Genomic DNA, 57,671 nt, shown 5'->3' with positions numbered 1-57,671 from the left:
ACACTTTGCCCAGTGGCAGCATAACCGGCTTGAGATAGGGAAACAGCCGCTGCTGCACCTTGGCCGGCAACGAGATCAATAAACGGTTTTGTTGTGCACACAAAGACATTGGTGCTACCCAAGCTGAGAACGAAAATCATCGCTGCCAAGCAGCAACAGACTCTTGCTGCAGTACAGTCCCATATCACTGGGCTCGCAAGCTGCTGAGCGGATAAATCGGCGTTTGTGTTCGATAGCGAACCGACTCGGCCCCCGTTGCGGCTGTAGCCTGTGGCTTAGATTGCATCGATATGTCATTGCAATGCCTGACCTCACTATACCTCTGCAGTGATCAATCCAGCGCAATTGCAGCGTGCCGCGAGCGGCGCGAGAGATCCAAGGTGCCGTGCTAGCAAAAGCGAGAACAGTAATGGCGAATCAAGGCAACAATGGCGGTCAGCAAGATCCCTGGGGCGATAAGAACCAAGCGGATCAGCAGCTGGAATTGGTGATCACTAGGTGGTTGGCGCGATTGCAGCTCGCCTCACCCAAGGGGCGTCGTTCTGGTTTTGCACTGCTGCTGGCGTTGCTGTTTGCCATCTACACCCTCTGGACCGCCTACTACACCGTGCCCAGCGACTCAGTGGCGGTGGTGCAACGCTTCGGCAAATATATCCACGAAGTACCGCCAGGGCTGCATTTTAAGCTGCCTCTGGGGATGGATATTGCCACCATTGTGCCAGTTAAGCGTCAGCTTAAGCAGGAGTTTGGCTTTGCCACCCCCGGTGCCAACGATCCCTATCAAAGCCCCAGAGCGCGAGATCAAAAGCGGGAAACCCAGATGGTGACCGGTGATCTCAATGCCGCCTTGGTGGAGTGGGTGGTGCAGTATCGCATCGCCGATCCGGTTAAGTTTCTGTTTGAGGTGCGCGAGCCCGCGGAAACCCTGCGCTATGTGTCGGAATCGGTAATGCGCGAAGTGGTGGGGGATCGCACCGTGGACGAGGTGATCACCGTTGGCCGCCAAGAGATAGAGATTGAAGCCCTCGCCAAGATGCAGCGTCTCTCTACCAAATATGTGATGGGCATTAGCATCGACCAAGTGCAGCTGAAAAACATCAACCCACCCCTACCAGTGCAAGACTCCTTCAATGAGGTTAACCAAGCCCAGCAGGAGAAAGAAAAGCTGATCAACGAGGCACGGCGGGATTACAACAAGGTGATCCCGCTGGCAGAAGGTGAGAAAGATCAGCGGATCCGCGAAGCCGACGGCTACCGCCTCAAACGAATCAACGAAGCTGAAGGCGATGCTGCACGCTTTAGCGCCTTGCTGGCTGAATACCAAAAGGCGCCAGAAGTGACCCAGCGGCGGATCTATATCGAAACCTTGCAACAGGTGCTGCCGGGGATAAAAACCAAGGTGATCGTCGATCAGCAGGCCGGTGGCGTGTTGCCGCTGCTAAACCTCACTCCAACCAGCGAGATAAAGCCATGAGTAGAATTAAGTGGGTTGGCGTAGTGATGCTCACGGTAGTGGCCCCCTACCTGCTGTACAGCTCGGTCTATACCGTCAGTGAAGTGGAGCAGGTGATCATTACCCAATTTGGTAAGCCGGTGGCAGAGCCGGTAACCGAGGCGGGTTTGAAACTGAAACTGCCGTTTATTCAAGTGGTGAACGCCATCGATAAACGGGTGCTGGAATGGGACGGCAATCCATCGGATATGCCCACCAAAGACAAACTTTACATCTCTGTGGATCTGTTTGCCCGCTGGCGCATCACCGATCCGCTGCAATACTTTTTGCGGCTGCGGGATGAACGCAGCGCTCAGTCTCGTTTGGACGACATTCTTGGCAGCGAGACCCGCAACGCCGTTGCCAAGCACAAACTGATAGAGATAATCCGCACCACCAAAGATCGGGTACCGCTGCGTGACGCCCTATTGAGTGGCGCCGAACGCACCGCAGACAGCGCCGCTTGGGTGGCGATCCACAAGGGGCGTAAGCAGGTTGAAGAGGAGATCTTCGTGGAGGCGGCGGAAAAAGTGCAGGTGTTCGGCATTGAGCTGCTCGATATTCGCTTCAAGCGCATCAACTACAACGAGAGCGTACGCCCGAAAATCTATGATCGAATGATCAGCGAACGGCGCCAAATTGCCGAACGATTTCTATCTGAAGGTAACGGCGAGGCGGCACGGATCCGCGGGGATCGGGTGCGGGAACTCAACAAAATTCAATCGGAAGCTTACCGCCAAGTGGAGGAGATCCGCGGTGAGGCCGATGCCAAGGCCAGTAATATCTATGCTCGGGCCTACAATCAGAGCCCAGAATCCGTGACGTTCTACCAATTCACTCGGAGCTTGCAGGCGTATAAGTCGGTGATAACCAAAAATACGACTCTCGTTATCTCTACCGACAGCGAGTTGTTCCAATATCTGCAGGGGATGAGCCCAGATCCACTCGAGTCAACGGCGGATCAAGCTGAGCCGCCGCAGTGATCACCACGAACAGGGCGTGACCAACCGCTTGGCGCGCACCACCGGTTTAGCGCGAGGGCTAGTCATGACCGATGTACCCAACCACCGCCGCCGACTGTTACGAACCTTCAAGGTGGGTAACCAGAGCTATCAATACTATTCATTGCCTGCTGCCAACACCTTGCTGGGGGATCTGACGCGGTTGCCCTTTGTGATGAAAATCGTGTTGGAGAACCTGTTGCGGCACGCCGACAGCGAGCAGAGCTGCGAGGCTCAGATCGAAGCGCTGCATGATTGGTTAAAGCACGGCGGCTCGAGCAAAGCGATCGGTTTTATGCCAGCGCGCATTCTGATGCAGGATTTTACTGGGGTGCCAGCACTGGTGGATCTGGCGGCGATGCGTGATGCCCTCGCCGAGGCCGGGGGCGATCCGGGCTTGATCAGCCCGCAAATCCCAGTGGATCTGGTGATTGACCATTCGGTTACCGTGGATCGCGCTGGCGACAAGGTGGCATTCGCCGACAATGTGCGCCAAGAGATGGCGCGCAACCATGAACGTTACGCCTTTTTGCGCTGGGGACAGGCGGCCTTCGACAATGTGCGGGTGGTGCCACCGGGCACTGGGATCTGCCATCAAGTTAATCTGGAATACTTAGGACGGGTAGTGTGGACGCAGCCACTTGAACACGGCATGCCGCTGGCCTATCCCGATACGCTGGTGGGCATGGACAGCCATACCACCATGATCAATGGCCTTGGCATTCTGGGGTGGGGCGTCGGCGGCATTGAAGCGGAAGCGGCGATGCTGGGCCAGCCCATCAGCCTACAACTGCCACCGGTGGTTGGGGTCGAGCTGAGTGGCCAGTTGCCGCCGGGCAGCACCGCGACCGACTTGGTGCTGCGCATAACCGAGCTGCTGCGCCAACAGGGCGTAGTGGGCTGCTTTGTTGAGTTTTTCGGTAATGGAATACGCAACTTAAGCCTGCCGGACCGCGCGACCATCGCCAATATGGCACCGGAATATGGCGCCACCTGTGGGATCTTCCCCATCGACGCGGAAACTCTGCGTTATTTAACGCTGACCGGTCGCAGTGCGCACCAAGTGGCGCTGGTGCAAGCTTATGCGCGGCTGCAGGGGCTGTGGCATGACGCGCTGACGCCACGGGCGAGCTACAGCGTGATGCTGCAACTTGATCTCGCCAGCATCGACCCTTGTGTTGCCGGCCCAAGACGCCCCCAAGACCGGCTGGCGCTGGCGGATGTGGCTGCGGCGTTCCAACTGTTTGCCGAATCACAGGGACGGTCGGTTGCGGTGCCGCCGAAGGCACACTCGGTGCGCGGTAAAACGCATACTTTGCAGCAGGGATCGGTGGTGATAGCCGCCATTACCAGTTGCACCAACACCTCTAATCCGGCGGTGATGGTGGCGGCGGGTTTGCTGGCCCGCAATGCGCGCCAGCGTGGACTGCAGGTGGCGCCATGGGTCAAAACCTCGCTGGCGCCGGGCTCTAAGGTGGTGACCGATTACCTGGTGGCCGCGGGCTTGCAAGCGGATCTGGATCATCTGGGCTTTAATCTGGTCGGCTACGGCTGTACCACCTGCATTGGCAATTCCGGGCCGCTGGATCCCGCCATCGCCGAGGTCATTGAGCAACAGCAGTTGAGCGTCTGCGCTGTACTGTCCGGCAATCGCAATTTCGAGGGGCGGATCCACCCTAATGTCGCCGCCAGCTTCTTGTGTTCGCCGCCATTAGTGGTGGCTTACGCGTTGGCAGGGCGGGTAGATATTGATCTAGCCACCGAGTCTCTGGGCAAAGATCCAAGCGGTAAGCGGGTCTACCTGCGCGATCTCTGGCCCGCCGCCGAGGAGATAAGCGCCACCGTTGCCGCCAACGTGCATCAGGCACAGTTTCAACAGCGATACGCCAAGGTGTTTAGTGGCGATAGCGATTGGCAGGCGCTGCCACTGAGTGACAGCCAACGCTATCCTTGGGATCAGCGCAGCAGCTACGTTCGCCGTCCAACCTTCTTTGATGCACTGCAACCCACGCCAGCGACGGTGGAAGATATTGTACAGGCGCGGATCTTGGCGCTGCTGGGTGACAGCGTCACCACTGATCATATCTCTCCCGCTGGTGCCATTGCCCAAGACAGCCCTGCAGGGGCCTATCTGCTCAGCCGCGGGGTTGAGATCGCGGCATTTAACTCCTATGGCAGTCGCCGTGGCAATCACGAAGTGATGCTGCGCGGCACCTTTGCCAATCCACGGTTGCAAAACCTGATGACGCCGCAACAACAGGGTGGGGTGACCCGACTGGTGCCCTCATCGGAGGTGGTCAGCATTTTTGCGGCGGCGCAGTGCTTTCGGCAACAGAGGATCCCATTGGTGGTGTTTGCTGGGGCGGAGTACGGCACCGGCTCTTCCCGTGATTGGGCAGCCAAAGGCACCTATCTGCTGGGCGTACGGGCGGTGATTGCCCAAAGTTTTGAGCGGATCCATCGCTCTAACCTGATTGGCATGGGCATTTTGCCGCTGCAGTTGCAACCAGATCCCAGCGGCAATGCGCAAACTCTCAGTGGTGATGAGTGCATTAGCATCTGCGGCTTGGCTGAGCTGAGCCCTGGTTGCCAAGTCGATATTAACGTTGAGCTCGAAGGGGCTGCACCTTGGGTCATCAGCACTCGCTGTCGCATCGATACCGCCGATGAACTGCGCTTCTTTCGCCACGGCGGGATTTTGCCGTGCCAACTGCGGCAGTTGATGGCGCAGACGGTGAGCAGCAGCGGCACCGAGTCACCATGATGTCAGTTAAGATCCGCCAGAGCAGTCGTTGAATACTTGCCTAGCTGAACTGCAGCTAACGGCTCGCACTTCGCTGTTAACTCACTCGATGGTCGCCATTATGGTTAGATAGCACTGAATTTTGGCCAAAAAAATGCCGCCTAATGCAGGCGGCGAAAAAATTCTTGCAGGGAGATGATGATTCATTCAATAAGTCAGACCGAGTGGATTTAATTTGGTTCCCTGCAATTTGGTTTTTCTTTAAATAATTGTCATTAACTGGCTCGGCGGCGGATTTTTTCAACGTTTTGCGGCAGCTTTCGCTCCAGTACTTCGCTGATCTGCACCAGTAACAGCGGCTGTTCGGCTTGCAGCTGCGACATCGGGCTAACGGAAAAACGCATCTGTAAGCGCTGACCATTACGGTGCAAGATGGGCAGCAATACCCCGCGACTCTCGATCTGTTCAGCTAAAAACTCGGCACAACCGGCTTGCAGTGCACGCGGAAGCATTTTTAGCATGTTGTGGTTGATCAGCTCGCCACTGCGATAGCCCAAACTTTTGGCTAACGCCGGTGAGATCCCAACAATGTTTTGGTGTTGATCAAGCATGGCAAAACGCACTTGTTTCATCGGTTTGGCCTGCAGAAGATCGTTTTGGCGCTGCAATTGGCGCTGCAGATTGTAGTGTTCGCTGATGTCTCTAAATACCCCAATGTAGTAACTCTCACCGTTGCGGCGCTGTTCGGCCAGGCTCAAGTTTACCGGTAATTTACTGCCATCTTGGCAGCGTAAGTTAATGGTGAAACGTTGGCCGTGGCGCGGGCTGGCAGCGGTAAAGGGGTTGCCGTTTGGGCGTGGTGTGTTTTTCTTGGGGGACTAACACGGTCGCATTTTGCCCCAACAGGGTTTGAGAGGCGTAACCGAGCAAGCGGTGACCCGCGCTATTGAGCTGTAAGATGGTGCCAAATTGATCAATCTGGACAATGCCGACATCGTCAACCTCCATCAGAGTTTGCAGCTTATTTTCGGCATCTTGTACTTTCACTTGCTCTAACCGCAGTGCCTGTTGTTGGCGGTACTGCTCCGTAATATCGATGCTTTGGCCAATCAGCCACGCGGGATCCGTTTCCATCGCCATCGCGGCAACGCACTTGATGTAGCGCATCTCATTATTGTGATTGATCAGGCGCGCGGTAAATTCCATGGTGCTGTGGTGGCGCCGTGCGGCTTCAAATTGGGCTTTAACGTGGTTGATGTCATCGGGGTGTAGTCGCTGATAGAAATCATTGATGTGCAGGTGTTCAGGCAGCTGCTGTAACCCCAAGTGGTGCAGATCCTGTTGTTTCACCTCAAATTCACCACTGTGAACATTGACCTGCCAATGGCATTGCTCCGTAAGTTGGCGGCTTAAATGCAGGCGTTGGCTCAGTTGTTTGCGTTGATGTTGTGCTTGGTGCAACTGTGCTTCACTGGTTTGGTTGGTGGCACCAAGGTGGTTTATTTGCTGTGCCAACGAGGCCAGTAACGACGAACGGTAATTCGCACTCAGTGGGTTGCTGTTGGCGTAACTGCGCTGCCAAATTGTGTCGGTAACCAGCCGCCGCAACGGCTCCGTAAACAGCCATCGTTGCCGTGCGGTAATAACGCTTACCATCAACAGCAGCGCCAGCATAAGCAAGCCAAAGAACAGATGAAAGTGCAGCATGACTTGGGCTCGCAGCGGCGCGGTGTCGAGCCCTAAAATCAGCACCGCATAAACACGTTGGTTATCGAGGGTTTGTGGCATCGCTAAGCGGTTGGTGCTCAGTAAGAGGGATTGCGGTTCTAGGTTGTGCCAGTGGATCAGGTTGCTGCGGCGTTGTTGCTGGCCAAGAGTTAAGACGGTGGATTTGATCGCGCTGGCGTGCTCGGTTTGATTCAGTTGGATGAGTTGGCGTAAGTCTTGACCTGAATAGACCTCAATGATGGCCAAATGCGGATTCGCTTGCAGGGCTTTGAGCTGCTGCAGCCAGTGTTGGTTGCTATCCGCGCGCAAGGTGGAGGCTAACTGGTGCCACTGTGTGCTGATGGTTTTAGCTTGCTGCTGAATAAGGCGTTCAGCCTGCCACCATAAGCCGAGATACAGTAATGCTGATATCAGTGCCGTTAGCATCCACGTCCACAGCGCATTGCGATTGCTGAACTTGCTCAGCAGCCGTTGTTTAGCTGTCATGTCAACTCCCTTTGACCCTTTCTAAAGTGGTTCAAGTGGCGACTGCTCAAAGTGACATGCCCATTCCCAAGCCGTACCCACTTTGCTGCCCTTACAGCGTTATCGTTATTTCGTCATAAAACCGTGGTGCATTGCACCACTATTTGCAGTAACTGTAGGAGGTAATGTTAATTGTTGCCAAATGTTTCTATGGTTAACGTACTGAAATCCAACAGGCTTAGGGCTTGATGAAAATCAGAATTGAGATCAAAACAGACCCAAATTGACCTTGGTGAATTGATCCGCCCGCGGTAGGCTGCAGGGCGAACAGTGTGAGGAACCTTATGAGCAAAATGATCTCGACTTCGGCGTTAGCAAAGCAGCTGAATATCACCAGTAAGTCTTTGTTTTCCCGTTTTGAACGCGCAGGCTACTTGATGCGCTGTGATAACCAATGGGTGCTAACGGCGCTTGGGATCAGCGCGGGTGGGGAAACCACTCTGCATGAAAAATATGGCCGTTATGTAGTGTGGCCGGAAACGCTGTTGTTGGCGGATCCTGCCGAGCTGATCTCCGCCCGAGATTTAGCCGAAAGTGTTGAAATTTCAGAATATGAATTGCGGCAACTGTTGTTGCAGCTGGGGTGGCTAGAGCAGGGTGCCGGTGGCTTGGTGCTAACCCCTGAAGGTCGGCGCACTGGGGCAGGGCAACGTTTGTTCGCCAGTGGCCCAGTGAGCTACTGGCCGCAAGAACTCATTAAGCATAAGGCGTTTAAGCGCGTATTAAATACCTATCTGGCGCTGGATGCAGAAGCCAACTCAACCCACAAATCGGTTAAGGCGTTTCAGCACCGTTTTAATAGCCGCTTTCGTACCATGAGTGGCCACTGGGTGGCGCAATTAAGCCACCTGCGTCTGGCCAACTGGTTGTATCTGCACGAGATTAATTTTGCCTTTGAACAACCGTGGCCCGAGTCCCCTGAATTGGTCTCTGACTTCTTCATCCCGTCGTTGGCGCTTTATATCGAAGTGCTGGCCAGCGAGAACGAAGAGCAGCAACAACGCTTAGCCCAGTTTCAGCAGCATCAACATCACTATTTAGTGCTGACGGAAGCGGAGATCCGCTCTGGCAGCAGCCAACTGATGCCGAAAATGCGCGCCATGGGCCTCAGCTTTTAATCACGAGGTTGGCGTGGGCCAAACTGCAGCTGTAACTGTTGGTAGCTGCAGTGGGGCTGATTTGCGGAGCGCTGCAATTTGCTGGCGCCGTTCACGCGGGCAATCACGCCGTAGGGTTGCTGCTGGTGGCTAAAGTGGCCCAAGCTTTGTTCGGCTAAATTACCGCACAGGGCGTCGGTTAAACCCAGTAACTGGCCGTTATCGGGCAAAACGATCAGCTCGGGCTGATGCTGGGCTCCTCGGGCTTCTTGCTCGCTCTGCTGCAAGAAAGCCACTTCACCGCTGGCTAAGTTAATGGTCTCCCCCGCTTGAGCAAAGCTGCTTTGCCAGCCGTGGTTGCTCGGCAGCGGCTGTGCCAACCACACTCCTTGTCGACCAAGCACGGTCAATTGCCCTTGGGCAATGATGGCCGCACTGTCGTTGCTAAAGCCAAGCAAGGCTCGCGGCGTTTGACTCAGTAAGGCGCGCTGGGGTGCAGTGCTGATCCCAATGTCCGCTTGCTGTGGCGGCGGTGGCAGCAAGCCGCCAAACAGTTCGATGGCGGGGGCGGCGATCGCCACCGAGCCTTGGCGAAAGCGGGTTTGGATCGCTTGCCATGCCAACGTGGGGCTGCCGTCTGCCAAGAGTAACGTTTGCATCAAGTTAGCCGGCTTGCCCGGGGTAAATAGGATCAGTTCGGCCTTGGCAATGTGCTCGGCGGCGCTGGCGGGTTGCTGACATAACCGGCGCTGCTGGGCAAACCGGTGGGGATAAAGGCGCTGACGTGCCAAGCGTAAGTGTTGTTGCTGCACCGCGGTTAAATCGCTGCAGCGATGCCGTTGTTGGGCTTGGGTGAGGCTGCGGTCCAGCCCAAGCCACTGGGCCTTGGGAAACAGATCTAAAAACCGATCGGCGCTGTCGTATGGTGCATCACTGGCTGCGGTCACAATCAGAATGCGGCTGGGATCGGAAGCCATGGCGGCAATGGCGTTGATGATGTCGACGCTGGCTGGGTTGTGGCTGGCCTCAAGCCAAGCGCGTTCTTGCAGGCGCTGACCATAACGATCCGTTTGCGGCTCGCTTAATAATTGCTGCACCGCTTGCCACTCAGCACGAGATAACGTAGCCAGCCACGGTTGCAGCTGTGGCTGTTGCTGCAGTTGCGCTGCGGTCAGAGAGAGTAATGGCAATTGAGCGGTAATGCTGGCGTGGCTGCTGGCTAAGGCGTGTTGATCGCCCAACTGCAGTGCTTCGAGCTGAAGGAACCGCTCGGCAGTAAGCGTTAACGGTTGTTGTCGTTTGCTTTGTGCGACGGCGAGGCGGTCGAGCTGATTCCGTTGGCATTGTTCCATGGCCATGCTGCTGCACAGTGGCAAGGCACCGCCGTACAGCAAGAGCGGCGCTGGAGCGGCGTGAGCGACAGTGGTGATGGCATAACACAGCCACAACGGCAAAAAACGAAGCAATCTTAGCGGTAACATCACAGGCAACAAAACAATAACTTGTGCCGGCATTAGAGCAGAACTTCGGGGCTAGGAACAGCGTGCCCTCGGGCTTGGGCTGAACAGGGCTTGCCTTAGGTATGGCGGCAAGCCCGTGGTAAGTCGCGTGTTAAATGGCGCGGGCTTCAACCAGCAAGCTCGGGGTCACCAGTTCGTGTTGCGCGGGGATCAACTGCAATTCGCGACTGCCGCTGTCGTGGGTGAGTTTAAACAAGCCATACATCGCTGCGGCAACGTGCTCTAGTGCCAGTTTCAGATCCTGACACTGCAGGTATTTGGCCAAGAACAGTGCCGTGGTGGCATCACCAGAGCCATTCATTGGGGTCGGGAACGTTAAGAGTGGTGCGCTGACCAGCCACGCTTGCTCAGCGGTGACCGCCAACATCTCAATGGTGTCTGCGGCGACGTCATCACGCACTAGGCTGGTGATCAGTACGATTTTAGGCCCTTGGGCTAACAAGTTGCGCGCTGCATAAACCGCGGAGTCCAGATCGCAGATGTTCAGGCCGGTTAAGAATTCGGCCTCAAAGTGGTTGGGGGTGATGATGTCGGCATGCTGGATCACTTGATCGCGAAAATGCTCCGGCACCCCAGGGCGCACAAAGATGCCCCTGTCGGTATCGCCAATCACCGGATCACAGCAGTACAGCGCCCGTGGGTTTGCTGCTTTTACCTTGGCCACCGCGGCCAAAATGGTATCGGCCATCTCTGGCGCGCCCATGTAACCAGACAAAACCGCATCGCAGGTTGGCAGCACGTCCCGCTCTTCAATGCCGCTGATCACCTCTGCCACGGTTTCTGGGCTGAACATTGGCCCCTTCCAACTGCCGTGACCGGTGTGGTTGGAAAACATAACGGTGTGTACCGGCCACACATTCAATCCCATGCGCTGCAGTGGGAATACCGCCGATGCATTACCAGCATGACCGTAAGCAACGTGTGATTGAATTGATAAGATATTCATAGCAAAACTCTTTTTCATATATTACCGCTTGTTGTAGCAGAAAATAGGCAGTGGCACGACCGCAGGATCGCCACCGATTAACCTAGATCGCACTCAACCGTTCAAAAGCTGTTCAAGATGTTGAGTTTGGCTACTGTTGCCGATCTCAGCCATTTGTTAGAGTGGCGTTCTAACGCATTATTGGGATTGGATTGTAGTGAAAGTAATCATTGCCGTTGTCATTATTGTGCTGAGCTTATTGCTGCTGCAGCGTTCAATGAACAACAAAAAAACTGCGATAAAAAACATCGAACTAGGGGCTGATTTTTTGGCCACAAATGGCCAACGTGAACAGGTAACGGTTACCGCAACGGGGCTGCAATATGAGGTGCTTAACGCCGGTACGGGAGAACGCCATCCCGGGGTAAAAGACAAAGTAACCGTGCATTACCACGGCACCTTAATCGACGGCACAGTGTTTGATAGCTCGGTTGATCGCGGTCAACCGGCCAGCTTCCGTTTGAACCAAGTGATTAAGGGCTGGACCGAAGGCGTACAAACCATGGTTGTGGGCCAGAAAAACCGCTTTTATGTGCCAGCCAGTTTAGGCTACGGCCAGCGTGGGGTGGGCAGCATTCCGGCCGGTTCGGTACTGATTTTTGACGTTGAACTGCTGAACGTTGAATAAAGCCTGAGCCTAGAACCAAAAAAAACGCCTCGGATCTCCGAGGCGTTTTTGTTGCTGCTGCTGGCCTAGCTGCCTGCTAACACCAGCTGCTGACAAGGCTCGCGGTATTGCTGCATCAGCGGCCCTAATTGATCTGGGCTGGGTAATTGCGCCAGCAGTTGCTGTTTGCTGGCTTCAATCAGTTGCTGCGCCCCAGCGGCATCGATTTGGCGTTCTAATCGCGCTTGGGTGTTCAACCCAGATGCCGCCAATCTATCCGCCACCGCCGCCATGCGCTGTACGCCCATGCGCTTAATGGTGCCCGAACTGATCTGGTAATAGGCGGTGCATTGGGCTAATAACTGCGCTTGCGGTGAGACTTCGCTGGCCGCTGGGGCGGTGCTGCTTTGCTGTGACGACATCGCCATCATGGTCCAAGCCGCAATGGCTAAGCCACCGATAATCAGCACGACAGTAATGATGCTGCCCTTGTTCATGGTTCTCTCCTTTTAACCGTGGTTCGTTGTTATGGCTAAAGCATGACGGTAAACGCCGTGATTGGCGAATCTATTTCGAATCCCAGTTAAGGCACTAATTGTTTGATAATTGGTATTTTGCTTACGGCTGCGACCAGCAGCCATGACAGCAGCAACACCATAACGCTGAGCAGTGGAATGGCAAGTAAAGGGTGGCCAAACCAGTGGTAGACGCCGTTGTCGATGGGGCGGATGGGGATCAGCAACAGTGGGTGCAGCAGGTAGATCCCCAAACTGTAGCGCGACAGCGATAAAATTGGGCGGTGCAGTGCCCGTGATACGCGGTAGCCATAACGTTGGGCAAGCACAAACACCATGGCCGCGATCAAGGCGGTATTCAGGGTTTTGTAGCTCATGTATTTGGCGCTGTAACCGCCTTTAAGCTCGGCCGCCCAGCCGCTGCCAACCACGTTGACCAACAGCATCACGCCACCCAAACCGAGCCACCAACGCCAATATTGCCGCTGTTGGTGTAAAAACCAACCCAGCAACAGATAGCCGCTGTACAGCAATAGGTTGATCCGCAGTGGGGTGTCTATCCGCAACCACTGGGTTAGGGTTAGCAGCAGCCACGCCACCAGCAGCAGTTTGATCTGCTCGGTGCTCATCTTCGCCAGTAGTGCGCCCAGCAATGGGATCACGAAATAAAGCGGAATGAAGTCGTAGAAAAACCACAGATGATACCAGCTGGGGCTTTTGGGCAGGGCCAGTATGGCGTCCCAGGTGTGCTGCCAGTCGCCACTTTGCCCGCCGCTAATCAGGCAGTAAATGAGGCTCCAAGCAAGAAAAGGCACCACCACTTTAGCCACACGACGCTGCAGATAGCGTTGGGCGTTCAGTGGGGTAGAGGGGAACAACAACAGCGCGCCGCTGAGCATAATAAATACCGGCACTGCCCAGCGGGAAACCGCATTGATGGCGGTTGCACTGAACCATTGGTGCTGGGGAACCACCCCATACAATTCTCGCCACGGGCCTAATACGTGGATCATCACTACCGCAAAGGCCGCCACAACGCGCAGCAAGTGAAAATAAAAAATATCTTTTGATTCAGTCATTAACACAACAGCAGCAGCCACAGGTGAGTTGATGTTAGCAGATGGCAGTGGTGCTTACGCGACTAATTGAAACGCTGGCAAAGGGGGCGGTTGTAAGGAATATACGCGCGTTCGCCGCTCGCAGAACGCAATAACCGTGGCACGGTGGCGGCGGTAGAGACTAAAACTCAGCCAAGAAAAAGCCGCCCGTAGGCGGCGAATAAGGCAAACGCAGAAACGTTATACTTTCAGGCAGCCTAAGTTACTGCTGAGGGTATCGGCGGTATGACCAACGGTGTCGGATGCTTGTTTCGAGTTTTGCGCCGCCACTTCCAATTCGTGGGACTCGTTGCGGATCTGCATCAAGTTACCGGCGATCTCGTTGGCAACGGCACTTTGCTGTTCTGCCGCAGTGGCGATCTGGGTGCTCATGTTAAACACCATGTCAGAGTGGCTGGCCATTTGGCCGAGCTCTTTGCCGGCCATCGACACCTGTTCGCGGCCATTTTCGGCCAAGGCCACGGTGTTGGTCATGATTTGATCCAGCGATTGCATCCCGCCTTGCAGCTCTTCAATCATCTGCTGGATCTCAACCGTCGCCTGCTGAGTGCGACCAGCTAACGAGCGAACTTCGTCGGCCACCACCGCAAAACCACGGCCTTGTTCACCGGCTCGGGCTGCTTCAATGGCGGCATTCAGCGCCAACAAATTGGTTTGCTCAGAGATGGCGTTAATGGTGGTTACCACATCGTCAATGCGGGCGGCGTTGGTGTTCACCTGAGACACCGCCGCAGAGGCGTTATGCACGTCAGCAACCAGCTGACCAATGCTGCCAATGGTGCTGTCGATCTGGGCTAAGCCGCGCTCGGCATCGGTTTTTGCCTGCTGGGTTTCTTGGTTGGTTTGTTCGGCGTGACTGGCCACTTCGTGCACCGTGGCCGTCATCTCTTCCATCGCCGTTGCCAAGTTATCCAAATGCTTACGCTGATTGATGGAGAGGGTGCTGCTGTTGTCGGAGTCCGACTTCAACGTGAACGCGGCGTCTTGCAGTTTACGGGCTACGTCAAGCAGGTTGGTAACCACGGTGCGACGTGTGCCAATCAGCTTGTCGATGTTATCGGCCAAGGGCTTAAAGTCATCGCGACCATCGAGGAAGCCAAGGCTTACGGTAAGATCGTTGGCGGACGCTTGCTCCATGACGCTGATCATCACCTCCACAGCACCTTGGATGTAACTGCGAATTTTATAGGCCGCAAAAAAACTGATTAAGATCGTTACCACCAGCAGCACCAGCAACAATTGATGATCCGCTAAAGATTGCTTCAAAGTAACGACGTCGGTGCGTAGATACAGGTAATGGCTATTGCCAACGCTGCGACTGACCACCAGCTGGTTGCCGCTGTGGCTTGGGGGCGCGCCGGCTTGTCGGTTTAGGCTACTGCCGTCGTTTGGGGCCAAGCCGCCGCCAATAATGCTGCTGCCCAATTGGCTGATCTGCTGCGGATCCAAGGTGGCAATTAATGGCGCCATGCTTTGGCTTAGCTGCTCAACCTGAGCGGTTAGGTTGCGTTCAGCCAATGCGTTGGTTTGCGTGACTTGCTCATTCAATAAAAACGCAGTGAACGCCATCAGCGCCACAATCGGGCCAAGCGAGATCAGCAATAGTTTCTCGCGAATGGTCATTTTTAGCAGAATAGTGTTCCAAAACCCGATTTTGGCGTCGCTCATTGGTGATTTCTTCTTATCGATAGCGGATGTGATTTGTGTACGGCGCAGGTTGCGGGAAGTTGAATAAAAATTAAAGCAGACGAAAAGTAATTGTGATCTGGATCGCGACAAACTGCGTGAAGAGATCGTTGCGATCACTTTTGGCTCAAGATTGGTCAACAATGCAACAGGCGCTACACTTTTGTGTCTACTTCCACTAGCGGAAGGTCAGATCGGACTTTTTCTGGCGGCCTTGATACAGTAGTATTTCAACCCTTTATCACACTTGTGACGAACTAATCAGTCGGATCGGTACCGAGAATAAAAATGCAGCAATTAGCAGATATCGTTGCTCAGGCTCTGGAAGCTATCGAAGCAACCAATGACCTGAAGGCATTGGATGAGATCCGGGTTAACTACCTGGGTAAGAAAGGCGGCATCACCGCCTTGATGAAATCCTTAGGTCAACTGTCCGCGGAAGAACGTCCGGCGGCAGGACAAAAAATTAACGCAGGCAAGCAGCAGGTGCAGCAAGCGTTAAACGCGCGCATCGAAGCAATGCAAACCGAAGCGCTGAACGCCAAACTGGCGGCAGAATCGGTTGACGTGACCCTACCCGGTCGCAAGCTGGCTACCGGTGGCGTGCACCCAGTAAACCGCACCATTGAACGCATCGAAGCGTTCTTTGCGGATCTGGGTTTTGAAGTGGCTGCTGGCCCAGAAATCGAAGATGGTTTCCATAACTTCGATGCGCTGAACATTCCAGCGCACCACCCAGCTCGCACCGATCACGACACCTTCTTCTTTAACCCTGATCTGATGCTGCGTACCCACACCAGTGGTGTGCAGATCCGAACCATGGAAAAGCAGCAGCCGCCAATTCGCATCATCTGCCCTGGCCGAGTTTACCGTAACGATTACGATCAAACTCACACGCCAATGTTCCATCAGGTTGAAGGCCTGTTGATTGCAGAAAATGTGGCGTTCACCGAACTTAAAGGTGTGTTGTACGATTTCCTGCGTAACTTCTTTGAAGAAGACTTAGAAGTGCGTTTCCGTCCTTCTTACTTCCCCTTCACCGAACCTTCTGCGGAAGTGGACGTGCGCCGTAAAGGCGATAAATGGCTGGAAGTACTGGGCTGTGGCATGGTGCACCCGAAGGTGCTGGAATCCGTGGGCATTGATCCAGAGAAATACTCTGGCTTCGCCTTCGGCATGGGCGTAGAACGCCTGACCATGTTGCGCTACGGCGTCAACGATCTGCGCGCGTTCTTCGAGAACGACCTGCGTTTCTTGAAGCAGTTCCAGTAAGAGGGGATCGAAAATGAAATTCAGTGAATCTTGGCTACGCGAGTGGGCCAACCCATCCCTGACGACCGAAGAACTGTCCGAGCAGATCTCAATGGCAGGCTTGGAAGTGGACGGCGTCGAGCCAGTAGCGGCGGAATTTACCGGCGTTAAAATCGGCCAAGTGGTTGAGTGCGGTCAGCACCCAGATGCAGACAAACTGCAGGTGACCAAAGTAGACATCGGCGCCGATGAACTGCTGGACATCGTCTGTGGTGCAGCCAACTGTCGTTTGGGCCTGAAAGTGGCGGTGGCCACCGTTGGTGCCGTATTGCCAGGCGGCTTCAAAATCAAGAAAGCCAAACTGCGTGGTCAGCCATCACACGGCATGCTGTGCTCCTTTACCGAGCTGGGCATCGACGTTGAATCTGACGGCATCATGGAGTTACCAGAAGCGGCGGTACTGGGTACCGACATTCGTGACTTCCTGCAGCTAAACGATAACGCCATCGAAGTGGATCTGACCCCAAACCGTGCTGACTGTTTAGGGTTGAACGGCTTGGCGCGCGAAGTGGGCGTACTGAACCGCATCGCCGTTAACGAACCCGAAGTGGCTGCCGTAGCCAACAGCATCGATGCCGTACACGGCATTCGCGTTGCGGCTCCAGAGCACTGCCCACGTTACCAAGGTCGTGTAATCAAAAACGTAAACGTGAAAGCCGCCACCCCATTGTGGATGCAAGAGCGTTTACGTCGCAGCGGCATTCGCAGCATCGATCCGATTGTCGACATTACCGCCTACGTAATGTTGGAACTGGGTCAACCGATGCACGCGTTTGATTTGGCTAAGCTGAGCGGCGACATCCAAGTACGGATGCCAGCGGCGGGCGAAAAGCTGACCCTGCTTGATGGCAACGAAGTGGCACTGCGCGACGACACCTTGTTGATCGCCGACGACAACGGCCCACTGGCATTAGCGGGTATTTTCGGTGGTCAAGACAGCGGCGTAACCGTTGAAACCAACGACGTACTGTTGGAATGTGCCTTCTTCAACCCACTGTCGATCATCGGCAAAGCCCGTTCTTACGGTCTGCATACTGATGCCTCCCACCGCTTTGAGCGGGGTGTTGATCCCCAGCTGCAAACCAAAGCGATGGAACGTGCCACGGCACTGATCATCGAAGTGTGTGGTGGTGAAGCGGGCCCCGTTGCGGAAGTGAAATCGGACGCACACCTGCCACAGCAAGCCACCATCACCTTACGCCGCACCAAGCTTGATAGCTTGCTGGGTCACGTGATCAGCGACGAAGACGTAGAGCAGATCCTAACTCGCTTAGGCTGCACCGTAACGGCTCAAGCCGATGGCTGGCAAGCCGTTGCTCCAAGCTGGCGCTTCGACATGGAGATCGAGCAAGACTTGATCGAAGAAGTGGCGCGCATTTACGGCTACAACAACATCCCGAACTTGGCCCCAGTGGCGAAGTTGCAGATGACCGATCACCAAGAAGCGCGGCTGCCACTGGCACGAGTGCGTAGCTTGATGGTTGACCGTGGTTTCCAAGAAGCGATCACCTACAGCTTTGTTGATCCTAAGCTGCAAGAGCGCCTGCACCCAGGTGAAGAAGCACTGATCCTGCCAAACCCTATCAGCTCTGAAATGTCGGCAATGCGTTTGTCGCTGTGGACTGGCCTGTTGGGCGCGGTTGCGCACAACCAAGCGCGCCAACAAGGCCGAGTGCGTTTCTTTGAAACCGGCCTGCGCTTTATCCCACAGCAAGCGGCGGAAAACGGCATGCGTCAGGAGCCAATGTTGGCTGCTGTGATTGCGGGTAACCAAACCGATGAACATTGGGACATGACCGCCAACACCGTTGATTTCTTCGATTTGAAGGGTGATCTGGAAGCGGTAATGGGCTTAACCAATGACGTGCATCAGTTCAGCTTCCGTCCGGCTGCTCACCCAGCGCTGCACCCAGGCCAAACTGCCGAGATCCTGAAAGGGGACGAAGTGGTTGGTTTGATCGGAGCGATCCACCCTCAGCACGAGAAAAAGCTGGGCTTGAATGGTCGCACCGTGGTGTTTGAGATTGCTCAGTCGGCCATCATCGAACGTCGTCTGCCTAAAGCGGCAGCGGTTTCCAAGTTCCCGGCTAACCGCCGTGACATTGCGGTTGTTGTTGCAGAGCAAATTGGTGCCGGTGATGTTGAGAAAATGATAAGAAAAGTTGGCGGAAATCAGTTGGTTGGCGTAAACTTATTCGACGTATACACTGGTAAAGGCGTTGCTGACGGTCATAAAAGTCTGGCAATCGCTCTAACTTTACAAGCAGTTGACCGTACTCTTGAAGAGAAAGAGATTGCCGATACTGTCGATCACATCGTGACAACGCTGCAATCAGAATTCAACGCACAGTTGAGGGACTGAAAACATGGCTCTAACCAAAGCCGATATGGCAGAACTCCTTATTGAGGAATTGAAGCTGCATAAACGTGACGCCAAGGACCTGGTGGAATCTTTTTTTGAAGAGATCCGGCTCGCCTTGGAATGCGGTGAGCAGGTGAAACTGTCCGGTTTTGGGAACTTCGATCTTAGGGAAAAGACTGAACGGCCCGGACGGAATCCAAAAACGGGCGAAGATATCCCAATCTCTGCTCGCCGTGTTGTGACCTTTCGCCCGGGGCAAAAATTAAAAGCCCGGATTGAAGAGTCAGAAGAATTGCACGGCGACAAAAGCTGACATTGATACGAAAACGCCGCCCCTCGGGGCGGCGTTTTTTTATGTCGATACAAGGTAAATCAGCAGGTTAATGGATGGCGTAAATGCCTTTTGCTGTATCACCATTCGGTCAGGCTGTTAATCCATCGACAGTTCGTCGGATTTTACGTAAATCGTCGATTCACTGGACTGGAAATGTTTGCTCCAGCGTTCCAATAACTCCATCGCCTTGTCTTCCGATTTCATCTGCTTGCCCAAGCGTTCAGCAAACCCCGGTTTCTCTGGCTCCATGTCGGCCCAATCGGTAAAAGGGAACACCAAGTTCAGTTCAGATTGACCACCAATCCCCCAGCTCCAGCTCCAATACTCTGGCCATTCCATCGCTTTTGCGGCATCACTAATGGCTTTCATGTCGGCGCGGATCCCTTGGCCGTGACCCTGTTTCGGTTTCAGCGAGACCACTTCGAAGTAGCGGAAACCGGGATCTTCTTCCGGCCAATGGCTGTTCTCAAAATCGACTTCGGCCAGATAGTGCGACACATGGGCCACGCTGTCGCCAACGTTCGCCTGCCAATGGTCGCCAGTTTTGGCCTCGATTGACCAGTCACGATAACTGTCCATCTCTTTCCATTCGAAACAACATGCGCGGATCACGTAATGATTAAGGTGATCCCCAACCGCTGGCGTGAAAATCTGCCACTTGCGCGGATCATTCTTACTTTTTCGATACTCAACGTGCTTTTTCAGCGCCAGCTCAAACGCTTGCTGTTGGCCTTTTTCGGGGGTGATCACCCACATGTCCGCAAGCTCTTTGGCACTGACTTTGGCGCTTATCGCCATCACCAAAGCCACTAGGGTAGTTAAAACAATGTTTAGGGTTGTTGTCAGACGCATGCCTTCCTCCTAAGACGCAGCGAAAACGCCGTTCAGTGTGGCAAAGGAATCAGCACCGTGACGGGTTAATCGCGATGTTGTGTTACCAAAAGGCGTCAGAGATCCGCAACAGCTTGGGGGAAGTGGCGAACATTCAGGGGGTTAGCCATAGTTTCTGGCAACGACGGACTCGCAACGGCGGACTCGCAACGGCGGATCAGTGGTTAATAGAGGGGCCAGACTGGTATTGACTTGTCGTTGGCCGCGTTCGGTTCGCGATCCAATCATGGCACCGTAATCGTCAGTGTTATCGCCGCCAAATGCTGTGTTTATGTGCTGTTCGACTGCTGTTCGACTGCTGTTCTTCAGTAATAGGATCTCCGTCTTCTTTTTCGACCAAAGCGGCACTTGGGTTGAGCGGAATTCAGAGGTAATCTATTGATTATGTTGACGGATATAATTATCACCAAAGAATAACATTGTGTTAAAGATGCCAATCGTGATTGTAATACTAGAGACATTGGCATCGTAATAAGCTGTTAGTTTTTATTAGAGGTTTAGATGTCCCAAGATTTAGTTTTAAAGCAAATCCTATTAACAAAGCTGAACAATGTATTGAACCCGAATTATGTTAATAAAATTATATTGTTAACATTTACCCTAGGGGCGACTTTAATTGGAAAAAATCTTTTAATTGAGCTTTTGTTATCTTTGGAGCTGATTACACGTGACTTTGTGCTTAAAGTGCAACTGTCTGATGGAGCGAGTATTACAGTTTTCTACGTAGGTGTGTTGTTTGTGCTTGTTTCACTTTGGCTGTTCTACAAAGCCCATTTTGAACAACGTGATAAAAGTCGTAAGCAGTTTGGTTCTCTAAAGAAAGCCACACCAACATTAATAAAATTAATGGAAGAAAATGAGCGTGTATTTAAAGAGTGTGGTCCTAATTCATCTCAACACAATCAAGAAGAACTGCGTATGGAGTTTTCTGTGTGGGACAATGCTAAATTAGAGATTATTTTACCTAATAATGCGAAAATCTATCAGATAATCAGCACTATAAAGAGATTCACTCCTGTAGAAAAACGCATTATCGACAAAATGAAATCACATATTGAGCACTTTAAGGTCCATATTGAAAAAGGCGACATTGATTATTCCAACCACCAGTTTCCACAAGAGTTTTCTGACCTAATTTATAGCTATAAGAAAATAAGTAAAGCTCATCTACGTAGAAAAGAAAAATTGTCTGGTTGGTTGCAGAGTGAACTCTCAGGGTTGGATTTGGAAAGTGTGTATCTGTTTGGTAGCTTTTTGTACAACGAAAACTATCATGATGTAGATGTTTTAATAAAAACCAACTCATCTACTTTTGTAGGCATCAAAGAAGTGGCAAATCAACTCAAAGGTATTGTGGATAAGTGTAAAACAGAGAAAGGTGAAAGTTTGCATCTTTCTGTATTTAGTGACATAGAGAAAGAAAGCTACCTTTCTTTCAAGAGCAAAATTAAAAATTTGGAACAGGTAATTTAAATGGGAAAATATCTACACCCTTCTATCCTGCCATTCTGGGAAAGAGCTTTAAACAATCATTCTAACGTTGCGTCGTGGGAAAGAGTTCCAGACCCGTCGGATTATATCTATAGAGTTACACGCGTAAGAGGCGGAGACATATTGATCCTTGCTTCGGATTGTTACCGCTACAGTCTTACTGATTTCTTCACTAGAAATGAACACATTGGTGAAGGGGCTATGATTTACATGGCGAAGCCTGAATCAAACTATTGCCTTGAAGTAGCTGACGCTAGCAAAGAAGAGCATGTAACTATTGGTATGCTTGGTGAAATACTCGGAGCCTTAAATATAGATTCACACTGGAATTGGGAATCAAGAGACAGAAAAGAACGTCGTAAAAGATAAAAACTAACAATCTGTTTAAGAGTGATTCGCAACGCTTGGCACTTTTGCTATGCGTTGCGTTTAGTGTTTAAGGTGGTATGCGGAAGCATTTAACTAGACACCCACTTTAGTGGAAGTCGTTCGACCATCGCGGCATCTGCACTGTTTGTTGAGGTTGTTGGTGCTTGTTGGGGGCAGTCTGAGCTGATTTTTAGTTGGAAAGGCGCTGTTTGGGGGCTTGTTAGGAAGGAACAGTGAAATTCAGGCAGCACCAAGTTTCCCAGCTGGGCGGAAGCATAGTATTAAATAGACACCCACTTTAGTGGAAGTCGTTCGACCATCGCGGCATCTGCACTGTTTGTTGAGGTTGTTGGTGCTTGTTGGGGGCAGTCTGAGCTGATTTTTAGTTGGAAAGGCGCTGTTTAGGGGCTTTGTTAGGAAGGATCAGTGAAATTCAGGCAGCACCAAGTTTCCCGGCTGGGCGAAAGCATTAATCCTCAGGGTGTGAAAGAAGGCTAGCCGAACAGCCGTTTGGCGTTGCCGCTGCCTCGAATTCGTTGGCTGTTATCGTGCTGGCGACAGCATTGCAGTGCCGTTAATCTCCCAGCCGTACCGTTAATCTCCCAGCCAAGCCAGAGAACTGACAGCTTAACTAGACACCCATTTTAATCTAAGCAGAACGACCATCGCGGCATCTGCACTGTTTGTTGGTGTCATTGGTGCTTGTTGGGGGCAGTCTAAGCTGATTTTTAGTTGGAAAGGCGCTGTTTGGGGGCTTTGTTAGGAAGGATCAGTGAAATTCAGGCAGCACCAAGTTTCCCGGCTGGGCGAAAGCATTAATCCTCAGGAGTGTGAAAGAAGGCTAACCGAACAGCCGTTTGGCGTTACCGCTGCCTCGAATTCGTTGGCTGTTATCGTGCTGGCGACAGCATTTCAGTGCCGTTAATCTCCCCGCCAAGCCAGAGAACTGATACTCAAACCCTTGGGTTAGCTCTAGCCAGTTTTCAACATCAATCCTGAGCCGTGTTAGCAGGGCATCGCAGCTTGACGGAATGTGGCCTGCTTTGTCGTCACGGATGGCGCGACCTGTGAATTCAATCAGTTCCAAGTATTGATTTAGGTGGCAGGGTAGCTGTTCCGGTTCACCTTGGTTGGAATCAAACGATTTAAGTTTGGTTGGCTGAGTCCCTTTGATTGCGGCCTTAATGCGCTGACGAATGCTAGTGTACTGGGACTCTTCCGGCGTTTTCGCCATCTGTGCACGAATAGGGTTTAAATCCACGTAAGCCATGCACGACAGCAAGGCTTGTTCATCCAATAGCGCTTGTGATTTGAAGCGTCCCTCCCAAAACCGACCCGTACAGCCATCTTCTTTATTCGCTTGTCGGGCGATGTACTCATTTAAGCTGCGCATAAACCAGCTGATGTCGGTTAGGCGCTGTCGGTACAGTTCTACTAGGCGTTCAACTTGGTGCAGTTCGCCACTGCTCAGGTTTTCTCTTTCTTCTTCAACGCAATACAGCTGGGTTAAGCGGGTTCCAGCAAACATCTGATGCCAACGGTTCAGCACCGCTTCGGCATCCCACTGCTGGGCACGGGTTGCATCAACGTGCAGGACCACATGGGTGTGGTTACTCATGATGGCATAAGCACAAATTTCGATGGCGAAGGTGTCGGTAAGTGCCAGCAGCCGCTGTTCGATCCAGTCGCGGCGGTGTTCGTAGCTTTTGCCGCTGTAACTGTCTATTCCACACAGAAAACTGCGCCGCACGCAACGGCTGATGCAGTGATAGTACGGAGTGTCTTGCAGGCTAACTTGATGCTTTCGTGCTCTTGGCATGGCCTCGTCCTTGATATGACTAAAAACCAAGCTTAGAAGATGCCTAAGGATCTGCCAGTTAAGGTGGGTGTCTAGTTAAGAGAAGAGCTAGGCAGAGAAAATTAAGATGGCTGTCCTGTTAAAAGGGGTGATCGAAAAAGCAGCGCTTTTGGGCGCTGCTTTGATTGTGAGTGGCTAGATAAACTCGGTGAGTTAATCGCTTACTTTGCCCGCTGCAATAACACCTGCATCACTTCATCTAACCCCACTTGCTGTTGCTCCAGCAAAACCGACAGGTGATAGAGCAGATCGGCGGCTTCGTCCTTTAAGTTTTCGGTGTCGTTGGTGGCGGCGGCTAAGGCCACTTCAACGCCTTCTTCCCCCACTTTTTGCGCCACGCGGCGGGGGGGGCCTTGCAGCAGTTGGGCGGTGTAGCTGCTGGCGGGATCGCTGTCGCGGCGGCTGGCGATCACCTGCGCCAGTTTGCCCAGTAAGGGCTGATTGTCGCGATCCGCAAAGCAGCTGTTGCTGCCTAAGTGGCAGGTTGGGCCTTGGGGTAACACTTGCAGCAACAGGCTGTCGTTGTCGCAATCGGTGCCAAGGGTAACCAGCTTGAGGACGTTGCCGGACTCTTCGCCCTTGGTCCACAACCGCTGTTTCGAGCGGCTATAAAACGTCACTAAGCCGCTGTCGAGGGTTCGCTGCAAGGCATCGGGATTCATGTAGCCTTGCATCAACACTTGGCCGGTTAAGTGGTGCTGCACAATCGCGGGCACCATGTTATCGACTTTGTCCCAATCAATGGTGGGGCGGATCAGTGTTGGGGTGTTGTTCATAGCCGGATCTCCACCTGCTGTTGTTGTAGATACTGTTTTAGCGTTGGGATCGCGATGATGTTTTTGTGAAACACCGAGGCCGCGAGGGCGCCGTCCACCTGAGCTTGTTGAAACACTTCGGCAAAGTGTTCCATGGTGCCCGCGCCGCCAGAGGCGATAAGTGGCACCGAGCAAGCCTGTCGCACCAGCTGCAATTGGGCGATATCGTAGCCGCCTCGCACGCCATCTTGGTTCATGGTGTTCAGCACAATTTCGCCCGCGCCACGGCGCTGCACTTCTTCAACCCAATCCAGCGTATGCCAGCCCGCTTCTTGGGTTGAGGCTTCGCTGCCGGTGTACTGTTTTACTCGGTAGTGGCCGCTGTTGGCGTCAAACCATGAATCGATCCCCACCACCACGCACTGGCGACCAAAGCGATCGTTAAGGCGGTTGATCAGATCCGGCTCGGCCAAGGCGGGGCTGTTGACTGAAATTTTATCGGCACCGTCGGCCAGCAAAGCGGCCGCATCGGCCACGGTTTTAATGCCGCCGGCCACGCAAAAGGGGATATCTAACTGTTCCGCCACCCGCGCCACCCAACTTTTATCAACGGTGCGGGCATCGACGCTGGCGGTGATGTCGTAGAACACCAACTCATCGGCGCCTTGTTCGGCGTAGCGGGCGGCCAGTGGCACAATGTCGCCAACAACTTTGTGGTTTTTAAACTGCACCCCTTTAACCACTTTGCCCGCGCGCACATCCAAACAGGGGATCAGCCGTTTTGCCAGCATTGCAGCGCCTCCTCAATGGTGAATTTTTTCGCCAGTAACGCTTTGCCGATGATCACGCCTTTAACCCCAACCCGTTTCAGTTTGGGCAGATCGTCTAAGGCGTGAATGCCGCCAGAGGCTTGCCAGTGCAACATGGGAAACTGTTTGCGGAGGCGGTAATACAGATCGAAATTGGGGCCGAACATCATCCCATCGCGATCAACATCGGTACACAACACGTGTTGCAGCCCTGCGCTTAATAGCGGCTCTACCGCATCCACCATCCGTTTGCCGCTGCCTTGCTGCCAGCCATTGGTGAGCACTTCGGGATTGCCGTCGCTATCGAGCAGCACATCTAACGCCACCGTGATGCGTTCGCTGCCGTAGCGTTCAATCCAGCCCGCCACCAATTGGGGCTGCTGCACCGCTAACGATCCCAACACCACTCGGCTTACCCCTAAGTCGAGCAGGGTTTGCAGCTCTTGTTCGGTGCGAATGCCACCGCCCACTTGAATGGGCGCATCCAATGCGTTAACGATGCGGCCGATCAACGCCAACTGGCGGGCATTGGGATCCTTAGCGCCATCCAAATCCACCAAGTGCAGGTGTTCACTGCCGGCGTTTTGGTAACGGGTTAATTGTTCGATGGGATCTTCAGCGAAATTGGTGACCTTATCGAAGTTGCCTTTTTGCAGGCGCACCACTTGGCCATTAATCAGATCGATAGCGGGAATGATCACAGGGTTAGCTCCAAAAAGTTTTGCAAAATCCGTGCGCCAACGGCGCTGCTGCGTTCGGGGTGAAATTGCACCCCCATCAAATTGTCGCGGCCAATCGCGGCACTAAACCGCTGGCCATACTCGCTTTGGGCGAGGGTAAACTCACCCACCTCAACCCCGTAGCTGTGAACGAAATAGACATAATCGCCGTTGTTGATGCCCGCAAACAGCGGGTGATCGGTCACGGTCAGTTGGTTCCAGCCCATGTGCGGCAACGGTTGATTGTTGCTGTGTAACCGTGTGCTTTGCACCGGCAGCAGGCCCGGTAGGGCGGTGTTGCCTTCTTGGGAATATTCGCCCAGCAACTGCATCCCTAAACAGATCCCCAACAGTGGCTGCTCTATTTGTGGCAGCAGCTCAAGCAAGCCGCGCTGACGCAGCTTGTCCATCGCCGCTGGGGCTGAACCTACGCCGGGTAAGATCAACCGATCGGCGCTTAAGATGGTGGCGGCGTCGTCGCTGATAACCGCGTCGCAACCTAAGCGTTTAAGGGCAAACTGCACCGAGGCAAAGTTGGCGCAGCCGGTATCGATGATCACCGTCATTACAGCACTCCTTTGGACGAGGGCAGTTCGTCACCCTGTTTGCTGATCGCCTGGCGCAGGGCACGGCCCAGCACCTTAAACAGCGCCTCTACTTTGTGGTGTTCGTTGCTGCCATTCACCGACAAGTGCAGGGTGCAGGCTAAGCCATCGGCCAACGAGCGGAAGAAGTGCGGCACCATTTCGGTGCTCAAGCCGCCAACCGCATCCCGTTCAAACTGCGCTTCAAAGCGCAGGTAAGCGCGGCCAGACAGATCCAACAAACACTGGGCTTGGGCTTCATCCATCGGCAGGGCAAAGCCAAAGCGGCCGATGCCGCGCTTATCGCCTAAGGCTTGGCGCAGTGCTTGCCCCAGCGCCAAGGCGGTGTCTTCGACACTGTGGTGATCGTCGATGTGATAGTCACCCTCAACAGATACTTCCATGGCAAAGCCGCCGTGGGTGGCGATCTGTTCGAGCATGTGGTCAAAAAAGCCGATGCCGGTGTTGATGCGATTGGGGCCGCTTTGATCCAGATTGACCTTAATCTCGATGTCGGTCTCTTTGGTGGTGCGGCGCACACAGGCGTTACGATCGCCGCCGGTAAGCTGGGCCACGATAGTCAGCCAGTTGTTGGCGTTAGGATCGTACTTAATCGGGGTGATGCCCATCGACAGTGCCAGTTGCAGATCGGTGTCGCGATCGCCAATTACCGCGGAGCGTTCAAAATCCACCAACCCTTCGGTGAGGTAACGCTGCACCAAGCCCAGTTTGGGCTTGCGACAACTGCAGTTGTCTTCCGTAAAGTGTGGGCAGATCAGCACCTCGTCAAAGCGAATGCCTTGGCTTTGAAACAGCGCCATCATCGCGTTGTGGGGGGCATCAAAATCGGTTTGCGGGAAGCTGTCGGTGCCCAGCCCATCTTGGTTCGACACCATCACCAAGCGATAACCGGCGTTCTGCAACTGCTGCAGAGCGGGGATCACCATCGGTTCAAATTTGAGCTTATCGAGCCGGTCTAGCTGTTTGTCTACCGGCGGCTCTTCGACCAAGGTGCCGTCGCGATCGATAAAGAGAATGGCTTGGCGCATCACAGGCGCTCCTTTTGTAATTGCAGCTGCTGGCGCAGGGCGCTGAGCAGCGTCTCCATTTGGGTGTCGGTGCCGATGCTGACGCGTAACCAGCCTAGCAAATTGGCACTGCGGTAGCGACGGATCAACAGGCCGCTGTCGGCCAAGGCCGATTGCACTTGTTCGCTGTTAACACACTGAAACAGCACAAAGTTTGCTTGGCTGTCGATCACCTTATCGATCCCTTCAAGGGAACGAATGGCGGCGGTAAATTTGGCTTTTTGTTTATTCAGCTGCGCCACTTGTTGCGCCATCAGCGCAAGCCCATCGGGGCTGGTGGCCTCACAGGCCAGTTGCGCCACCGGCGCAGGCACCGGATAGGGCGCAATCACCTTTTCCAGCATGGCGATGATGTCGCGGTTGGCCAGCACAAAACCGCAACGGGCCCCTGCCAGTGCAAAGGCTTTAGACAGGGTTCGCAGCACCACTAAGTTGGGGGTGGTGTCGATCAAGTTTGCAACCGAACGCTCTGGGGCAAACTCGATGTAAGCCTCGTCCACCACCAGCAGGGTTTGCGGTAGCTGCGCGGCCAATGCCGCCAGTTGTGCGGGGTTCACGCAGCTGCCGCTGGGATTATTGGGGTTACACACAAACAGCAATTTGCTGTTGCCGCACTGCGCCGCCAGATCCGCTGGCAGTTGGTACTGTGACGCCCAAGGAAGCGAGTTGCAGGCCACCGCATTGGTGGCGGCGCTGATGGCGTACATGCCGTAGCTTGGGGTTAAGCAGCTGATGCTGTCTTGGCCGGGGCGGCAAAAGGTGCGGATCAACAGATCGATGCCTTCATCGGCACCGCGGCTGATCAACACTTGCTGCGGCGTTAGTTGGGCGTAATCGGCGTATTGTTGGCGCAGCTGCGATGGCTGGCAATCGGGGTAGCGGTTGGCACCGGCAACGCCGCTGTTGTTCCACGGCGATTCGTTGGCATTCAGCAGCAGATCGCCGCCCAGTTGTTCCCGTCGTGCCGAGGCATAAGGCACCAGTGCGACAATTTCTGGCCGTGCCAGCGTGGTTGCAAGGCTCATTATTGTTCCTCCAAACGCACGGTAATGGCGTTGGCGTGGCCATCTAACCCTTCGGCGTTCGCTAGGGCAGTAACGGTGGCGGCCAGATCGTTCAGCCCCGCTTGGCTGAGCTGCTGCACGGTAAAGCGGCGCTGAAAATCCGCCAACGTCAGGCTTGATACGGTGCGCGACGCGCCGTAAGTGGGCAGCACGTGGTTGGTGCCACTGGCGTAGTCGCCGACGGATTCTGGGCTCCACGGCCCTAAAAATACCGAGCCCGCCGCCCGAATTTGGCCAAGCAATTGGCGCGGCGCTTGGGTTTGAATGATTAGGTGCTCGGGGCCATAGGCGTTGCTGATGGCAACGGCTTCGGTCAGCGACGGGGCGATGATCACGCGGCTTTGCTTTAAGGCGGCGGCGGCGATGTTGGCGCGGGAAAGTTGCGGCAACTGTTGCTGCAGGGCATCAAGCACTTTATCGGCCAAGCTGGGGCTGTCGGTTACCAGCAACGCTTGGCTGTCGTCGCCGTGCTCTGCTTGGCTTAACAGATCGGCGGCGATAAAGCGCGGGTTGGCGCCGCTATCGGCCAGCACCAATACCTCGGATGGGCCCGCAGGCATGTCGATGGCCACCCCTTGCTGAGCAACTTGTTGCTTGGCTTCGGTAACAAAGCGGCTGCCGGGGCCAAAAATCTTATCCACCTTGGGCACGGTTTCGGTGCCAAAGGCCAACGCGGCAATGGCTTGGGCACCGCCAATGGTGAAGATCTGGCTAACGCCGCATCGGCTGGCGGCATAGGCCATGGCCGGATTCAGCGGCGGTGGCGTTACCAATATCCGTTGCTGGCAGTTGGCCAATTGCGCCGGTTTGGCCAGCATCATCACCGTGCTGATCAGCGGCGCGCTGCCGCCGGGCACATACAGGCCAACCCGTTCTATCGCTTCGCTGTGCAGCTCGCAATCGATCCCAGTTTGCACGGTAACCGCCAGTGGCGGCTGTTGCTGGGCACGGTGAAACGTATCGATGTTGGCCAGCGCGGTATCGATCGCTTGTTTCAGTTCGGGCTCAAGCTGGTTGCCCAGCTGCGCGATTTGCGCTGGAGTAAATTGCCACTGCGATGGCAGCCCGCCATCAAAGCGGTCACTCAGCTCGGCCAAAGCCGCATCACCATCGCGTTGCACCTGGGTGATGATCGCCGCAACAGCGTCACTGAGCTTACGATCGGTGATGCACTGGGCGCGGGCTAACGCCTGTTGCTGCTGTGGTGGGCTCAGTTCGGCCCAAATTAACCGTTGCATCATCTACCCCAACATCTTCTCAATTGGCAGCACTAGGATAGAGCTGGCGCCAAGGGCTTTAAGCTGTTCCATGGTGTCCCAAAACAGGGTTTCGCTGCTAACGGCGTGCAGCGCCACGCGCTCGTTGTCTTCGGCCAGCGGTAAAATGGTGGGGTGCTCTGCGCCGGGCAGCAGATCGATAATTTGCTGCAACTGCGCCTTCGGGGCGTGCAGCATAATGTATTTGCTCTCTTTGGCTTGGATCACGCCGTTGGTGCGCACCAGCAGCTTATCCACCAAGGCTTGTTGTTCCTCGCTTAGCGGGCGTGGCCCTTGGATCAAGGTGGCTTTGGATTCAAAGATCACCTCTACCTCTTTCAAGCCGTTGGCTTCTAAGGTGGCGCCAGTGCTTACCAAGTCGCAGATGGCGTCGGCCAAGCCTGCGCGGGGGGCCACTTCCACCGAGCCTTTGAGCATGCAGCTGGCAAACGCCACCCCTTGCTCCGTTAGGTAGCGCCGCAGCAGGTTAGGGTAAGAGGTGGCGATGCGGCTTTGCTGCAGATCTTGCGGGCCGTTGTAATCAAACTCTTCTGGCACCGCCAACGACAAGCGACAGCCACCGAAATCCATCCGCCGCAGTACGCTGTACTGGGTGGCTTGGTCTAGGGCTTGGCGCTCTAGCCGTTCCTCTTCCAGCACGTTTTCACCGATAAAGCCCAAGTCCACCACGCCGTCCATCACCAAACCGGGAATGTCGTCGTCGCGCACGCGCAGAATGTCGATAGGCAGATTTTCAACGGGGCTGATCAGCCGATTGTCACGAAAGTTCAGTTTCAAGCCACAGCGTTTCAGTAGGGCTTCGGTCTCTTTGGAAAGGCGACCAGATTTTTGCATTGCGATACGTAATCGATTGTTTTGCATGTTTTTTTGTCTCTAAAAAGAAAAATCCCTTGGCACTGGCCAAGGGATTTTTGCTCGATTGAGACTGTCTCCGCTGGCGGTGCCGTAATAGCAGCCACCAGCGAAACGCCAACGGCTACCGCATGTGATGGTGATGGTGATGTAGCGCGATAGTGAAGTTCATGGCGTGTCCAAAAATTGGGTTTGCGGTCGTTGACCGTTAAGTTGTTATTAACGCTATTACAGCCCCGTATGCTTTGCAACCGCCATTTCAAACCTTTTTTAGCGGCCTTATGACATAATGCGTTTTGGTGATTTGTTAGGTGTGAAATGAGCAGGTTAGAAAAAGAGGTGGCGCTGGCGCTGTCCCCAGAAGGCATGTTGGCGAAAGGGATCCGTGGCTTTCGACCACGGCAGGTACAGCAGCAATTAGCGACCCAAATTTGCGCCACCATCGACACCAAATCAACCCTGCTGGCCGAAGCGGGCACCGGCATTGGTAAAACCTTTGCTTACCTGTTGCCCGCGCTGCTGAGCGGCAAAAAAACGGTGATCAGCACCGGCAGTAAAAACCTGCAAGATCAGCTCTATTTCAAAGACGTTCCCGCCATTTTGTCCCTAATTGAGCGCCCGCCGCTGGTGGCGTTACTGAAAGGACGCAGCAACTACCTGTGCCATTACCACTTAAATCGTCGCCTTGGCGATCTGCCGGACGATCCGCAGTTGGTGGATCATCTGATGCGGTTGCGCGCGTGGGCCAGCGGCAGCGAAAGCGGCGACTTTGCTGAAGTCACCTCGGTGCCGGAAGGCTCATTGGCGTTTGCGATGGCGGGGTCGACCCACGATAACTGCTTGGGCAAACGCTGCAGCGAATACGACCGCTGTTGCTTACGCAAAGCCCGCGACAAAGCCCAAGAGGCGGATTTAGTGGTGATCAACCATCACCTGTTCTTTGCCGACATGGCACTAAAAGAGGGTGGTTTTGGCGAGATCCTGCCCGATTTTGATCTGTTTGTGTTTGATGAAGCGCACCAGCTGCCAGACATCGCCTTAAACCATTTCGCCGATGCGGTTAGCTCGCGGGCGCTGGCCGACATTAGCCGAGAACTGGACAAAGCCTACCGTGGCCGACTGGGGGATTGCCGCCAATTGCAAAGCGCAGGGCAGCGTTTGCAAGCCGCCAGTGCCGATCTGTACGAGCAAGTGGTTGAGCAGGGCAGCGATTGGCGCCAATTGATGCAGCAACCGGCGGTGAATCAAGCGTTACTGCGAGTGACGGAAGCTCTCACCTTTTGCCACAACATTGTGCTGCCACAGCTGGGGCGCGACGAGATGCTGGACAAAGTGTTTGAACGGTTGCCGCAGCTGCAATCGCGGTTGCAGCGGTTCATCAACCCCGGCAACGAAGCCCTAACGGTCGAGTGTCATCGACACCACTTTGTCTTACGCAGTTGCCCGTTATCGGTGGCGCAGCAGTGCCGTGATTTTTATCTGCGTTACGGTGGCAGTTGGGTGTTTACCAGCGCCACCTTGACCGTGGGCGGCGCCTTTGGTCACTTTGCCAAACAGATGGGGCTGGATGGCGCTAACACGCTGGTGTTGGATAGCCCCTTCGATTACCCCAAGCAGGCACTGCTGTGCGTGCCAAGGGATCTGCCCGAACCTGGCCGAGTTGAAGTGGCGGGGCAGTTGGCCAACATCGCCAAGCAACTGATCGAAGCCGCCGAAGGGCGCACTTTTTTGCTGTTCACCAGTTACCGCATGATGCACGACGTAGGGCTGATCTTGTCGCGCCAAGTACAGCAACCCTTGCTGGTACAGGGGCAGGGTTCAAAACGCGCCATGTTGACCAAATTTCAGCAGCTGGGGAACGCCGTTTTATTAGGCACCAACAGCTTCTGGGAAGGGGTAGATGTTAGAGGCCAAGCGTTGTGCTGTGTTATGATCGACAAACTTCCTTTTGCTTCGCCGGATGATCCGCTCATTAGGGCCAGATCTGATGAAACGATGCGCCGTGGTGGCGATCCGTTTCATGAAGTATTACTGCCCCAAGCGGTGATTGCGTTGAAGCAGGGTGTCGGCCGTTTGATCCGCGGTGAACAAGACCAAGGCGTAATGGTGATCTGCGATCCCCGCCTCGTTCATCGCCCCTACGGCAAGCTGTTTTTAACCAGCTTGCCGCCCATGCACCGCACCCGAGACTTGGCTAACGCCGTTGCACGATTAAGAGAGCTTTAATGTCTGACACCATCCTGATCCTCGATACCGCCACCGAGAATTGTTCCGCCGCCCTGCATCATCAAGGCACCGTTTACGCCGATTGTGCTGAAGCCCCACGGGAACACAGCCAGCGCATTTTGCCGATGGTAGAAAGCCTGCTGTCCCAAGCTGGGATCGCCTTAGCCGATGCCGACGTTATCGCCTTTGGCCGTGGCCCCGGCAGCTTTACCGGCATTCGCATTGGTACCGCGATGGTACAAGGCTTGGCGATGGGGGCAGAGCTGCCGGTGATCCCGCTGTCTAACTTAGCCGCGATGGCGCAAGGCGCGATTGACGCTGGCGCTACCGACGTCGTGGCCGCCATTGATGCCCGCATGGGCGAGGTGTACTTTGGCCACTACCGCGCCGAAAACGGCTTAGCGGTACTGCAAGGGGAAGAAGTGGTGATTAAACCCGACGCCCTGCAGCCGCAGCTGGACGCCATCAGCGTTGCCACCACCGCCGTTGGCACCGGTTTTGAAACCTACCCGCAGTTGGCCAGCAACGAACGGATCAGCATCAACAGCGAGTGCCGTTTACCCAGCGCAGCGATGATGATGCCACTTGCTAAAGCGGGGCTGCGTAACAACAGCGCCATCAACGTAGAAGCGGTTGAACCGGTATACCTGCGTAACGAAGTGGCGTGGAAGAAGTTGCCAGGGCGCGAATAAGCCCTAGGCATTGCGATAGGCAGAAGCAGAGACAGGACGCACCATGATCAATCCCATTGGGTTAGGCGGCTTACCCGCCAATCCCCTTGCCAAATCTGGCACGGCACCCAAAACCGAATTGACCACCACCGCCACCAAAGTGGCGGAAACCTTGGTGCAACCTGCTGACGCTCAAGATTGGCACAGCTGGCAACAGCAACGTGCCAATCTGGTGCAAGATAAGCCCAACAGCATCGGCATCAACGCCTATCAAACCATCGCCAACCAACCGCTGCGGGAACAGCTGCAGCAGCTGGTTGGGGTGGATCTGTTTGTGTAGCTGCTGGGCGATCACAACACCGTTTTGACTTAACCTACCAACCTGCAACCACCCTGTCCCCAGCCCCATCTGCTCCTATCCTTTTCAGTCAGACAGCCCGTTTAAGTGCCCGCTGAAGCGCCCGCCGGATGACAAGCTACGAAAATGCTATCGTGGCAACGCCAAGCAACACCACAAATCGCAGTACTGGACTGTAAGCCAGCCCCACAGTGCCGCTAAAAACGCTAAAACAGAGAGAATTACAGCGTTAATCGTGGCTGGATAAAGTCGATAAAAGCAGAGATCCGTTTCGCGACCGATGACGATTTATAGAACACCGCGTTGATCTGCTCGCGGCTGTTGTCAGCGCGTTTTTCTGCACTGAGCAGCGGCACCAGCTGGCCGTTGTCGATGTCTTGATTAACCATAAAGCCCGACAAACACGCGATGCCGTTGCCCGCTAACGCCAGCTGGCGCACGGTTTCGCCGTTGCTGGCGCTAAAGCAGGGGGCTAGGGGCTCAAAGCCCTTTAGCGGCCATTGGTTTAATAACTTGGGGCCAGCGAAGCCGATGGTGTCGTGGCCAGACAGATCGCTTACCTGCTTGGGCACGCCGCGACGGGACAGATAATCCGGTGATGCGACAATGTGCAGCACGCTTTTGCCCAGTGGCCGCGCGTGCAGGGTGGAATCCGTTAACTGGCCGATGCGAATGGCTAAGTCGGTGCGCTGTTCCAGCAGATCGACAAAACCCTCGTTCGAGCTCAGCTCCAATTGGATATCGGGGTAGGCTTGGTTAAAGGCTTGCACCAGTGGCACTAGCTGATGGAAGACAAAGGGGCTGGCAGCGTCCACTCGCAAGCGGCCTTTGGGCAGCTCGCCACGAGCGATAATCTCTTCCTCCGCTTGTTGGATCTGCCCCAAGCCCGCTCTGATTGATTCAACAAACTGCCGGCCTTCGTCGGTTAGCTCAATCCGCCGCGTGGTGCGGTTTAATATGGATACCCCAAGCTGTTTCTCTACCTTGCTGACGGCGCGAGAAACCCGCGCCACCTGCACATCTAGCGCCTGCGCCGCCGCCGAAAAGCCACCGCTGTCGACCACGGTCAGCAACATCTCTAAATCATCGGAACGGGATAGCATCGGTGCTGCTCCAGCGGATCTTGCCGCGAATTGGGACGGATTAATTACCTGCATTTATAACAAAGGTTATTTGTTAAAGGCACTGTTTTTCGCAATTAAGTCAGTGGGCATACTGCACCGCGAAACGTGAGGCCGCCCCAGTGACCACGGCGCGACCTCGCTCCCCTATGACTTGGAGAGAAACCCCATGCCTTTAGCACTCCTTGCATTGACGCTTAGCGCCTTTGCTATTGGAACCACCGAATTTGTCATTGTTGGCCTGATCCCAACCATGGCCACCGATCTGAACGTATCGCTGCCATCCGCCGGACTGCTGGTTAGCCTGTACGCCCTTGGGGTTGCCATTGGTGCGCCCGTATTAACCGCACTCACCAGCAAATGGAACCGCAAGCACGTACTGCTGTCGGTGATGGCACTGTTTGTGGCCGGAAACTTACTGGCGTGGCAAGCGCCGGGGTACAATACCCTGATTGTCGCCCGTATCCTTACTGGCCTTGCCCACGGGGTGTTCTTCTCTATCGGTTCGACCATCGCCACTGGCTTGGTCGCCAAAGAAAAAGCAGCCAGTGCCATCGCCATTATGTTTACCGGCTTAACCGTGGCCTTGGTAACCGGTGTGCCGCTGGGCACCTACATCGGCCAATCCTTTGGCTGGCAAGCCACCTTTTTAACCGTGGCAGTGCTTGGTTTAATCGCCCTGATCGGCAGCGCGGTGTTGGTGCCAAGCAACTTAAAGCAGCCACCGGCCGCCAAGTTATCTTCGCAACTTAACGTGCTTACCCAGCCGCGCTTGCTGCTGGTATACGCCATCACCGCTCTGGGTTACGGCGGCACCTTTACCGCCTTCACCTTCTTGGCACCGATCCTCGAACAGGTTTCTGGCTTTGGCTCCAGCGCCATCAGCTTGATCATGTTGGTGTATGGCGTATCTGTGGCCATCGGCAACATCTGGGGCGGCAAAATGGCCGACAGCATGGGGCCAATCAAGGCACTGACCCTGATCTTCTCTGGTCTGGCGATGATCTTGGTTATCTTCAATTTTACCGCGACCAACCCGATCACCGCAGTCGCCACCATCCTGATCTGGGGCGCCTTCGCCTTTGGTAACGTACCAGGGTTGCAGGTGTACGTTGTCAAACTGGCAGAGCGTTACACCCCAGATGCGGTAGACGTTGCTTCTGGCCTTAACATCGCCGCCTTCAACGTCGGCATCGCTTTAGGTTCGTGGGGCGGCGGCGTAATCGTGGCCGAAGCCGGACTGATGCACACCCCGTGGGTCGGCGCAGTGATCGTACTGCTGGCATTGGCGTTAACCCGCCTCAGTGGCCGCTTAGACAATAACGCCGCCCAGCCAAGGGTTGTTGGCCAACAGCCAGCGTAAAGGCGCAAACGACAAAGAGAGAAACTGAAAAAGGCCAATGTGAACCATTGGCCTTTTTGCGTATTAGGGGAGGGTGGTTAAAGGTGGGTGTTTATTTAATTCTTTTAGATGTAAATTATAGTGCAGCTAAAAGTTGCTCTTTTTTACTGACATAGATATCTAATTGCTGACCTTCCATTATATTAGCAACCAATATTCCTGCGGTAATTAAGTGATTGGTCATGTTAACTATATAGAAGTAATAGTGTTCTTCGTTACATTTATCATTGATTGAAATGTCCACAAGACCAGTCGTTGAGTCAATGCTAAAGTGGCGAGAGAATATTGCATTCAAGCTGCAGTGAGACTCTGCACTTAGCGTCGGATACAACCCTTTATATTCAGTCTCCATACTCGCACGGCTAAACTTATCTTTCACAGAGTAGCAAAGTTTGTATTCATTACTTTTTTTCAGTTTTTTAATTTCATCAGAAATAATTATAAGTTCTCCATCAGCACATTTGGAAAATGAAGACAAATATAAATTGTTTTCTTTCGCTGCCTTTAACAATCGCTGTTTTTGTATATAGCTATCATAATCTAATTGGTATACGTAAAGAAAATTCAAATTGAGGTTTCTTAGATCTACATAGTTTTCTATAAATGAGCGATAAATTGATAGTGAACCCGTATAATTTTGACTCTCCATGAGCGTGTGGAATGAATCTGATAGCTCTATCAATGTACAGTAAATGCCCATACTATAGGCTGCTAATTTACTCTTAGAATTAAACTGAAACAAAACCGCTTTTTCAGTCGAAAACTCGATTGTTTCTTTTAATATATCTCGCATGACCAACCTTTAAACTTAACGACCAATTAAGATGGTGAACCACTCTTAAATTGTTTGTTAACAGTATACTTTCACCTTACTTCTCAATAATTAAATGAATATCTATAGAGGAGCTTAGTAAAGACTTTTTTCGTCGATACTCATTTATAGCATGACTGCTATTGATTTTATCTTTTGGAGGAACTGGAATCTCAGGCAATTTTTCAATTAGATGTTCGCACTCTTTAGCAATTAAGTGGCGGTCCCCTAAGTCGCATATATTATCCATTAGCTTTGACAGTTCAGCTTGAACATCATCAATTTTTTCAACAATATCTGAAGCAAGCATAGCGCCTTTGGCACCGCTTTTTATTCTTTCTAGCTGATTAATAACTTTATGAACAGAACCTATTATTCCAGTCCTTGCTTCTACTCTAATTACGTCATGGTGTTTTGCTTTGGTTTGATACAGAGACTCCGAAATGATTGCATCTGACAACCACTTCGCATCCGAATACAGCAATTGAAGACCTTCTCTGAAGTCTTTGTATGAGCTAATGCCTTGTAGCAGAAGCATTAACGTACCAATTACCGTGACTCGCGCTTTAATCGACCCTTCTTCAAACTCAATATTGATATCAAGTCCATCAGATAAGAAGAATTCTGTACGACTAAGCGCAAAAGCTCTTAGGTTTTCTTTGAACGCTTCAAGCTGTTCTTCAGTTTCAATTCCCGTTGGCTCCACGTGAATATAAGCCTGACTCAGTATGTTTTTATTTATGTAATCAGCCACAAAAATTCCTAAATACTGCTAACAGTTCATTATGATGCCGCCGTCACTAGTACTACAGTGACAATTGGTACCGTTATTGTGATGTTACTGTTTGGTAATAATTAAATCTCTCAACTTAATCAGTAGCTTACCTCTGAATATCGCTCAATCCAAGCTCTGATAAGGCAGAAAAAGAAGACAGAGATCCTATTACTGCAGAACAACCGGTGGCGTGTGTATACATTCAACTATTGATTGCCGAATTTACGGCTTGAGCGTTATTCACGTAAAGCCACCAAATCTTAATCCCTGTATTAAGGCCAAAAGAGCAACGCCGCTTTTTTGCTTTAGCGCCGCATTGGCGGTGTCCAGCGTCGTGTTTTGGGTACTGATCTAAGGCAAAGGGATTGCAACGGGCAGCGAACTCATTCACTACCAGCTGCTGTGCCGTCGCCACCGCGACATAACCCCCTTTAAGCAACGCCACAGCAAAACGCGCAAGCAATACAACGCACCCCAAGCAACACCAACAGCTAACTCCCAACACTAAACTCCCAATAATCAGCAAGCCCAAACCTCATTGTCATTACCGCCCATTTCATGCAGGTTAGATTTAAACGTCCGTTTAACAGTGATCCGTGCCGTTATGCAGTTGCACACCCTTCAAGGTTACATTCAGTCGATCTATCTGGTGGAGTATCCCCACGGCTTGCTGCTGTTGGATGGTTGCTGCCGCGCCGATGTGGGCACGGTGCTGCGCTATATTCGCGATCAACTGCAGCGGCCAATCACCGATTTGAAGCTGGTGGTGGTCACGCACATGCACCCAGATCACGCCGGTGGTGCCTACGATTTACGCCGGATCAGCGGCTGCCAAATTGCCACTGGGGTAGCGGATAAGCCGTGGTATCAAGGGGCCAGTGGCTGGCTGATGCACTTGACCGACGTGGCTTTAGGCATGTGGATGGCGCATCGCTTGGGGCAACCGTTAAAAAACCTGTGGTATCGGCGCAGCTTGCAGCCGGATAGGCTGCTGAGTGACGGTGAAGCCTTGCCGGGGTTTGAACAGTGGCAGGTGGTGGCAACCCACGGCCACACCAATGGCGATATCTCGCTGTGGCATCGGCCTAGCCATCGGCTTTATGTGGCGGATCTGATCGTTAAGGTGCGCGACAACTTTGTTACCCCGTGGCCGCTGTTCCACCCCAACCGTTACCGCCAATCGGTAAACAAGGTGCGCGATATGCAGCCGGATTATCTGTTGCTGGCCCACGGCGGCGAGATCAAAACACACCCCAGCCATCCCTGTTATCAAGTTCATACCCCAGCCATCCCACGCACCCATTGGCGCGCCGCCAAAGAACGATTGCAGGCGATGCTGAATCGCAGCGTGCGCCCATAGGGCTGCGGCCCAGCGGATTGCGTGATACGCCGTGCTGCACGCTGAAGTGGTGGCCGTAACGGCCCCGCGCCTTAACCCCTTCAGCTTGCCCTTGTGAAAATGGCAGCGGCACTGCCAAGCTGCTGTTACGCCTGTTAACAACTCTGTTGCTGGGGCGACTGTGCAGTGGGTTAACAGTTTGTTAATGTCGTCGCGTTAATCGGATTGATAATCAAGGAGAGGATCCCATGGCATTGAAAAAATTTGGCCTAGTCGCCGCAATGGTGGCAGCCACCTTTGCCATTCCCGCACAGGCTGTTGCGGCGGATGCAAGCTCGCTAGAGCAACTGGTGCAGGGCGAGCATCGCAGCGCCAAACACATTGCCCGTAACGAGTACCGCCACCCACAGCAAACTCTAGAGCTGTTTGGCATTCACCCCGATATGACGGTGATCGAGCTGTGGCCCGGTGGCGGCTGGTATACCGAGATCCTAGCGCCGTACCTGCGTGACAATGGCCAGTTTATCGCCGCCAGTTTTGATACCAGTGGCGATCCAGCGTCCTACCGCGTAAAAGCCGGTAAACGCTTTGAAGCCAAACTGGCGGCGCAGCCAGCGCTGTACGACGCCACCAAGGTGATCGCCTTTAATCCGCCAGAGCTGCTGTCGCTGGGGGGCGAAAACACCGCCGATATGGTGCTGACCTTCCGTAACCTGCACAATTGGGCCATGTCGGATTCGTTAGAAGGGGTGTTCAGTGCCGCGTATGACGTGCTTAGCCCCGGCGGCGTGTTTGGGGTGGTTGAGCATCGCGGCTTTGCGGGCATTGATCCGAGAAGCGGTTACATGGATCAAGGCGAGGTGATCGCACTGGCGGAAAAAGTGGGTTTTCGCTTAGCGATGACCAGCGAAATTAACGCCAACGACAAAGACATTAAAGACTACCCCAAAGGGGTGTGGACCTTGCCACCGGTGCTGCGAATGAAAGAGGTGGATCGCGCCAAATACTTGGCCATTGGCGAGTCGGATCGAATGACCCTGAAGTTCTACAAGCCGGAAATTTAACCCACTTCTGCTGCGACGCTAACCGGTGTCGCAGCAAATTTCTTCATCAGCAGATCAATTGTTTGCGACCATTGGTATTAATCAGCCAACCGGATACAATCGGGTTCATTTTTGTGAACTGGATCGGGAAAGCAAATGACGGCTATGGCACCCTTCGATGCGCCTCGACAGCGGCAGTTTCAGTTAGATGGCGTATCTTTGGCGGCACAGCATTGGGGCGACGATAACGCACCGATGATTGTGGCCGTGCATGGCTGGCTGGATAACAGCGAAAGCTTTGCCCCACTGGCGCCACTGTTGTGTGCGGCAGGCTATCAAGTGCTGGCATTGGATTGGACCGGCCACGGCCATTCTGGCCACCGTGGCAGCGCCGCCAGTTACTCATTTCTGGATTACCTCTACGAGTTACACCAAGTGATGCTGCAACTGCCTACGCCACCATTGTGTTTAATGGGGCATTCGATGGGCGGGATCTTAGCGGGGCTCTATTTGGGCACCTACCCGCAGCAGTGTCAGAGTCTGGTGGTGATTGAAGCGCTGGGGCCATTAACCCAAACGCCAGAAAACACCGCCAAGCAATTGCGTAACGGCATTGAAAGCCGGTTGCGGGCAGGCACCCCTAGTACCGATCTGGATCTGGCGAAATTGGTGAAAGCGCGTAAGCAGCTGACCGATCTACCCGAAGCGTTGTTGCAGCCGTTGTTGGTGCGTAACTTGCGCCAGCAGGATGGCCGCTGGCAGTGGCGCAGCGATCCCCGCTTACGGTTGCGATCGTTACTGATGATGGCCGAACCCCAAGCGCGCAGCATGACCGAAGCGATAACGGCCCCCAGCTTAATCCTGTTAGCGCAACAGGGCTTCTCTACACTGAGAGAGGCTTGGGATGTGCGCGCCCCGTGGTTTAAACAGGGGCAGTTACAAACGGTGCCCGGCGGCCACCATTGCCACATGACCGATCCGCAGCCTAGCGCGGATACAATAATTTCTTTTCTTGCCGGCGTGCAGTAAGCGCGAAGGCAGGGGCAAAACTTTGTTTTGCAACCAAATTACACAGTACCAACACGTGCAGTACTGTTCCAAAGTAAGGAGAACAGCGTGGAAAAGCCTTGGCTTGGCAGCTACCCCGAGGGCGTACCTGCCCAGATCAACCCAGACGAGTACGGCAATCTGCTGGAGCTGTTTGATACCAGCTTTCGCGATTACGCCGATCAAGTGGCGTTCATCAACATGGGGGCGGTATTAACCTACCGCCGCGTGGAAGAACAAAGCCGCGCCTTTGCTGCTTATCTGCAAGACGAATTAAAACTGAAGCAGGGCGATCGAGTGGCGTTAATGATGCCAAACCTGTTGCAGTACCCCATCGCCTTGATGGGCATTTTGCGCGCTGGCATGGTGGCGGTAAACGTTAACCCGTTGTACACCCCACGGGAATTGAAGCATCAGCTGTGTGATTCCGGTGCGGTGGCGATCATCGCCGTAACCAACTTTGGTTCCAGCCTGCAGCAAGTGGTGGCAGAAACCGACGTTAAGCACGTGATCCTCACCAAAATTGGCGATCAGCTGTCTGGCCCTAAGCGCACCTTGGTGAACTTTGTGGTGAAGTACGTGAAGAAGATGGTGCCGAAATACCATCTGCCAAACGCCGTTTCCATGCGCCGCGCCTTAGCCAAAGGCAAACACCTGCAATACATTAAGCCCAACATTGCTGGCACCGATGTGGCCTTTTTGCAGTACACCGGTGGCACCACCGGCGTGGCCAAAGGCGCGATGCTGACCCATCGCAGCGTGGTGGCCAACATGCTGCAAGCGGATGCGTTCTTTGGCACCTTGCTGGATGAAGGCAAAGAGCTGGTGGTAACGCCGCTGCCGCTGTATCACGTGTTTGCCAATACCGTGAACCTGCTGCTGTTTATGAAAAAGGGCGCGCAAAACCTGCTGATCACCAACCCCCGTGATCTGGATGGTTTTATCGACGAACTGAAGCAATACCCGTTCACCGCCTTAACCGGAGTGAACACGCTGTTTAATGCAATGATCAACCACCCCGAGTTCAACAAAGTGGATTTCTCTCACTTCAAGTTGACCGTGGGTGGCGGCATGGCAGTACAGCGTGCGGTGGCCGAAAAGTGGCAACAGATCACCGGCGTGCCGTTGATCGAAGGTTACGGCCTAACGGAGTGTTCGCCGGTTGTGGCGGCAGGGTGTTACACCCAAACCGAATACAACGGCGCCATTGGCTTGCCATTACCAAGCACCGACGTGCGTTTGGTGAATGAAGCGGGCGAAGTGGTGGATGGCCTTGAAGAGGTGGGCGAGCTGCAAGTGAAAGGCCCGCAGGTGATGCAGGGCTACTGGCAACGGCCAGAAGAGAGCGCCAAAACCTTCAGCGACGGTTGGCTGTGCACCGGCGACATCGCCCGCATGGACAGCAATGGCTACTTCTATATTGTTGATCGCCTAAAAGACATGATCTTGGTGTCGGGCTTTAACGTCTACCCCAATGAAGTGGAAGACGCCATCGCCTTAAACCCGAAGGTGCTGGAAGTGGCCGCCGTTGGCGTGCCCCACGAAGTCTCCGGCGAACTGGTTAAGGTGTTTGTGGTTGCGAAAGATCCAACCCTAACCGAAAAAGAGCTGATCGCCCATTGCCGTAAACATTTGACTGGCTACAAAGTGCCTAAGTTGGTGGAGTTCCGCGAGGAACTGCCAAAAACCAATGTGGGTAAAATCTTGCGTCGGGTGCTGCGCGACGAAGTAAAAGGTAACGCTTAATGACACAACTGCAATGGCAGTGGATTGATAACGACGCTGATCTGGCGACTGTCTGTAATGAGAGTCGCCAAGGGGATTACGTCGCCTTGGACACGGAATTTGTTCGCACCCGCACCTACCACGCCAAATTGGGGTTGGTGCAGCTTTATAACGGCAAAACCCTCGCCTTGATCGATCCTCTGGCGATAACGGACATGACCCCGCTGTGGCAGTTGCTGGCGGATGAATCGGTGGTAAAGGTGCTGCACAGCGCCAGCGAAGATCTGGAGATCTTTGCCCAGCGCGGTGGGGTAGTGCCTAAGCCGTTGTTCGACAGCCAAGTGTGTGGCGTGTTGCTGAACCTTGGCCCCGCCATGGGCTACGGCAAGCTGATCCAGCACTACTTAGACATCGAACTGGATAAAGGCGAATCGCGCACCGATTGGTTGCGTCGGCCGTTATCCGCTGCTCAGCTGAACTACGCGGCCGCCGATGTGCTGTATCTGTACCAGATCTACCCAACCATGCTGAAGGCCATCACCGAGATGAACCGATTGGAGTGGTTGTGGCAAGAGGGCGAACGCGCTTGTCGTGGTCGCTTAGAGCCGGATCAGCCAGAAAAGGCTTACCTGAAAGTTAAGAACGCGTGGCAGTTGAAACCGGTGCAGCTGGCGGTATTGAAATCGTTGGCCGCGTGGCGTTTGGAAGTGGCTCAGCGCAAAGATCTGGCCTTGAGCTTTGTGGTGAAAGACGCCGTGCTGCTGAACCTTGCCAAGCGTGCGCCACGATCGCTGTCGTACCTTGAACAGCTTGAAGGTTTGGATGTACGCACGTTCCAGCGGTACGGCAAATCAATGCTGGGCGCGATTGCCCGCGCTGATGTCAGCAACCCGCCAGACAACATTGACCCAACGGGCTTGGATCCTGAGTTTCGCGAAGCGGTGGCCGAAGTGCGGGAACGGGTGCTGAAACTGGCGCAAGAGCATCAAGTTCAACCGGAATTTATGGCGTCTAAGAAGCTGGTGAGCCAATACGTTAACTACATCTGGCAAGACAAATTCGGCAAAGAGCCGGATCTGTTGCAAGGATGGCGCGGTGATATCTGCGCCGAACCGTTAGCAAAACTAGCGCTTCGTTAGAGCAAAAACACAAAAACAAAGAGAAGCGTCGGCTTCTCTTTTTTTATGCCAAATTTTCCACCTCTGTAATTCAGTTACAGCGGCATCACCATCGGCGCGAAGCCCGCAAACGGGGTTGCAATTTTGTGTCCTCGGTCACACAATCGTTCAAACGCTTGTTTAATACCGATAACAAAAATCAATGGCATGCCGATGCCGCTGAGGAGGCTAAATGGACTTTCCGTGGCTGAAAAGCTATCCCGCTGATGTACCTAGCGAGATCAACCCGAACCAGTTTAATTCGCTGGTCGATCTGTTAGAACAATGTGTGGCGGAGTACGGCGACAAGCCTGCCTTTTCAAACATGGATCAAGTGCTGAGCTACCGTGAGCTGGATCAGCAGTCCACCGCGTTTGCCGCCTATCTGCAACACCAGCTGGGGCTGAAAAAGGGCGATCGCGTTGCGCTGATGATGCCAAACCTGCTGCAGTACCCCGTGGCGCTGTTTGGCACCCTGCGTGCGGGCTTGGTGGTGGTGAACGTAAACCCACTGTATACCGCCCGCGAGCTTGAGCATCAGCTGAAAGATTCCGGCGCCAGCACCATTGTGATTGTGGCCAACTTTGCCAGCACCTTGGCCGAGGTGATTGAGCATACGCCGGTGAAGAACGTCATCTTGACCGAGCTTGGGGATCTGCTGAACTGGCCAAAGCGCAGCATCGTTAACTTTGTGGTTAAGTCCGTTAAGAAGATGGTGCCAGCGTTTAATCTGCCGCAAGCGATCCCGCTGCGACAGGTGTTGGCACAAGGCGCAAAGCTGCCGTACCAGCGACCGGAAGTGTGTGGCGACGACATCGCTTTCTTGCAGTACACCGGTGGCACCACGGGGGTATCGAAAGGCGCGGTGCTGATCCATCGCAATATGGTGGCCAACCTAGAGCAAGCCGCCGCCTTTATGGGCAAAGAGATCCTGGGCGAAAACGAAGTGGTGATCACCGCATTGCCGCTGTACCACATCTTTGCGCTTACCGCTAACTGCTTGATGTTCATGAAAATTGGTGGCTGTAACCTGCTGATCACCAACCCTCGCGACATGCCTGCCTTTGTGAAAACCCTGAAGAACAACCGCTTTACCGGCATTACTGGGGTTAACACCCTGTTTAATGGCCTGCTGAATACCCCGGGCTTTGATCAGGTGAATTTCTCGCAGTTGAAACTGTGTTTGGGCGGCGGCATGGCCGTGCAGCGCGCGGTTGCCGAGAAGTGGCAAGAGGTAACGGGCACCCGTTTGCTGGAAGGCTATGGCTTAACGGAATCGTCGCCTGCGGCGTCGTTCTCGCCGTACACCTCAACCGGCTTTGATGGCACCATCGGCTTGCCCCTGCCATCCACTCAGATGCGCTTGGTGGACGAGATTGGCAACCCAAGTGCGCCCGGTGAACGGGGCGAGATCCAAATTAAGGGGCCGCAGGTGATGGCCGGTTATTGGCAGCGCCCCGATGCGACCGCCGAAGTGCTGAAAGATGGCTGGCTCTCTACCGGCGACATTGGGGTTATGAGCGAAGAGGGCTACTTCACCATTGTTGATCGCAAGAAAGACATGATCTTGGTGTCGGGCTTTAACGTGTTCCCCAACGAGATTGAAGACGTGGTGGTGATGCACGATAAAGTGATTGAAGTGGCCGCCATTGGCGCACCGGACGAGAAAGCCGGCGAGGTGGTTAAGATTGTGGTGGTGCGTAAAGACGACAGCTTAACCAAAGAGGAGTTGGTGGCCCATTGTCGCGAACACCTAACCGGCTATAAGGTGCCGCGCCATGTTGAGTTTCGGGCTGAGTTGCCAAAGACCAACGTCGGTAAAATTTTGCGCCGTGCGTTGCGGGAATCCAGCGCCGCGTAATCGCGTTACGACCGCAGCACCGAGTTCAGCAAAACGCCCAGCCCTTTGGTTGGGCGTTTTTGTTTGTGCTTTATTTGATCTTTGGCGACATGGGCTGTCACGTTACGCCAAACAGCGGCTAACGTGACCTACGGCGATGGCGCAATGCCGCGCGGTTTGTCGATTAACGTAGGTGCGATTAGCCGCAGGCGTAATCGCACAAGAGTGATGGCATGGCGGTACCGTTGATGGTGTTGTGCGTGGATTGTCACGTTACGCCAAAGAGCGGCTAACGTGACCTACGGCTGTCGCGTTATATGCTCGCTTGCGAAAAATTGTTGGCATAAATACCGACCTACGGGGCTACGAGTATTGCGTTAGCTGCTTGATTCGTAGGTGCGATTAGCCGCAGGCGTAATCGCACGGGGGTGAAGAGAATTAATGAAAGCGATAACTGAACTGCAGCATCAGCGCGGTCACCTCTGGGGTTAAATCAACGCCCGCCAATTGACCCGGTTGATCGCTGCGGTTGCCGTTGGGTTGCTGCAGGTAATACTCCAATCGCCACGCCATTTCATCGCCGTTGGCGCGTGGCATGCCGTACTTTACACCGATGGTGTAGGTGGTCATTTTGGCTAAGCGGTAATCGGCGCTGACCGCATCGAGCCCGGTTGGCAATGGCTGGCCAGCCAACAGATAGGGCCGATAAAACTCCGCCGAACTTTGCTGGTAATAGCGCAGGTGCGGTTCAAGGTAGTGGCCGTTACTCAAACGGTAATCAACGCGGCCATCAACGGTGTGGGAGTCCACCTGCCAATCGTCGCTCATAAAGCGGTAACTGACATCCAACACCGGCCCACCTAAGTGGGTTTTGGTTTGCCAAAAGAAGGCGTGTTTGCGGCGGCTGTCTGGCCGTTGTTCATAACGGTGACTTTGCACGGTGCCGCTGCCATCCACCACGCTCACCAGTTTGAACGGATCGGTTAGGTAGCCACTGGCCTCAGCGTAGCTGTAATTAACCTGCATTACGGTGCTGCGGTTGATCACCTGAGTTAACCCCAGTGTGGCTTCAACAATGGTTTTGGTGTCGTTGCTGCCAGCGCGGGTGGCATCAAACGCCTGCTGAAACGCTTCGTCGGTGGCAAAGTCGCTGCGTTTTACCATGGCTGCTAACGCCACAGGCAAGCCGCCTTCGGGTTCGAAGGTATCGAAAAACACACTGCTGCCAAGGCGTACCGTGGTGTTCTTGTTGTTGAAGTGCCGCGCCAGCCCGCCATTTATTCCTAGCGATAAGTAGTCGTACTCTTTGCTAAGGTGGCCGCCAACATCGTACTGCCAGTAACGATTGATGTTGGCGGCCCAGCCCGCATTAAGCTGCACGCGGGTGTCTTTGAAGGTGTCGTCTAGGGGGGTAGCACCAGCGGCAACGGTGTAGCTGCCATTACCGGATGGGCGAGTAAAAGTTTGCGCTTGGGTTTGCTGCACGGCGCCGGTGGGAGACGCCCCGGTGAGCGAATCGATGGTGGCGCTGAGGCTTAAGGTGTTGTCGTCGCCATCGGTGCGGGTGGCCACCACCGCGCCTTCTAAGGCTTGAACCCGATCGTCGCCTTCGGCATAGGCCATCACCGCAGTATCAAACTGCCAGTCGTGATCGTCGCTGTCTTCAAACCAAGCGGCTTGAGCCGGTGCCACGGCGTTTAAGCTGGCGACCGCTAAGGCACCACTGATCGACTTAAAGGGCTTCAGTTGCATCCGCAACCTCCACCGGCATTACCACGGCCGCCGCTGCTGGCTTCTTTAGAGAAATAGATGTGGTCGTCAAAGCCTTTATCGATGGCATTGGCTTCCAGCGCCATGCGCGGATCCGCCAGCAGGTTGCGTTCCCACGGCTGTACCCCCAACGAGCTGCAACCACTTAAGCTGGTGGCTAAAACCAGTGCTACGGCAAGCGTTCGCATTATCGCGTCTTCCTTGTTGATTGAGCGGTTGTGACTTAGGCGCTGGCGCTCATTGGGTTGGCGGCTTGGCCATAGCCGAGGTGACGCACTAATTGTTCCATCATCGCGGCGGTCGCGCCCCAAACGTTGTGGGGCATAAAGTAGACCTGATGCAGGGCATCGTGGCGCTGTAGGCGCACAAAGCTGCGCTGCTGTGGATCCAGAAAATCCGCCAGTGGGGCGCGGAATAAGCGGGCGACTTCGCGGCTAGACAGCTGCGGTTCAAAGGGCTTGGTGACAATCGCCACCTGCGGCGACACCTTAAATTTGCTGATGGTATGAAAGGGCGCCAATTCGCCCACGTGGTGCAGGTGGCTGGCTGGCAGGCCGATCTCTTCCCAAGATTCGCGGGTGGCGGTGTGCCAAGGATCGGCATCGTTGGCGTCTACTTTGCCACCAGGAAAGGCCACTTCACCGGCGTGAGTGGGCATCTGACTGGTGCGCTCGGTGAGGAGGATCTGCAGCCCGGTGGGGCTGGGCTCTAAGGCGATCAACACCGCCGCATCGCGCAGCCGCGGGTGATTGCCAAAACGGCTTTGCAGTGGATCTTCCAGCGCGGGGCGCGGGTTGTAGAGAAAGCGGGTAAGAAATTCGTCCGTGGTCAAAATGCGATCCTGAAATACGCTCGGCACCACTGCGGTGCCGATAGTTGCACTGACTCTAATCTACTGCTTCGGGCGCGTGCCAAGCAAGCGACAAAGGTGGAATGGCAGCATCATCAACGCCGTGTTGCGACCGTTGCGGTGGCGCTAAGGGTTCGGGTTATTGCGGCTTCAGGTAGCTGGCGATCTCTGCAAACATTTGGTCTTGCTTACTTTTTCGAAAACCCACGTGCTTAGTTAAAATCTCACCTTTGTGGATCAAGTAGCTGGACGGCATGCCGCGCACCGCAAAGGCGGTGGCAATGTCGCCACTGGGATCGTAGTGAATGGCAAACTCGGCTGGGTGTTGTTGCAAGAAGGGTTTGGCGTCTTTGGGATCAACGTCGACATTGACGGCGATAACCACCAAGCCATCATCGCCCAGCTCGGCTTGCAGCTTATTCATAAAGGGGAAGCTGTAACGGCATGGGCCACACCAGCTGGCCCAGAAATCCACGTACACGTAGTTGTGCTCTGACAACTGCTGCAAACTGCTGGCGTTGTGCAGATCTAAGCTGAAATCGGGGGCGGTTTCGGCCTGTGCGCTGAGGCTGGTGATGGCGATAGCAAGGGTGAGTAACAACGGTTTTAACACGGTACGCTCCAATGTAATGGTGTTTCGCTTGGTGCGGGCTAGGCCCTAAAGGGATAGACCGGCAAGGCTGCCAACATATTGCTGCGGCTTACTGTAAGCGGGGCAGAATGCGGCTGAGTTTATCGAAAATCTCTTGGTGCTCTTCATCGCAAACGGAATCGGCAACGATGCCGCCACCGGCCCAGCAGTATAGCTGTCCTGCTTTGGCCACCAGCGAACGAATGGTGATGGAGGTGTCCATTTTGCCATTGACCGACACATAACCGATGGAGCCGCAATAGAGGCTACGCCGCTGGGGCTCCAACTCTTCGATGATCTCCATGGCGCGGATCTTCGGCGCGCCGGTAATCGAACCGCCGGGAAAGGCGGCGCGCAGCAGATCCGTGGCGCTGTGTTGTGGGGCTAAGGTGGCGGTAATGGTGCTAACCAAGTGGTGTACTGCTGGAAAACTTTCGATCTCAAACAGTTTGGGCACCCGCACCGTGCCTGCGGCGGCCACGCGGCCAATGTCGTTACGCAGCAGATCCACAATCATTAGGTTTTCCGCTTGATCCTTGCTGGCTTGGCGCAGCGCCTGAGCGTTGGCTTTATCTTCGCTGGGATCATTGCTGCGGGGGCGGGTGCCTTTAATTGGCTTGGTTTCAATTTGATCGCCATCGAGCTTTAAAAATCGCTCTGGCGACACCGACAATAAGGCGCAATCGGGCAAACGGATGAAGGCGGAAAAGGGCGCAAGGTTGCCTTGGCGCAGCCGCTGATAGGCTTGCCATTCGCTGCCCTGATAAGGGGCCTGAAACCGCTGAGTTAAGTTGATTTGGTAGCAATCGCCGCTGAGCAGATAAGCCTGCACTTGCTCGAATTGTTGTTGGTAGCGCTGGCGATCAATCTGATGTTGCCACGGCCCTTGCAGGGCAAAGTTGTGGTTGCTTGAAGGCTGCGCTTGCTGCCATTGCTGTTGCAGCCATTGCTGCCGCTGTTGCCATTGCGGCGCATCACCCACCACCGCCAATTGCACTTGCTGACTGTTGTGATCAAGCAGCAGCGCCCAGTCGTAGATCCCAACCGCCATTTCCGCTAAGCCGATGTCGTCGCTGGCGGTGGCGGGCAGCTGTTCAAAACGGCGGCCTAAATCGTAACTGAAGTGACCAGCGGCACCGCCGCAAAACGGCAGTTCGTTGCTGCCGACCACGGTGCCTAACAGCCGTTGCTGCCACTGCTGCAGCAGCAACATCGGATCTTCATCGCTTTCTATTACGTTGCCTTGGTGTTCAATTCGAGTGCGCTGACCATAAGTGGTGAGCGTCGCCAGCGGTTCGGCCACGATGATGTCGTAGCGGGCGTCCATGTGGCGTTCGGCTTGGGGATCTATGGCGGAGTCGAGCAGCATCGCCCACGGGCGCTGAGCCAAGGGGGCAAACAGCGAAAGTGGATCCACACTGAGCGGCAATGGGGCAACGGTAATCTTGGCGGCGCGGCAGGTCATGGCATTCTTTGAGCAACAAACGTGGCGTCAGGGTACCAGCAAGCGGGTAGGCAAAGAAGCCAAAAGGGCGCGTTTGCTGAGGATATAAACCGAAACTTCGGTTGTTATTTCAAACCACTGGCCTAACTTTTTAGAAGGTGAGCGGCAGGCACAGTGACGCCAGGCGCTGTGAATAACACAGGGAGTGTGGGATGTCGAAATGGGATGGCTTTACCATTAGTGGCAAGTTGCGCGTGATGGCGGTGTTGTATGCGTTGTTGATCTGCGCCATTGGCAGTGTGGCTTGGGTGCAGATGAATAAATTGGGGGCCGAGCTGCGAGCCATTGCCGAATCGGATGTGCCGATCACCAATGCGTTAACCGAGATCACCAAATCTCGCTTGAAGCAGTCGGTGTTGTTTGAGCGGTCGATTGGTTATGCCTATGCCGCCCGCAACGGTGATAACACGCAGACGCAGTTGCAGCAATTAGACCGAGAGTTTAAAGCGATATCGGTTGATGTTGAGCAGGAGTTTCAACGACTTGAACGGCTGATGGCCGAGGCATCGAACAGCCAAAATCAACAAAAAACGGTTGCAGAGATGGCGTTTTTTTCCACCCAAATGGAAGAGATCCATCAGCAACATCGGAATTTCCACCAAGGGGCCTTGCAGCTGCTGCAGCAGTTTAAGTTGGGGGATTTTAACGGCGGCATCGCCCAAGCTCCGGGATTAACCTTAATGGAGCAATCCGTTGATAACGCGCTGTTGACGGCGTTAGACAAGGTGCAGCAAACCACCTTAAGTGCAACCCAACAAGCGGAAAGAGACGAATATCATGCCCAACTGGTGATCAGCCTGGTTGTGCTTGTTGCGCTGGTGATGTGCATGTTGATGCCAATCTATTTGTCGAAAGTGATCACCAAACCGGTGTTAACTCTGCGCGATGGGCTGCGAGAGCTGGCCGTGGGTGGCCAAGATTTTGGGGTGCGATTGCACCTGAAAGGGCGTGATGAAGTGGCGCAATCGGCTCAGGCGTTTAATCAGTTGATGGACAAACTGTGTGTGCTGGTGGAACAGATCAGCAATACCTCGGAATCGTTAGCGTCGCAATCGCGCCAAAGCGCGGAAGTGATGACCACCACCTGCAGCAATGTGCAGGCGCAGCAACAGCAAACGCAAACGGCGGTGGATTCGGTGGCGGCCGTGACGAACAGCGTCGGCGAGGTGGCTCGCTCTACGGTGGAGGCGGCCAATTTGGGCAAAACCGTGCTGGATCAGGTGCGGATCAGCCAAGACGACGCCAAGAAGAACAGCTATATGATCAACAGCTTGAACGACGACATTGATCAAGCCTCGAAAGACATCACGTCGTTGGCAACGGAAACCGCGCGGATCAGCGACATTCTCAGTGCCATCCGCAGCATTGCCGATCAAACCAACTTGCTGGCACTGAATGCCGCCATTGAAGCGGCGCGGGCAGGGGAGTCTGGTAAAGGGTTTGCGGTGGTGGCCGACGAGGTGCGATCGCTGTCTGAGCACACCCAATCTTCAACCGAGGACATTCAACAGCTGCTGGAAACATTGCAGAAAGAGACCGCGCGGGTGGTTGAGAACATGACCCGTGGGCAAGAGATGGCGCTGGCGTGCATTCAGCAATCCACGACCACAGCCGCGCAGTTAGAGGTGGCCGTTGAATCGGTCGAAGGCATGGCGGCGCTTAACAGCCAAATTGCGGTGGCGGCAGAAGAGCAAACCGGGGTGATCAACCAGATCAACGACAACATGCTGACCATTGCGGACTATGCACAGCAAGCGGTTAAGGGCACCGACAGTACGTCACGGACGAACAGCGAAATCAGCAACGAACTGCATCAATTATCGCGGATGGTGGCGCAGCTTCGCGCCTAAGCGGCGCGAATGCCGCGCACCGCGTTGCGGGCAGTACGGCGGAAAGAACACGCAACGGCCAGCGCAGATGCGCTGGCCGTTGTGTTTTTTTTACGCTTAAGTTGAGGGCTGGGCTGGGCTGAAGGCTTAGGCGCTGGCTTGTGCCTGTTCAACCCGCGCGGCCTGTTGCTGCAACTGATACATGGCGCGGTAGGTGCCGCCATCCAATGCCATCAACTGCTGGTGAGTGCCTTGTTCGGTGATTTCACCCCCGTTCAACAACACAATTTCATCCGCGTGGCTGATGGTGCTTAGGCGGTGAGCCACGGCGATGATGGTGATCTCGCCGCGCAGTTTATTCAGCGCCTGCTGCACCACCTGTTCGGTTTCGCTGTCGACGTTGGCGGTGGCTTCGTCCAGCAGCAAGATCTTAGGCTTGGCCGCTAAGGCGCGGGCGATCACCAACTGCTGCCGTTGGCCGCTGGATAAACGCATGCCGCCTTCACCCAGTTCGGTGTGGTAGCCATCGTTCAGTTGAGTAATGGTGTGGTGCAGATCCGCCGCCCGCGCCGCTTGCTCTACTTGGATTTGGCTGAGGCCTCGGCCCATGTCGATGTTGGCAAAGACGGTGGACGCCAAGATGAACGGCTCTTGCGGGATCAAGCCAATGCCATGGCGTAGGGCTTGTTGGCTGTAGTCGTTGATGTCGCTGTCGCCAAGGTGCAATTGATCGGCGTCTACGGGGTAGAAGTCGAGCAGCAGGCTTAACAGGGTGCTTTTGCCTGATCCGGTATGGCCAACCACGGCGTAGAAGCTGCCATCGGCAATGGTTAAGTTCAGGTTTTTCAGTACCGGTTCGCCGCTGTGATAACCAAAGTTAAGCTGCTTTAGCGCAATGCTGCCGTTGGCCAACTGATCCTGCTTGGCGCCGTAGTGCTGCTGCTCTTCGTTCAGCAAGGTGGCGATGCGATCGCCGGCGGTCATCGCTTGTTGGTACAGGTTAAAACGCTGGGTGATCTCCGCCAGTGGCTCGGTAAAGCGCCCCATGTAGTTTAAGAAGGCGTACAACACGCCAATTTCGGCCACGCCACTGATAACTTGCTGACCAAAGACGTACAGCAACAGCACCGTGGTCATCACACTGAGGAACGAGATGGCGGGGCGCAGCAGGGCGCCACTGGCTTTAACGGTTTTCAGCCTTGCCAGATAGTAATCGTGGTTCAGGCGTTCAAAGCGCTGGCCGTAGCGTTCGCTTTGGTTGGTGGCTTGCAGCACGGTCATGCCGCCAATGGATTCATTCAAATTGGCGTTAATGTCTGAGCGCAGCGCTCGGCTTTCGGCCACCACTTTGCCGCTGATCTTCTGATACAGGTAGATGATCAGCAATACCGCTGGGATCAGCCCCAGCGCAATCAGCATCAATTTCAGATCAAGGATCGCCATGGCGATTAAGATCCCAATCAACAGCATCACGTTGCCGAGCACGTTGGATAAAAACTGCACGTACAGATCTTTAATCGCTTCGGAATCGTTGGTGATGCGGCTGACCAATTGTCCGGTGCGGGCGTGATCGAAGTAGCTCATTGGCAGGCGGATCACCCGTTCGAACACGCGCTTACGAATGTCGGTAACGGCCGCCAACGCCATGTTGGTGAAGTTTAGTGCTTGGCGGTAGCGCAGCCACGCGGAACTGAGCTGCAACAGCACATACAGCCCCAATAACGTCAGCAATGGCGCGGCGTCAAAGTTATTGAGCAGCAGATAATCATCGATGTAGATCTTGGCTAACATCGGCCCGGCAACGTCGCCGATGGTGGCCAGCAGTAAGATCCCTAGGGATTTATACAGCAGCGGTTTATCGGCTAATACGTAGCTGAACAGCAGATCGAAGGTGCTGCGTTGGCGCCCTTTGGCGTTAGTGGCTGACATGCAGTTGCGCCTCCATCTGTTGGTATTGCCACATGCGGCTATACCAGCCGTCGTGATCCAGCAGTTGCTGGTGGTTGCCGCGTTCGCTGATCTGGCCTTGGTTGATCACGATGATTTCGTCGGCGTCCATCAACGAGGACAGGCGGTGGCCAATGATGATGCGGCTTTGCTGCGCCGGTCGTTGGCGCAGGTGTGCCAAGATCTGTTGCTCGGTACTGGTGTCGACGGCGGAAAGCGCATCGTCAAGCAGCAGGATCGGGGCATCAATCAACAGCGCCCGGGCGATGGCCAAACGCTGCCGTTGGCCGCCGGACAGCGTTACCCCGCGTTCGCCCACTTCGGTGTGGTAGCCCTTTGGGAAGCGCAAAATGTCTTGTTCTACGGCGGCTAAGCGGGCGGCGTGGGCGATCTGTTCGTCGCTGGCGTCAGGACGGCCTAAAGCGATGTTGTCGCGGATGCTGGCGGAGAACAAAAACGGATCTTGCGGCACCACCGAGAAAGCACTTCGCAGTTGCGCGAGCGGATATTCGCTTAGGGGTTTGCCGTCCAGTTCAATGCCGTTGGCGTCAAATTGGCGCATTAAGAGCCGCAGTAGGGTGGTTTTACCCGCGCCCGTTGGGCCAGCAATGGCGACGGTTTTGCCCGGCGGCAGATCCAAATTAATGGCGCTTAAACTGGGGTGGTTATCTTCAGGGTAATGAAAGCTTAAGTCGCGGATGCGGATGGCGCTGCCGTGGCGTTCGCTGTGGCCATTATCGGCCACGGAATCGGGCACGCTGATCATCGCGGTTAGGCGATCATTGGCGGCGCTGCCACGCTCAATGATGTTCAACAACCACCCAAAGGCAAACATCGGCCAGATCAGCTGCCCCAGATACATCGAAAAACTGGTGAGCTGACCGATGGTGAGCTGCTGATTGATGATCAAGTAGGTGCCAAAACCTAAGGTGAGGGCGGTGGCCACGCTGAGGCTAATGAACACCGCGGGATCGTACATCGCTTCACTGCGCGCCACTAAATAGTTGCTGCGCGCGGTGTCGTTGGTGATGCGATCAAACTGTTGGCTTTCAATCTGCTCTCGTCCCATCGCTTTAACTAGGCGGATCCCGGCAATGGCTTGCTGGCTGCGCTCGTTCAGGTGGGAAAACTTCGTTAACGAATCTTTGAAGTGACGATGCAAGGTGTTGGAGATGCGGTAGAAGCTGTAGCCCATAAAAGGAAATGGCAACAGCGCCACCAGCGTTAAGCGCCAATCGATCACGCTGAGCATCATTGCGAGGATCAGCACGAAGGTTAGGAGGCCATCAAACCCCGCTAAGATCCCTTCGCCTGCGGCCATCTCGATGGCATCCACGTCGTTGGTGGCTTGAGCCATCAGATCGCCGGTGCTGTGGCGGCTAAAAAACGCCTGCCCCTGCTTGGTTAAGCGCGAGAAAAAGTGGTTTCGCAGATGGCTGCCGAGCCGATACGAGGCACTGAACAGCACCGTGCGCCAAGCAAAGCGCAGCCCATACAAGGCCAAGCCTATGCCCGCCAACAGGTACAAATTGGTGATGTCCCAATCGCCGTTGCTGCTGGCAAGCAGTTGATCCAAGGTTTGCCCCACGAGGTAGGGGACGCTCAGTTCCAGTAACGCCACCGCCACTAACATAACGAGGGCAAGCAGATAGGTGTTGGCGTGGCGCCGGAAAAACCAGCCAAGTTGAAGGTATAGGGACATGCGGCTCCTCATAGATTAGCCGCGCAGTTTACCATAGCTGTCGCAGTGGTTCAGGCTGTTAGGCGGCGATTACGTATCGCCGTTGACTAACATTTGCTAGGCTAACGGCCTTAAATTACAGGTTTTATTAAAGGCACGGTGGAGAACCAATGAGCGCAACATTGATTGATGGTAAGGCGTTATCACAGCAGCTGTTAACTGAGATTAAGCAGCAGGTCAGCGAGCTTACCGCCCAAGGGCAGGTACAGCCGGCCTTGGCCGTTGTGCTGGTGGGCGACGATCCGGCCAGTCAGGTCTATGTGCGTAATAAGCTTAAGCAGTGCCAACACACTGGCATTCGCAGTGTGGAGCACCGCCTTGGCGACGACACCAGTCAGGCGCAGCTGCTGGCGGTTATTGAGCAGTTGAATGGCGATGACAGCATCAATGGGATCTTGGTGCAGTTGCCGCTGCCCCAGCAGATTGATGAGCAAGCGGTGATCGCCGCCATTGATCCGCGCAAAGACGTTGATGGTTTTCATCCTTACAACATGGGGCTGCTGCTGAGCGGCAGCACCGATGCCTTTGTGCCCTGTACTCCGCTGGGCTGTTTGTTGATGCTGCAACAACAGCAAGTGGATCTGGTGGGCAAACACGTGGTGGTGGTGGGGCGCTCTAACATTGTTGGCAAACCGGCGGCGTTATTGGCGTTGCAGCAGCACTGCACCGTTACCATTGTGCATTCACGCACCCAGCAGATTGAAGCGTTGTGTCGCCAAGCCGACATCTTAATCGTGGCGGTAGGGCGCGCTGAGATGGTGGATGCCACTTGGGTGAAACCCGGCGCAGTGGTGTTGGATGTGGGCATTAACCGCATTGAGCGAGACGGCGCGGCCAAACTGGTGGGCGACGTTAATTTTGCTGCGGTGGCTGAACAGGCTGCGGCAATCACCCCAGTTCCTGGCGGCGTTGGCCCAATGACCATCGCCTGCTTACTGAAAAACACCTTGCAGGCGCATCAACAACAGCAGTCGTGATCGCGTCAGGCCGCGCCGATACAGTCAGCCGGAATGAAACCGCACGAATAAAAAAAGGCTGTGTACCAATTAGCTGTTGAACTTATTGTGCATGACCCGCTGCGGCATAAAGGTCATTGCCGGGAC

Annotated in this window: 50 protein-coding genes (1 of these 50 running past the window's edge); 22 read left to right on the top strand and 28 right to left on the bottom strand. The window is 54.4% G+C overall.

All coding sequences use genetic code 11. From position 1 onward, the window contains the following. Positions 1-109: the 5' portion of a Crp/Fnr family transcriptional regulator gene (locus Q0796_RS07605; protein WP_298441669.1), read on the bottom strand. Its footprint begins 593 nt before the window's first position; only the first 109 of its 702 coding nucleotides appear in the window; its start codon is at positions 107-109; its stop codon lies off the left edge, out of view. A gap of 300 nt (positions 110-409) precedes the next feature. Here Q0796_RS07605 and hflK point away from each other — a divergent pair, with 300 nt between their 5' ends. From hflK to acnA, 3 genes are all read left to right on the top strand, one after another. Next, positions 410-1,474, top strand: a complete 1,065-nt coding sequence (gene hflK, locus Q0796_RS07600) for an FtsH protease activity modulator HflK (protein WP_298441667.1) — start codon at positions 410-412, stop codon at positions 1,472-1,474. Further along, positions 1,471-2,475, top strand: coding sequence for a protease modulator HflC (gene hflC, locus Q0796_RS07595; protein WP_298441666.1), 1,005 nt, complete (start codon positions 1,471-1,473; stop codon positions 2,473-2,475). The genes hflK and hflC overlap by 4 nt, the downstream gene beginning before the upstream one ends. A gap of 64 nt (positions 2,476-2,539) precedes the next feature. Then, positions 2,540-5,257 carry an aconitate hydratase AcnA gene (gene acnA, locus Q0796_RS07590; RefSeq protein WP_298441780.1) on the top strand — a complete coding sequence of 906 codons (2,718 nt, stop codon included), beginning with the start codon at positions 2,540-2,542 and terminating at the stop codon, positions 5,255-5,257. Positions 5,258-5,511: 254 nt separating this feature from the next. On the opposite strand, the gene Q0796_RS07585 is transcribed toward acnA, so the two are convergent. Continuing rightward, on the bottom strand, positions 5,512-5,994 hold the full coding sequence (locus Q0796_RS07585) for a PAS domain-containing protein (protein WP_298441664.1): 483 nt from the start codon (positions 5,992-5,994) through the stop codon (positions 5,512-5,514). A gap of 37 nt (positions 5,995-6,031) precedes the next feature. Next, positions 6,032-7,450 (bottom strand): PAS domain-containing protein, encoded by a 1,419-nt coding sequence (locus Q0796_RS07580; protein WP_298441662.1) that lies wholly within the window; start codon positions 7,448-7,450, stop codon positions 6,032-6,034. Between the two features lie 323 nt (positions 7,451-7,773). On the opposite strand from Q0796_RS07580, the gene Q0796_RS07575 reads away from it, so the two are divergent. Beyond that, a complete protein-coding gene (locus tag Q0796_RS07575; protein ID WP_298441661.1) occupies positions 7,774-8,607 on the top strand; it encodes a hypothetical protein in 834 nt (277 codons plus the stop codon). Here Q0796_RS07575 and Q0796_RS07570 read toward each other — a convergent pair. Next, positions 8,604-10,067 carry a hypothetical protein gene (locus Q0796_RS07570; protein ID WP_298441659.1) on the bottom strand — a complete coding sequence of 488 codons (1,464 nt, stop codon included), beginning with the start codon at positions 10,065-10,067 and terminating at the stop codon, positions 8,604-8,606. The two genes, Q0796_RS07575 and Q0796_RS07570, sit on opposite strands and share 4 nt — an antisense overlap. A 130-nt stretch (positions 10,068-10,197) precedes the next feature. Next, complete coding sequence (gene pdxY, locus Q0796_RS07565) at positions 10,198-11,052, bottom strand: pyridoxal kinase PdxY (RefSeq protein WP_298441657.1); 855 nt, start codon at positions 11,050-11,052, stop codon at positions 10,198-10,200. 196 nt (positions 11,053-11,248) lie between these two features. Here pdxY and Q0796_RS07560 point away from each other — a divergent pair, with 196 nt between their 5' ends. Further along, on the top strand, positions 11,249-11,719 hold the full coding sequence (locus Q0796_RS07560) for an FKBP-type peptidyl-prolyl cis-trans isomerase (RefSeq protein WP_298441655.1): 471 nt from the start codon (positions 11,249-11,251) through the stop codon (positions 11,717-11,719). A gap of 65 nt (positions 11,720-11,784) precedes the next feature. On the opposite strand, the gene Q0796_RS07555 is transcribed toward Q0796_RS07560, so the two are convergent. The 3 genes from Q0796_RS07555 to Q0796_RS07545 form a co-directional block, all read right to left on the bottom strand. Beyond that, positions 11,785-12,195, bottom strand: a complete 411-nt coding sequence (locus Q0796_RS07555; RefSeq protein WP_298441654.1) for a hypothetical protein — start codon at positions 12,193-12,195, stop codon at positions 11,785-11,787. An 86-nt stretch (positions 12,196-12,281) separates the two neighbouring features. Further along, positions 12,282-13,292: an acyltransferase family protein gene (locus Q0796_RS07550; RefSeq protein ID WP_298441653.1), complete on the bottom strand. Its 1,011-nt coding sequence runs from the start codon at positions 13,290-13,292 to the stop codon at positions 12,282-12,284. Positions 13,293-13,511: 219 nt separating this feature from the next. Next, positions 13,512-14,999 carry a methyl-accepting chemotaxis protein gene (locus Q0796_RS07545; RefSeq protein ID WP_298441652.1) on the bottom strand — a complete coding sequence of 496 codons (1,488 nt, stop codon included), beginning with the start codon at positions 14,997-14,999 and terminating at the stop codon, positions 13,512-13,514. Positions 15,000-15,305: 306 nt separating this feature from the next. Between Q0796_RS07545 and pheS the strand changes: the two genes are divergently transcribed. From pheS to Q0796_RS07530, 3 genes are read left to right on the top strand one after another with little or no spacing between them, the layout of a single operon-like run. Beyond that, positions 15,306-16,289, top strand: a complete 984-nt coding sequence (pheS, locus tag Q0796_RS07540; protein WP_298441650.1) for a phenylalanine--tRNA ligase subunit alpha — start codon at positions 15,306-15,308, stop codon at positions 16,287-16,289. Positions 16,290-16,302: 13 nt separating this feature from the next. Then, complete coding sequence (pheT, locus tag Q0796_RS07535) at positions 16,303-18,690, top strand: phenylalanine--tRNA ligase subunit beta (RefSeq protein WP_298441649.1); 2,388 nt, start codon at positions 16,303-16,305, stop codon at positions 18,688-18,690. 4 nt (positions 18,691-18,694) lie between these two features. Continuing rightward, complete coding sequence (locus Q0796_RS07530; RefSeq protein WP_298441648.1) at positions 18,695-19,003, top strand: integration host factor subunit alpha; 309 nt, start codon at positions 18,695-18,697, stop codon at positions 19,001-19,003. 117 nt (positions 19,004-19,120) lie between these two features. On the opposite strand, the gene Q0796_RS07525 is transcribed toward Q0796_RS07530, so the two are convergent. Continuing rightward, positions 19,121-19,876: a hypothetical protein gene (locus tag Q0796_RS07525; protein WP_298441647.1), complete on the bottom strand. Its 756-nt coding sequence runs from the start codon at positions 19,874-19,876 to the stop codon at positions 19,121-19,123. A gap of 540 nt (positions 19,877-20,416) precedes the next feature. Between Q0796_RS07525 and Q0796_RS07520 the strand changes: the two genes are divergently transcribed. Both Q0796_RS07520 and Q0796_RS07515 read left to right on the top strand, forming a co-directional pair. After that, positions 20,417-21,388: a hypothetical protein gene (locus Q0796_RS07520; protein ID WP_298441645.1), complete on the top strand. Its 972-nt coding sequence runs from the start codon at positions 20,417-20,419 to the stop codon at positions 21,386-21,388. After that, positions 21,389-21,775 (top strand): hypothetical protein, encoded by a 387-nt coding sequence (locus Q0796_RS07515; RefSeq protein WP_298441643.1) that lies wholly within the window; start codon positions 21,389-21,391, stop codon positions 21,773-21,775. 841 nt (positions 21,776-22,616) lie between these two features. Here Q0796_RS07515 and Q0796_RS07510 read toward each other — a convergent pair. The 9 genes from Q0796_RS07510 to hisG all read right to left on the bottom strand — a co-directional run bounded on the left by Q0796_RS07510 (position 22,617) and on the right by hisG (position 30,790). After that, complete coding sequence (locus Q0796_RS07510; RefSeq protein WP_298441641.1) at positions 22,617-23,594, bottom strand: transposase; 978 nt, start codon at positions 23,592-23,594, stop codon at positions 22,617-22,619. Between the two features lie 200 nt (positions 23,595-23,794). Then, complete coding sequence (gene hisIE / locus Q0796_RS07505) at positions 23,795-24,409, bottom strand: bifunctional phosphoribosyl-AMP cyclohydrolase/phosphoribosyl-ATP diphosphatase HisIE (protein WP_298441638.1); 615 nt, start codon at positions 24,407-24,409, stop codon at positions 23,795-23,797. Further along, positions 24,406-25,179, bottom strand: a complete 774-nt coding sequence (gene hisF / locus Q0796_RS07500) for an imidazole glycerol phosphate synthase subunit HisF (protein WP_298441636.1) — start codon at positions 25,177-25,179, stop codon at positions 24,406-24,408. The genes hisIE and hisF overlap by 4 nt, the downstream gene beginning before the upstream one ends. Beyond that, positions 25,161-25,898, bottom strand: coding sequence for a 1-(5-phosphoribosyl)-5-[(5-phosphoribosylamino)methylideneamino]imidazole-4-carboxamide isomerase (hisA, locus tag Q0796_RS07495; RefSeq protein WP_298441633.1), 738 nt, complete (start codon positions 25,896-25,898; stop codon positions 25,161-25,163). Before hisA ends, hisF begins: the two co-directional genes overlap by 19 nt. After that, positions 25,895-26,482, bottom strand: a complete 588-nt coding sequence (gene hisH / locus Q0796_RS07490) for an imidazole glycerol phosphate synthase subunit HisH (RefSeq protein WP_298441632.1) — start codon at positions 26,480-26,482, stop codon at positions 25,895-25,897. The genes hisA and hisH overlap by 4 nt, the downstream gene beginning before the upstream one ends. Continuing rightward, complete coding sequence (gene hisB, locus Q0796_RS07485) at positions 26,482-27,549, bottom strand: bifunctional histidinol-phosphatase/imidazoleglycerol-phosphate dehydratase HisB (protein ID WP_298441630.1); 1,068 nt, start codon at positions 27,547-27,549, stop codon at positions 26,482-26,484. Before hisB ends, hisH begins: the two co-directional genes overlap by 1 nt. Then, the gene (gene hisC / locus Q0796_RS07480) at positions 27,549-28,613 is read right to left on the bottom strand and encodes a histidinol-phosphate transaminase (protein ID WP_298441628.1); all 1,065 of its coding nucleotides are present in this window, start codon (positions 28,611-28,613) and stop codon (positions 27,549-27,551) included. Before hisC ends, hisB begins: the two co-directional genes overlap by 1 nt. Continuing rightward, positions 28,613-29,890, bottom strand: a complete 1,278-nt coding sequence (gene hisD / locus Q0796_RS07475; RefSeq protein ID WP_298441626.1) for a histidinol dehydrogenase — start codon at positions 29,888-29,890, stop codon at positions 28,613-28,615. Before hisD ends, hisC begins: the two co-directional genes overlap by 1 nt. 3 nt (positions 29,891-29,893) lie before the next feature. Then, on the bottom strand, positions 29,894-30,790 hold the full coding sequence (hisG, locus tag Q0796_RS07470; RefSeq protein ID WP_298441625.1) for an ATP phosphoribosyltransferase: 897 nt from the start codon (positions 30,788-30,790) through the stop codon (positions 29,894-29,896). A 309-nt stretch (positions 30,791-31,099) separates the two neighbouring features. On the opposite strand from hisG, the gene Q0796_RS07465 reads away from it, so the two are divergent. From Q0796_RS07465 to Q0796_RS07455, 3 genes are read left to right on the top strand one after another with little or no spacing between them, the layout of a single operon-like run. Continuing rightward, positions 31,100-33,007, top strand: a complete 1,908-nt coding sequence (locus Q0796_RS07465; RefSeq protein WP_298441623.1) for an ATP-dependent DNA helicase — start codon at positions 31,100-31,102, stop codon at positions 33,005-33,007. Further along, on the top strand, positions 33,007-33,699 hold the full coding sequence (tsaB, locus tag Q0796_RS07460; RefSeq protein WP_298441621.1) for a tRNA (adenosine(37)-N6)-threonylcarbamoyltransferase complex dimerization subunit type 1 TsaB: 693 nt from the start codon (positions 33,007-33,009) through the stop codon (positions 33,697-33,699). Before Q0796_RS07465 ends, tsaB begins: the two co-directional genes overlap by 1 nt. Before the next feature lie 43 nt (positions 33,700-33,742). Further along, positions 33,743-34,018 carry a hypothetical protein gene (locus Q0796_RS07455; RefSeq protein WP_298441619.1) on the top strand — a complete coding sequence of 92 codons (276 nt, stop codon included), beginning with the start codon at positions 33,743-33,745 and terminating at the stop codon, positions 34,016-34,018. 239 nt (positions 34,019-34,257) lie between these two features. Here the strand turns inward: Q0796_RS07455 and Q0796_RS07450 are convergent, their stop codons facing one another. Further along, positions 34,258-35,139 carry a LysR family transcriptional regulator gene (locus tag Q0796_RS07450; protein ID WP_298441617.1) on the bottom strand — a complete coding sequence of 294 codons (882 nt, stop codon included), beginning with the start codon at positions 35,137-35,139 and terminating at the stop codon, positions 34,258-34,260. A gap of 187 nt (positions 35,140-35,326) precedes the next feature. Between Q0796_RS07450 and Q0796_RS07445 the strand changes: the two genes are divergently transcribed. Beyond that, positions 35,327-36,520 (top strand): MFS transporter, encoded by a 1,194-nt coding sequence (locus tag Q0796_RS07445; protein ID WP_298441615.1) that lies wholly within the window; start codon positions 35,327-35,329, stop codon positions 36,518-36,520. A gap of 115 nt (positions 36,521-36,635) precedes the next feature. On the opposite strand, the gene Q0796_RS07440 is transcribed toward Q0796_RS07445, so the two are convergent. Further along, the gene (locus tag Q0796_RS07440; protein ID WP_298441614.1) at positions 36,636-37,352 is read right to left on the bottom strand and encodes a DUF5677 domain-containing protein; all 717 of its coding nucleotides are present in this window, start codon (positions 37,350-37,352) and stop codon (positions 36,636-36,638) included. 76 nt (positions 37,353-37,428) lie between these two features. Beyond that, positions 37,429-38,124: a hypothetical protein gene (locus Q0796_RS07435; protein WP_298441612.1), complete on the bottom strand. Its 696-nt coding sequence runs from the start codon at positions 38,122-38,124 to the stop codon at positions 37,429-37,431. Between the two features lie 625 nt (positions 38,125-38,749). Between Q0796_RS07435 and Q0796_RS07430 the strand changes: the two genes are divergently transcribed. The 6 genes from Q0796_RS07430 to fadD (Q0796_RS07405) all read left to right on the top strand — a co-directional run bounded on the left by Q0796_RS07430 (position 38,750) and on the right by fadD (Q0796_RS07405) (position 46,317). Continuing rightward, positions 38,750-39,505: an MBL fold metallo-hydrolase gene (locus Q0796_RS07430; RefSeq protein ID WP_298441610.1), complete on the top strand. Its 756-nt coding sequence runs from the start codon at positions 38,750-38,752 to the stop codon at positions 39,503-39,505. Positions 39,506-39,738: 233 nt separating this feature from the next. After that, complete coding sequence (locus tag Q0796_RS07425) at positions 39,739-40,548, top strand: methyltransferase (protein ID WP_298441778.1); 810 nt, start codon at positions 39,739-39,741, stop codon at positions 40,546-40,548. A 135-nt stretch (positions 40,549-40,683) separates the two neighbouring features. Further along, positions 40,684-41,556, top strand: coding sequence for an alpha/beta hydrolase (locus Q0796_RS07420; protein WP_298441608.1), 873 nt, complete (start codon positions 40,684-40,686; stop codon positions 41,554-41,556). Positions 41,557-41,643: 87 nt separating this feature from the next. Continuing rightward, positions 41,644-43,320, top strand: a complete 1,677-nt coding sequence (fadD, locus tag Q0796_RS07415) for a long-chain-fatty-acid--CoA ligase FadD (protein WP_298441607.1) — start codon at positions 41,644-41,646, stop codon at positions 43,318-43,320. Beyond that, positions 43,320-44,438: a ribonuclease D gene (gene rnd, locus Q0796_RS07410; protein ID WP_298441605.1), complete on the top strand. Its 1,119-nt coding sequence runs from the start codon at positions 43,320-43,322 to the stop codon at positions 44,436-44,438. The genes fadD (Q0796_RS07415) and rnd overlap by 1 nt, the downstream gene beginning before the upstream one ends. Before the next feature lie 211 nt (positions 44,439-44,649). Further along, positions 44,650-46,317, top strand: coding sequence for a long-chain-fatty-acid--CoA ligase FadD (gene fadD / locus Q0796_RS07405; protein WP_298441603.1), 1,668 nt, complete (start codon positions 44,650-44,652; stop codon positions 46,315-46,317). A gap of 417 nt (positions 46,318-46,734) precedes the next feature. Here the strand turns inward: fadD (Q0796_RS07405) and Q0796_RS07400 are convergent, their stop codons facing one another. From Q0796_RS07400 to pabB, 5 genes are all read right to left on the bottom strand, one after another. Next, complete coding sequence (locus Q0796_RS07400) at positions 46,735-48,048, bottom strand: DUF3570 domain-containing protein (protein ID WP_298441601.1); 1,314 nt, start codon at positions 48,046-48,048, stop codon at positions 46,735-46,737. Then, entirely contained in the window at positions 48,039-48,257 is a 219-nt protein-coding gene (locus Q0796_RS07395; RefSeq protein ID WP_298441776.1) for a DUF4266 domain-containing protein, read from the bottom strand. The genes Q0796_RS07400 and Q0796_RS07395 overlap by 10 nt, the downstream gene beginning before the upstream one ends. A 32-nt stretch (positions 48,258-48,289) precedes the next feature. Beyond that, a complete protein-coding gene (locus tag Q0796_RS07390; protein WP_298441599.1) occupies positions 48,290-48,898 on the bottom strand; it encodes a CoA pyrophosphatase in 609 nt (202 codons plus the stop codon). A gap of 157 nt (positions 48,899-49,055) precedes the next feature. Continuing rightward, positions 49,056-49,529, bottom strand: a complete 474-nt coding sequence (locus Q0796_RS07385) for a TlpA disulfide reductase family protein (protein ID WP_298441596.1) — start codon at positions 49,527-49,529, stop codon at positions 49,056-49,058. An 88-nt stretch (positions 49,530-49,617) separates the two neighbouring features. Continuing rightward, positions 49,618-51,012 carry an aminodeoxychorismate synthase component I gene (gene pabB, locus Q0796_RS07380; RefSeq protein WP_298441595.1) on the bottom strand — a complete coding sequence of 465 codons (1,395 nt, stop codon included), beginning with the start codon at positions 51,010-51,012 and terminating at the stop codon, positions 49,618-49,620. A 191-nt stretch (positions 51,013-51,203) separates the two neighbouring features. On the opposite strand from pabB, the gene Q0796_RS07375 reads away from it, so the two are divergent. Further along, positions 51,204-52,901 carry a methyl-accepting chemotaxis protein gene (locus Q0796_RS07375; protein WP_298441593.1) on the top strand — a complete coding sequence of 566 codons (1,698 nt, stop codon included), beginning with the start codon at positions 51,204-51,206 and terminating at the stop codon, positions 52,899-52,901. Between the two features lie 126 nt (positions 52,902-53,027). Here the strand turns inward: Q0796_RS07375 and Q0796_RS07370 are convergent, their stop codons facing one another. Together Q0796_RS07370 and Q0796_RS07365 are read right to left on the bottom strand one after the other, a co-directional pair. Beyond that, the gene (locus tag Q0796_RS07370; protein ID WP_298441592.1) at positions 53,028-54,809 is read right to left on the bottom strand and encodes an ABC transporter transmembrane domain-containing protein; all 1,782 of its coding nucleotides are present in this window, start codon (positions 54,807-54,809) and stop codon (positions 53,028-53,030) included. Then, on the bottom strand, positions 54,796-56,529 hold the full coding sequence (locus Q0796_RS07365) for an ABC transporter transmembrane domain-containing protein (RefSeq protein WP_298441591.1): 1,734 nt from the start codon (positions 56,527-56,529) through the stop codon (positions 54,796-54,798). Before Q0796_RS07365 ends, Q0796_RS07370 begins: the two co-directional genes overlap by 14 nt. A 149-nt stretch (positions 56,530-56,678) precedes the next feature. On the opposite strand from Q0796_RS07365, the gene folD reads away from it, so the two are divergent. Then, the gene (gene folD / locus Q0796_RS07360) at positions 56,679-57,545 is read left to right on the top strand and encodes a bifunctional methylenetetrahydrofolate dehydrogenase/methenyltetrahydrofolate cyclohydrolase FolD (protein WP_298441589.1); all 867 of its coding nucleotides are present in this window, start codon (positions 56,679-56,681) and stop codon (positions 57,543-57,545) included. Positions 57,546-57,671: the final 126 nt, after the last annotated feature.

This window comes from uncultured Ferrimonas sp., from assembly GCF_947489035.1.
GTDB lineage: Bacteria > Pseudomonadota > Gammaproteobacteria > Enterobacterales > Shewanellaceae > Ferrimonas.
The sequence above is the reverse complement of the archived record's forward strand: the minus strand, read 5'-3'. Positions and strand labels throughout refer to the sequence as shown.

Bases quoted from the DNA above. Each gene is read 5' to 3' on its own strand.
- Q0796_RS07510 (WP_298441641.1), bottom strand. From the start codon at position 23,594: ATGCCAAGAGCACGAAAGCATCAAGTTAGCCTGCAAGACACTCCGTAC.
- Q0796_RS07530 (WP_298441648.1), top strand. From the start codon at position 18,695: ATGGCTCTAACCAAAGCCGATATGGCAGAACTCCTTATTGAGGAATTG.
- hisIE (WP_298441638.1), bottom strand. From the start codon at position 24,409: ATGAACAACACCCCAACACTGATCCGCCCCACCATTGATTGGGACAAA.
- Q0796_RS07400 (WP_298441601.1), bottom strand. From the start codon at position 48,048: ATGCAACTGAAGCCCTTTAAGTCGATCAGTGGTGCCTTAGCGGTCGCC.
- Q0796_RS07575 (WP_298441661.1), top strand. From the start codon at position 7,774: ATGAGCAAAATGATCTCGACTTCGGCGTTAGCAAAGCAGCTGAATATC.
- folD (WP_298441589.1), top strand. From the start codon at position 56,679: ATGAGCGCAACATTGATTGATGGTAAGGCGTTATCACAGCAGCTGTTA.
- pdxY (WP_298441657.1), bottom strand. From the start codon at position 11,052: ATGAATATCTTATCAATTCAATCACACGTTGCTTACGGTCATGCTGGT.
- pabB (WP_298441595.1), bottom strand. From the start codon at position 51,012: ATGACCTGCCGCGCCGCCAAGATTACCGTTGCCCCATTGCCGCTCAGT.
- Q0796_RS07550 (WP_298441653.1), bottom strand. From the start codon at position 13,292: ATGACTGAATCAAAAGATATTTTTTATTTTCACTTGCTGCGCGTTGTG.
- Q0796_RS07455 (WP_298441619.1), top strand. From the start codon at position 33,743: ATGATCAATCCCATTGGGTTAGGCGGCTTACCCGCCAATCCCCTTGCC.
- Q0796_RS07440 (WP_298441614.1), bottom strand. From the start codon at position 37,352: ATGCGAGATATATTAAAAGAAACAATCGAGTTTTCGACTGAAAAAGCG.
- hisC (WP_298441628.1), bottom strand. From the start codon at position 28,613: ATGAGCCTTGCAACCACGCTGGCACGGCCAGAAATTGTCGCACTGGTG.
- pheT (WP_298441649.1), top strand. From the start codon at position 16,303: ATGAAATTCAGTGAATCTTGGCTACGCGAGTGGGCCAACCCATCCCTG.
- tsaB (WP_298441621.1), top strand. From the start codon at position 33,007: ATGTCTGACACCATCCTGATCCTCGATACCGCCACCGAGAATTGTTCC.
- hisD (WP_298441626.1), bottom strand. From the start codon at position 29,890: ATGCAACGGTTAATTTGGGCCGAACTGAGCCCACCACAGCAGCAACAG.
- Q0796_RS07555 (WP_298441654.1), bottom strand. From the start codon at position 12,195: ATGAACAAGGGCAGCATCATTACTGTCGTGCTGATTATCGGTGGCTTA.
- Q0796_RS07525 (WP_298441647.1), bottom strand. From the start codon at position 19,876: ATGCGTCTGACAACAACCCTAAACATTGTTTTAACTACCCTAGTGGCT.
- Q0796_RS07375 (WP_298441593.1), top strand. From the start codon at position 51,204: ATGTCGAAATGGGATGGCTTTACCATTAGTGGCAAGTTGCGCGTGATG.
- Q0796_RS07545 (WP_298441652.1), bottom strand. From the start codon at position 14,999: ATGAGCGACGCCAAAATCGGGTTTTGGAACACTATTCTGCTAAAAATG.
- hisB (WP_298441630.1), bottom strand. From the start codon at position 27,549: ATGCGCCAAGCCATTCTCTTTATCGATCGCGACGGCACCTTGGTCGAA.
- fadD (WP_298441603.1), top strand. From the start codon at position 44,650: ATGGACTTTCCGTGGCTGAAAAGCTATCCCGCTGATGTACCTAGCGAG.
- Q0796_RS07515 (WP_298441643.1), top strand. From the start codon at position 21,389: ATGGGAAAATATCTACACCCTTCTATCCTGCCATTCTGGGAAAGAGCT.
- Q0796_RS07430 (WP_298441610.1), top strand. From the start codon at position 38,750: ATGCAGTTGCACACCCTTCAAGGTTACATTCAGTCGATCTATCTGGTG.
- Q0796_RS07365 (WP_298441591.1), bottom strand. From the start codon at position 56,529: ATGTCCCTATACCTTCAACTTGGCTGGTTTTTCCGGCGCCACGCCAAC.
- hflK (WP_298441667.1), top strand. From the start codon at position 410: ATGGCGAATCAAGGCAACAATGGCGGTCAGCAAGATCCCTGGGGCGAT.
- rnd (WP_298441605.1), top strand. From the start codon at position 43,320: ATGACACAACTGCAATGGCAGTGGATTGATAACGACGCTGATCTGGCG.
- Q0796_RS07445 (WP_298441615.1), top strand. From the start codon at position 35,327: ATGCCTTTAGCACTCCTTGCATTGACGCTTAGCGCCTTTGCTATTGGA.
- Q0796_RS07465 (WP_298441623.1), top strand. From the start codon at position 31,100: ATGAGCAGGTTAGAAAAAGAGGTGGCGCTGGCGCTGTCCCCAGAAGGC.
- pheS (WP_298441650.1), top strand. From the start codon at position 15,306: ATGCAGCAATTAGCAGATATCGTTGCTCAGGCTCTGGAAGCTATCGAA.
- Q0796_RS07580 (WP_298441662.1), bottom strand. From the start codon at position 7,450: ATGACAGCTAAACAACGGCTGCTGAGCAAGTTCAGCAATCGCAATGCG.
- hisG (WP_298441625.1), bottom strand. From the start codon at position 30,790: ATGCAAAACAATCGATTACGTATCGCAATGCAAAAATCTGGTCGCCTT.
- hflC (WP_298441666.1), top strand. From the start codon at position 1,471: ATGAGTAGAATTAAGTGGGTTGGCGTAGTGATGCTCACGGTAGTGGCC.
- Q0796_RS07520 (WP_298441645.1), top strand. From the start codon at position 20,417: ATGTCCCAAGATTTAGTTTTAAAGCAAATCCTATTAACAAAGCTGAAC.
- Q0796_RS07420 (WP_298441608.1), top strand. From the start codon at position 40,684: ATGACGGCTATGGCACCCTTCGATGCGCCTCGACAGCGGCAGTTTCAG.
- hisF (WP_298441636.1), bottom strand. From the start codon at position 25,179: ATGCTGGCAAAACGGCTGATCCCCTGTTTGGATGTGCGCGCGGGCAAA.
- hisH (WP_298441632.1), bottom strand. From the start codon at position 26,482: ATGACGGTGATCATCGATACCGGCTGCGCCAACTTTGCCTCGGTGCAG.
- acnA (WP_298441780.1), top strand. From the start codon at position 2,540: ATGACCGATGTACCCAACCACCGCCGCCGACTGTTACGAACCTTCAAG.
- Q0796_RS07370 (WP_298441592.1), bottom strand. From the start codon at position 54,809: ATGTCAGCCACTAACGCCAAAGGGCGCCAACGCAGCACCTTCGATCTG.
- Q0796_RS07450 (WP_298441617.1), bottom strand. From the start codon at position 35,139: ATGCTATCCCGTTCCGATGATTTAGAGATGTTGCTGACCGTGGTCGAC.
- Q0796_RS07570 (WP_298441659.1), bottom strand. From the start codon at position 10,067: ATGTTACCGCTAAGATTGCTTCGTTTTTTGCCGTTGTGGCTGTGTTAT.